We start from the raw sequence: 57,671 nt of genomic DNA, 5'->3' as shown, positions 1-57,671 counted from the left end.
GACGCGTCGTAGCGAAGACGTTAAACATTAATGGCGTGCGTTACGGCATGGTACATGATGAGTCATTATGCATCGGCTGTACCGCGTGCATGGATGCCTGTCGGGAAGTTAACAGCGTACCGGAAGGCGTCTCGCGTCTGACGATCATTCGCAGTGAACCGCTGGGGACGTTTCCCGATGTGAAGTATCGTTTCTTCCGCCATTCGTGCCAGCACTGCGATCACGCACCCTGCGTTGACGTCTGCCCGACGGGGGCATCGTACCGCGATGCCGCCAGCGGCATTGTGGATGTGAACCCGGATCTGTGCGTCGGTTGCCAGTATTGCATCGCCGCCTGTCCTTATCGCGTGCGCTTTATTCATCCGGTCAGCAAGACGGCGGATAAATGCGATTTTTGCCGCAAAACCAACCTGAAAGCGGGCAAGCAGCCCGCCTGCGTGGAGTCATGTCCGACGAAAGCGCTGACGTTTGGTAATCTGGACGACCCCAACAGCGAAATCTCGCGGTTGTTGCACCAGAAAAATACCTACCGTTACAAGCTGGCGCTGGGCACGAAACCGAAGGTCTACCGCGTTCCCTTTAAATATGGGGAGGTGAGCCAATGACACCCGCTTCTGCATTTCATTTTGAATCACTGGTGTGGGACTGGCCCATTGCCATCTATCTGTTTCTGATAGGCATATCTGCCGGGCTGGTGACACTGTCGGTATTGTTACGACGGCTGCACCCGGAAGCGGGCGGTGCTGACAGCACGTTGCTGCGCACCACGCTGGTACTGGGACCGGGAGCCATTATTCTTGGTCTGCTGATCCTGGTATTCCACCTGACGCGTCCATGGACTTTCTGGAAGCTGATGTTCCACTACAGCTTCACGTCAGTGATGTCGATGGGGGTCATGCTGTTTCAGTTGTACATGGTGGTGTTGGTGCTGTGGTTGGCAAAAATCTTTGAAAAAGAGGTGATTGCCTTACAACAGCGCTTCATTCCACGCCTGAGCATTGTGCCGAAACTGCTGGCGTTGATCGCACCGTTCCACCGGATGCTTGAAACGGTGATGCTGGTGCTGGCGGTACTGCTCGGGGCGTACACCGGGTTCTTGCTGTCAGCGTTGAAATCCTACCCGTTCCTGAATAACCCGATCCTGCCGGTACTGTTCCTGTTTTCTGGGATCTCCTCCGGTGCTGCAGTGGCGTTAATCGCCATGGCATTACGCCATCGTAGTAACCCACACAGCACTGAAGCGCACTTTGTCCACCGTATGGAAACGCCGGTGGTGTGGCTGGAAATCTTCCTGCTGGCGGCTTTCTTTGTCGGGCTGGCGCTGGGTGATGACGGCAAAATGCGCGCGCTGGCTGCTGCCTTGGGCGGTGGGTTCTGGACCTGGTGGTTCTGGCTGGGTGTGGCAGGGCTTGGACTGATCCTCCCGATGCTGTTGAAACCGTGGGCGAATCGTAGCTCAACGTTTCATGGCGTACTGGCGGTATGTGGTGCCAGCCTGACTGGTGTTTTACTGCTGCGTTTCTTTATTTTGTATGCAGGACAGCTAACCGTTGCGTAAGGTGATATCTGGACGTCTTCCTTCCTGAAGCCGGTTTTCTGGCTCTGTTGTTAAGTTTCGGGGTCAACGTGTTGACCCCGCTTGTCGCGCTGGTGGGGCTCCGCCGGCGCTGGCAGGGTGTGATGCAGCTGGCCTGCGTGGGGACGTGGACGCAATTTACGCTACAGCTGATCGCTTTTGCCATTCTGGTCTTCTGTTTTATGACCAGCGACTTCTCGGTTGTCTATGTTGCTCAGCATAGCTATAGCCTGCTGCCGTGGGGACTAAAACTGGCGGCGGTGTGGGGCGGTCATGAAGGATCTCTGCTGCTGTGGGTGTTGTTTCTTTCCGGCTGGAGTGCGCTGTTCGCTTTACGCTATCGACGTGAATCTGATGCGCTGTTCCCGCTGACGCTCAGCGTCCTGTCAATGATGTTGGCCTTACTGCTGTTGTTTGTCGTGGTGTGGTCCGATCCGTTCGTGCGTATCTTCCCACCAGCCATTGAAGGACGCGATCTTAATCCGATGTTGCAGCATCTTGGGCTCATCCTCCACCCTCCGCTGCTCTATCTGGGTTACGGTGGATTGATGGTTGCGGCTGGGGTTGCGCTGGCTTCGCTGCTGCGTGGCGGCTTTAGCGCAGAAACTGCATGGGTCTGCTGGCGCTGGGCTTTACCCGGCTGGTGTGCGTTGACGCTGGGCATCATCCTCGGCTCCTGGTGGGCGTACTGCGAGCTGGGTTGGGGCGGCTGGTGGTTCTGGGACCCGGTGGAAAACGCCTCTTTATTACCCTGGCTTTCTGCCAGCGCATTGCTGCATAGTTTGTATGTCTCACGCCAGCGCGGGCTCTTCCGTCACTGGTCGCTGCTGCTGGCCATCGTCACACTGATTTTATCGCTGCTGGGGACGTTGATTGTGCGTTCCGGCATCCTGGTGTCTGTTCATGCTTTCGCGCTGGATAATGTCCGCGCTGCGCCGCTGTTTGCACTATTTTCCGTCTTAAGCCTGGCGTCGCTCGGGCTGTACGCCTGGCGGGCACAGGATGGTCGCCAAACTGCGCGTTTCGGCGGTTGGTCGCGCGAGATGTTAATTCTGGTCGCGTTACTGCTTTTTTGTGCGGTGCTACTGATTGTGCTGATCGGCACGCTCTATCCCATGATTTACGGTCTGTTTGGCTGGGGGCGACTCTCGGTTGGGGCGCCGTATTTTAACCGCGCCACGTTGCCGTTTGGGTTATTGATGCTGGCGGTCATCGTTATCGCAACCATCAGAAGCTGGAAAGGATCGCTGCGAAGCCAGCTTCCGGCCCTGTTAGCGCACAGTGGGGTACTGGTTTTCGCGGCGGGGATCGTCTTTTCCAGCGGCAGTCGCCAGGAGATTAGCCTGAATCTGAGTCCGGGCCAGCAGGTTGAGCTGGCAGGTTATCTCTTCCGTTTTGAGCGCCTCGACCTGGAAGCAAAAGGAAATTACACCAGTGAAAAAGCGCTGATTACGCTGTGGCAGGATGAGAAACGTATCGGCAGTCTTCAACCCGAACGGCGCTTCTATGCCGCGCGTCGCCAGCAAATGATGGAGCCGGGTATCCGCTGGAATTTGCTGCATGACTGGTATGCGGTAATGGGCGAAAAAACAGGGCAGGATCGTTATGCCATGCGCTTATACGTGCAAAGCGGCGTGCGCTGGATTTGGGGGGGAGGACTGCTGATGGTATTTGGTGCGCTGCTGAGCGGCTGGCGGGGAAGGAAATGCCCTGAGTTATTGCCTGATGGCGCTGCGCTTATCAGGCCTACGAGTGAAAAGCCTGGTAGGCCGGATAAGGCGTTCACGCCGCCATCCGGCAAAACGATGTTACTTATGCTCTTGCTGATTTTTCTACCTTTCATCACGCATGCTCAGGTTGTGGACACCTGGCGCTTTGCAAACCCGCAACAGCAGGAAAAGGCGCTGTTTATTGCCAGCCAACTGCGGTGTCCGCAGTGCCAAAACCAAAACTTACTGGAATCCAATGCGCCAGTGGCGGTCAGTATGCGTCATCAGGTTTACAGCATGGTTGAAGAGGGCAAAAACGAAGCAGAGATCACTGCCTGGATGACCGCGCGTTACGGTGATTTCGTTCGTTATAACCCCCCTCTGAATGAGCAAACACTGCTGCTATGGGCGCTACCGTGCGTGTTATTGCTGCTGATGGGCGTGGTGATTTGGCGGGTGAGATCGCGCCAGCGTACTGAGGAGGACGAGCAATGAGTCACTCCGAACGCGCCGTGGCACCGTTTCGTCCGATGCCGGTAAAACGGCTGGTTACCGCGGTTGTGATGATGGTTATTGCCTGCATCGGAGGCTATCTGTTAACGCCAAAATGGCAGGCTGTCCGTCAGGAGCAAGCACGACTGGCCGACCCATTGCACGCGTTCTCTGATGAAAATATTCAGGAAAAACAGCTGCTTTCTTTGCAGTCGCAGATTCGTGCCACGCCACAGGACGGTGTGTTATGGGCGCAACTGGGGGAATATTATCTTTGGCAAAATGCGTATCACAATGCACTGCTGGCCTATGAGCAGGCGCTGCGTTTTCGGGGTGAAAACGCCGAAATCTATTCGGCGTTGGCGACGGTATTGTATTACCAGGCCGGACAGCATATGACACCGCAAACGCGCGAAATGATAGATAAATCCCTGGCGCTGGACGGCAATGAAGTCACCGCGCTGATGCTGTTGGCTTCTGATGCGTTTATGCAGGCTGATTACGCACAGGCGATTTCAATGTGGCAAAAAGTAATGGATTTAAACTCGCCTAGGGTGAATCGTGCGCAGTTGATCGACTCCATTAATATGGCGAAATTGTTGCAGAATCGGCAAAAATAAATTTGTTTTTTTTGTGATTTGTATCATTTTGCCTGTTTAAAAAACAGGCAGTCGAACAAGTGGGTAAAAAAAACTCACGGAAGAACTTCTTCATTTTTTATCAAATAAAAATTCTTTTATAACAAAAAGTTATTCATGATTACCGATATAAACTCGCGTTTTTATGCATAATTTCAGCTAAACCCCCTGTTCTGAAAGGCTTGCGCGAGATAGCGTGCAAATGATAATGATAATAAGCGTTAAAAAACTCTATAAACGAACGCAACACAAATCATACCCTTTCAGTATGTACTGTTCTCGCATTTTTATATGCGGAATAGCGCTCCATCGAGGAAGTCCGTTGTTATGAAAAATTTGAAAGTCAGCCTGGCATGGCAGATCCTCATCGCCATGGTGCTGGGCATTTTGCTGGGGAGTTACCTGCACTACCATAGTGACAGCCGCGAATGGCTGGTGTTAAACCTGCTGCAACCGGCGGGTGATATCTTTATCCACCTGATTAAAATGATCGTCGTGCCCATTGTGATTTCCACGCTGATTGTGGGTATCGCCGGGGTGGGGGATGCAAAACAGCTGGGCCGTATTGGCGCCAAAACCATTATCTATTTCGAAGTGATCACCACCGTGGCGATTATCCTCGGTATTACGCTGGCGAACGTATTCCAGCCAGGTACCGGCGTTGATATGTCGCAGCTGGCGACTGTGGATATTTCGAAATATCAAAGCACAACGGCAGAAGTGCAGAGTCATGCACATGGCCTGATGGGTACAATTTTGTCACTGGTGCCGACCAACATCGTTGCGTCGATGGCGAAAGGTGACATGCTGCCGATTATCTTCTTCTCGGTGCTGTTCGGTTTAGGTCTGTCTTCTCTGCCTGCCACGCACCGTGAACCGCTGGTTACCGTGTTCCGCTCTATCTCCGAAACCATGTTTAAAGTGACCCACATGGTCATGCGTTATGCGCCGGTCGGTGTCTTTGCGCTGATCGCCGTCACGGTCGCAAACTTTGGCTTTGCCTCCTTGTGGCCGCTGGCGAAGCTGGTGCTGTTGGTGCATTTTGCCATCCTGTTCTTTGCACTGGTGGTGCTGGGTATCGTGGCGCGTGTCTGTGGTCTGAGTATCTGGATCTTAATCCGTATCCTGAAGGATGAGCTGATTCTGGCGTATTCAACCGCCAGTTCTGAGAGCGTACTGCCGCGTATTATTGAGAAAATGGAAGCCTACGGTGCACCGGCATCAATCACCAGTTTCGTGGTGCCGACCGGCTATTCATTCAACCTGGATGGTTCGACGTTGTACCAGAGTATCGCCGCTATCTTTATTGCCCAGCTGTACGGTATTGACCTGTCGCTGTGGCAGGAAATCGTGCTGGTACTGACGCTGATGGTAACCTCGAAAGGGATTGCAGGTGTGCCGGGCGTATCGTTTGTGGTGCTGTTGGCGACGCTGGGCAGTGTGGGGATCCCGTTGGAAGGTCTGGCATTTATCGCCGGTGTTGACCGTATTCTCGATATGGCGCGTACTGCGCTGAACGTGGTGGGTAACGCGCTGGCGGTACTGGTTATCGCCAAGTGGGAACACAAATTTGACCGTAAGAAAGCGCTGGCTTATGAGCGCGACGTGCTGGGTAAATTTGATAAGGCCGCTTTGTAGGCCGGATAAGGCAACGCCGCCATCCGGCAACCTGCTCCGGGTTGCCTGATGGCGCTACGCTATCAGGCCTACAACGACTACGTTCATCCGGCAATGCAAACCATTACCCGTTGGTTAACTTATCAAACTCTTCGCAGCCGGTATCGAATCCTTCTGTACAGCTCAGATTCAGCCAGTGCAGCGCCTTCTGTTTATTCTTTTCAATAAAACCCTGCTCGCCGTTTAAGAACATCATCCCGGCCCAGTATTCGGAATACCCGGTGCGAGAAATGGCCGAGCTGCGCTTGAAATACCATGTTGCCTTCTCATCGTCGGCAGGAATACCCACGCCATTGGCGTAGATCAGTCCGAGCAGCATTTGCGCATCGACAGCGGAGTCGTTTTCCAGGTCCTCGGAGGCATTTTGCAGCAAGGTAATGGCTTTGGGGTAATCTGTGTGCCCGGCCTGCGTGTTCACCAGAATGCGCGCCAGCGTAATTTCCCCCGCCTTACTACCTGCCTGGGTCGCTTTTTCGGCCAGCGTTTTGGCTTGTGGATAATCCAGACTGACCGGGTTGGTTATCTTAATTTGCGCCAGTAAGGCCCAGGCATCCGCATCACCGCTGTCGGCTGCTTTTTGCGCCCAGTATTCGGCTTTGCTCAAATCGCCTGAACTAAACCAGGTATCGGCGAGAAAGTATTGTGCGCGTCGGTCTCCAGATTCGGCTGCCTTCAGAAACTGACTGCCAGGCTCTTCGGCATGAACAAAGCCTGTTATTAGCAACATCAAGGCGAAAAGTCGTTTCATCTTATATTTAGATTTAGAGTAGGGAATGGACAGTATAGAGAGATTATTGGCATAAAAAAACGGCCTCCGAATGGAGGCCGTCAGGGGAAGCTTAACCCATCGCGCTTTCGCGCAGGCTGGCTTTCAGCTTGGTGTACTCATCAATCACATACTGTTCGGCAGCACGCTGATCGGCAATGCGTTCAACATTAACGGCACAGTATTTGTACTCCGGCGTTTTGGTAATCGGGCTTAAGTTCTCGGTTACCAGTTCATTACATGCACCAATCCACCATTGATAGGTCATGTAAATCGCGCCTTTGTTTGGACGATCGCTTACTGCAGCGCGGGTGATAACCCGGCCTTTACGCGAGTTAACCCACACTAGCTCTTCATCCTGAATGCCCAGGCGTTCAGCGTCAGCAGTGTTGATCTGGGCATAGCCCGGCTCATCAGCCAACGCAGCCAGTGCCGCACAGTTACCGGTCATAGAACGGCAAGAGTAGTGGCCGACTTCACGCACCGTTGACAGTACCATTGGGTACTCTGGGGTGAGTTTGTCGATTGGCGCTACCCAGTCACAAGTGAAGAACTGCGCCAGGCCGTTCGGGGTGTCAAACTTCTCTTTGAAGAGGTAAGACGTACCCTGATCGGCGTCTGAGGTGTCGCGGCAAGGCCACTGGATATAACCCAGTTCGCCCATTTTCTCGTAAGTGGCACCGTAGAAATCCGGGCACAGATGACGCAACTCGTCCCAGATTTCCTGGGTGTTGTTGTAGTGCATCGGGTAACCCATACGGGTGGCGATTTCACTGATAATCTGCCAGTCCGTTTTCAGATCCCACTTCGGCTCAACGGCTTTAAAGAAGCGCTGGAAGCCACGGTCAGCCGCGGAGAATACGCCTTCATGTTCGCCCCATGACGTAGACGGTAAAATAACGTCTGCGGCAGCAGCGGTTTTGGTCATGAAGATATCCTGCACAATGACCAGTTCCAGATCTTCAAAGCCTTTGCGCACTGCGGAGAGTTCAGCATCGGTCTGTAATGGATCTTCACCCATAATGTACGCCGCGCGTACTTCGCCATGCGCTGCACGATGCGGCAGTTCGCTGATGCGATAGCCGGTATGAGCAGGCAGACTTTCCACGCCCCAGGCTTTAGCGAACTTCTCGCGGTTAGCCGGATCTTTCACATACTGATAGCCCGGATAGGTATCCGGCAGCGCACCCATGTCACATGCGCCCTGAACGTTGTTCTGGCCACGAACCGGGTTAACACCGACGCTTGGCTTACCGAGGTTACCGGTCAGCATGGCGAGGCTGGTCAGTGAACGCACGGTTTCCACGCCCTGATAGAACTGGGTAACACCCATGCCCCACAGGATGGCCGCGCTTTTCGCCGAAGCATACATACGTGCAGCCTGACGGATATCCTGAGCGCTAACGCCAGTAATATCTTCGACAGACTCCGGCGTGTAGCCTTCGACAATCTTGCTGTACTCTTCGAATCCTTCCGTACGCGAGGCGACGAACGCCTGGTCGTACAGTTTTTCTTCGATGATGACATGACCCATAGCGTTAAGCAGCGCGATGTTCGAGCCGTTTCTCAACGCGATGTGCATGTCGGCAATACGCGCAGTTTCAATTTTGCGCGGATCGCAGACGATAATTTTCGCCCCGTTGCGTTTAGCGTTGATCACGTGATTCGCCACAATAGGGTGGGAATCCGCCGGGTTGTACCCGAAGATGAACACTAAATCTGTGTTATCAATTTCATTGATAGCATTACTCATTGCGCCGTTACCGACCGATTGGTGCAGACCTGCAACCGAAGGGCCGTGTCAGACGCGAGCGCAGCAGTCAACGTTATTGGTACCAATAACGGCGCGCGCGAATTTTTGCATTACATAGTTGGTTTCGTTACCCGTACCGCGAGATGAACCGGTCGTCTGAATGGCGTCCGGGCCATACTTCGCTTTGATGGCGCTCAGGCGATCGGCGACGTAATTAAGCGCTTCATCCCAGGAAACGGATTCCAGTTTGCCGCCACGCTGGCGACGGATCATTGGGGTCTTCAGACGAGGGGTCAGGATCTGGGTATCATTAATAAAATCCCAGCCATAGTAGCCCTTCAGACACAGGGTACCCTGGTTGGTTTTCCCCTGCGCCGCTTCAGCCCGGACGATTTTGCCGTTATCGACCACCAGGTTGATTTTGCAACCTGATGCGCAATATGGGCAAACCGTGACGACTTTTTTCATCGGTCTCGCTCCAGTTAATCAAATCGCGCATACGCGCTTGTCGCTTTCGTTATGCATCTTTTATGCCATGTTTTTATCAGGGGCATTCGCCGATAATACGGGCGAATTTTGCGCAAAACCCTGACGAAAAACAGGCTGTCGTCATATTTGACGTGACGAATCTTCAATACGTGACGCCCCGGCAGTGTGACCGAGGTTATGTTTCCCACATGTCCTTGTGCCTTATCGCTGTCACTCTGTGCAGAATCAATCACACTCATTTAAGTTGGCCAGAAATGGGGAGGAACGATGAAGCCAGCCATACTGGTTGTGGATGATGACGAGGCAATCTGCACACTGCTCCAGGATGTGCTGAGTGAACACGTCTTTGCAGTGACCGCCTGTCATACCGGACAGGATGCGCTGCGCTGCGTTGATACTCAGCCGGATATCGCGCTGGTATTGCTGGACATGATGTTGCCCGATATTAATGGCCTGATGGTGCTTCAGCAGGTGCAAAAAATAAGGCCGGGATTACCGGTGGTGATGCTGACAGGGTTAGGTAGCGAATCGGATGTGGTTGTGGGGCTGGAAATGGGGGCTGACGATTATATCGGCAAACCGTTCAATGCGCGGGTACTGGTGGCGCGGGTAAAAGCCGTGCTCAGGCGTGTCGGTGTTTTAACACCTGAAAGCAGCGGTCCACAAACCACGGGGTTATCCTTTAATGGCTGGCATCTGGATACCGCAGGTTGTCAGTTACGTAATCCTCAGCAGTTGAAGGTGGACCTGACGCAGGGCGAATACAGTCTGCTGCTGGCGCTGGCACAGAACGCCCGCCGGGTGCTTAGCCGCGAACAATTGCTGGAGTTGACGCGCAGCGACAGCGTTGAGGTGTTTGACCGCACTATTGATGTGTTAATCATGCGACTACGGCGAAAGATAGAGGTTAACCCTCATCAGCCGATGTTGATTAAAACCCTGCGCGGGCTGGGTTACGTTTTTGCCGCCGACGTGCAGCATCACGATAAGGCGGCGTGATCTGCGCAGTTGCCGGATGCGGCGTAAACACCTTATCCGGCCTACAAAAGCGATAACGACCCCGTATGCCTGATAAGCGTAGCGCATCAGGCATCAGCCATTCCGGCTTTTAACTCCTCCAGCGTTTTTGCGCCGTCGATTGCATTGGCACACAGCAGGCTTGCCCGCGCGCAGGCGTGTGCCAGCCTGATACTGTCCGCTAACGACCAGCGCTCGTGGCAGCCATACAGAAAACCAGCGCAAAATGCATCTCCTGCCCCGACACTGCCGACGATCTCTTCCTGGGCCAGAAATTGTGAGGGTATCCAGGTGCCAGCCTGATCAGGATTTTCACCCCATGCGCCTTCCGGACAGTGGATCACCACCCGCTGGCGTACACCCGCGTCCAGTAGTTCACGGGCGGCAGTAGCGATGTGCGGAATATGCAATTCGCCGTTGGGCTGGCGGATCTCCAGTCCGCTGAATTCCCCGGCCTCCAGTTCATTGATCACCAGATAGTCGAGATGGCGAAGCGCTGGCATCACCAGTGGCTGGTAGCGAGGATCGCCTTTGCGTGAGACCAGATCCAGTGACGTTTCAAAGCCATATTCACGCATTTGTGCCAGTAGTCGTGCGCTTCGCGTACCGAACTCGTCGTCAGGCATGTCCAGACTATCGAGCAGCAGCAGATAGCCCAGATGGAAAATTTTCATCGAGGTATCCAGCAGCTCAAACGCAGGCAGATCGAGTAGCCGATTGGCGCCCGGTGAGTGAAAAAAGGTGCGCTGGCCGCTGGGATCGGTCATCACCTGCGACATTGACGTGGGGGCTGATGTCGTGCGCTGAACATGCTGGCGATTAACGTGATACTGTTCCAGCATCGCCATGATGTAGTCGCCATCGCTGTCCTTGCCAATTAAGCCGACTGCCTGCAACGGTAGCCCGGTGTGCATTTTTGCCAGCGTGAGCAATACGTTAAGCGGAGCCCCCCCCGTTGCGCGTTCGCTATGGGTTATCTCCGCCAGCCAGCCGCGTTCTGGCCACTGCACAATCTGATGTACATGATCGACCAGCATGTTACCTGCGGCGATTATGCCTTTACGTTCCATCAGATCTGCCCCGCGCTACCAAAAATACGCATCTGTTCAGAAACGGTATCGGTAATGGCTTCCTCAATACTCAGCAGCAGTTCGGCGAATTCGTCGTACAGCGGCTGGCGATTAGCCATACGCGACTCTACCGCAGCCAGTGCCGCCTGCGACATACCGGTGTAGAAGTTGATTTTGTGAATGCCAAGCTCGATTGCCCGACGGAAATCGTCGTCGCTAATGCCGGAGCCGCCGTGTAGTACCAGCGGAATTGCCGCCTGTTGGCGAATAGCGTCCAGACGGGGAAAATCGAGTTGTGGCACGCCTTTGTACTTGCCGTGTGCATTGCCAATAGCAACTGCCAGCGCATCAATACCGGTTCGATCGACGAAATCCCGTGCCAGCATGGGGTCGGTAAACAATGATTCATCGGCATGACCATACAGTGCTCCGCCTTCATCGCCGCCCACCGCACCGAGCTCTGCTTCCACCGACACACCCACCGCATGACACATCTTCACGACTTCGCGGGTTTGACGGATATTGTCTTCGTATTCCAGCGTGGAACCATCAAACATGACCGAACTGAAGCCTAAGCGCAGCGCCCGAACCACTGACTCAAAGTGCAGGCCGTGGTCAAGGTTTAGTACCACCGGAATATCATGGCGTGCGGCTTCAAATTTGACCGCTTCGACGAGGGAGTCTAGCGAGATATATTTAAAATGCACTTCGGCAATGTTGATAATAAAAGGCGAACGTTCCTGTTTTGCGGCGGCAAACAGCGCGCGCAGGAAGTGTGAGTCCAGTACGTTAAATGCCCCTAAGGCATAGCGGTGCTCGCGGGCATGGGCAAGCCCATCGGCGAGGGAAATTAACGGCATAATACGCTCCTTGGTTAACGGAACAGGCGGTACTCGTTACACAGCACCAGATGCGCCGGTTCGTCTTCTTCAATGTCGTTATAGCGGGCTATCGGTTGCAGAAAATGGTTATCGTGGTCGTCGTCATTGACGGAAGAAACCTCACCGACCAGCACGTCACCAAATCCTTCCTCAGCCCAGAAGCTGTGATACAGACCGGGCGTCAGACAGATGCTTTCCCCTGGTGCTAGGCGTAGCTGGCTACCTGCAGCATGGATTTGTCGGCAACCATCAATGACCACATTGACGTCGCTGTCCTCTGTTTGTTCTCTGATACCGGCGTTCCACAGTTCGACAATCAGATTGCCGCCGCCGCGATTAATGATGTCTTCACGCTTGCGCCAGTGAAAATGCATCGGCGTAACCTGGGCATCGCGAACATGCATGATTTTCTCTGCGTAGCACTTCTCGTATGGCATACCTTTTGGCGAGCCATTTCGCAGGGTGAACAGCGTTAAGCCCTGAGCGGCGAAATTGTCGCCGCCAAATGCGGTGACATCCCAACCTAATTTGAGGTCAAAGACTTCACTCCAGGCGGAAGCATCAAGTTTTCGCCATTGCGTGGGCGGGAAACTGGCGAAAGCGGGGAGATGCACGTCGTGCTGGGAAAAAAACTGGCGTGTGTGGCCAAGAATTTCGTTTATTGCGGAGCGTTTCATGGACAGAATTCTCCTGAGTATAATGCCGAATGGCGCTGTGCTTATCCGGCCTACAAATTCATATCGATCTTGTAGGCGGGATACGGCATTTTTGCCGCCATCCGGCGTTGTTGTAGCGGGTTATTTCACCGTCCAACCCTTATAGCTACCGACGTTGTTTTTATCGATCATCGTCACTGGGATCAGCACAGGTTCTTTCGGCGCGGGTTTCCCCTGTAATATGTCATAGCCGATTTCGACTGCCTTGGCTGCCATTACCTGCGGATCTTGTGCCGGAGTCGCCACAAATAGTGAGTTTTCGCGCTTCAGCGCTTCTTCGCCGTCCGGCGATCCATCTACGCCGACAATAAAGAATTCATTGCGCTGTGCCTGTTTCGCTGCCAGATCGGCACCGATCGCAGTCGGATCGTTAATGGCGAATACGCCGTCGATCTTCGGATTAGCCGCCAGCAGTGCGGTCATAATCTCCAGGCCGCCTTCGCGACTGCCTTTGGCGTTTTGGTTATGTGATAGCACCTTGATATCGGGATGGCGTTTGAATTCAGTCTGGCAGCCTTCCACGCGGTTCTGAACAGCGGAAACCGGCGGCCCGTTGATGATCACCACGTTGCCTTTACCTTTCAGGCGGTCGGTGATGTATTTACAGGCCATTTCGCCTGCCTGGGTGTTATCGGAGGTGATGGTTGCATCAGCCCCTTCCGCCGCCACGTCAACGGCGACCACTACAATCCCCGCGTCTTTCGCCCGTTTAACCGCCGGACCGATGCCTTTGGAATCCGCTGCGTTAAGAATGATCATGTCGACTTTGGCGGCAATAAAGTTGTCGATCTGCGATACCTGTTGCCCCAGATCGTAGCCGCTGGATACCAACGTTACTTTGACGTTATCACCAGCCAGTTTACGCGCTTCCAGCTCCGCACCTTTGGTAATTTGCACGAAGAACGGGTTGGCAAGGTCGCCCACCGTGACGCCGATCGATTTCAGTTCTTTTGCCTGCACAAACGGACCTGCAGCAAGCAGTGCGCCAGCACAGAGCGCGGTCACTAATGGCTTCAAACGCATACTCGTTTCCTCACGTAGGGTATTGTTGTTATACGCCTCATGGCGCTGCGCTTATCAGGCCTACGAATGAGTAGGCCAGTAAGCTTGTCTATGCACTTTGATGGTGTCGGGTACGGTATTTGTCGATCAGCACCGCTATGATGATCACCGCCCCTTTGATCACCAGTTGCCAGAAATAGGAGACGCCCATTAGCGTCATGCCGTTATTAAGCGTGGCAATAATCAGCGCCCCTACCAGCGTGCCGGTGATGGTGCCAATACCGCCGACAAAGCTGGTGCCGCCGAGGATCACCGCGGCAATCGCGTCCAGCTCATAACCCATCCCTAAGTTGCCGTTGGCGCTGTACAGCCGCGAGGCGCTCATCACCCCGCCAAGACCCGAGAGCAAACCGCTCATGCCGTAGACGAACAACAGCACCAGCCAGACTTTGATCCCGGTTAAACGTGCGGCCTGCATATTGCCGCCAACCGCGTAGATATGAACGCCCAGCGTGGTACGGCGCAGAATGAACCAGCACACCACCACTACCGCCAGTGCAATCACCACCAGCCACGGTACCGGGCCGAGATAGTTGTTGCCGATCCACTCAAAGCTGATGTTGGAGTTGATAACCGTCGTGCCATCCGCCAGCAGGTACGCCGCGCCGCGTAACGCGGTATACGTTCCAAGCGTGACGATAAACGGCGGCAGTCCGGCGAAGGCGACCAGCGCGCCATTGAACAGCCCCAGCACCAGGCCGAGCATCAGCGCCGCCGGAATCGACAGCATGGCAAACTCAGGAATAAGAGAAACGACCATGGCCGCAACGGCGGTGGTGCCGAGAATTGAACCGACGGAGAGATCGATCCCGCCGGTCAGGATGATGAAAGTCATGCCAGCCGCCAGGACGATATTGATCGACGCCTGGCGGGTAATATTCAGTAGGTTGCTCTCAGTAAAAAAGTTTGGCGCGATAAAGCCAAACACCGCCACAATCAGGATCAGAATAGGTAAGATGCCGACCGTTTGCATCAGATCGCTCATCAACATCTTTTTTGCAGAGGCGGATTTCGCCACTTGCTGGGGAGGGGTTGGATTATTCATGGGGCACCACCTGATGATGGGAGTCGTTCACGCCGGTTGCCAGCGTCATAATGTTTTCCTGGGTAATGCTTTTCCCGTCCAGTTCGCCGGCAATACTGCCTTCCCGCATGACATATACCCGATCGCTCATGCCGACCACTTCCGGCAATTCACTGGAGATCATCAGGATCGCTACGCCTTTGCGCGCCATATCGTTCATGATCCGGTAGATCTCGCTTTTGGCACCGACGTCTACGCCGCGGGTGGGTTCATCAAGGATCAAAATGCGGGGGCCGATCGCCACCCAACGCGAGATCAGCAATTTTTGTTGATTACCGCCGGACAGCCCACCCGCCCGTACCTGAGCATGCGGCACGCGGATGTTGAGTAATTGAATCGCGTCATCGGAAATGGCCTGCGCTTTTTTGCGATCGAGCAGCCCCCAGTTGGCATCACGTTCCAGCGTCGCCATGGTGATGTTCTCCGCTGCCGCCAGTTCTAAAAATAACCCCTGTTCCTTGCGGTTCTCGGTCAGAAAGCCAATGCCGTGGTCAATTGCTTCACGTGGGGAGTGGATCACTACCGGTTCGCCGTCGACTTCAATCATGCCGCCGATCGCTTTGCGTACGCCAAAAATCAGCTGCGCCAGTTCGGAACGTCCGGCTCCCACCAGACCTGCAAGGCCGACAATCTCCCCAGAGCGCACCAGCAGACTACACGGTTGCACTTTGTTGCCATCAGTCAGGTGATGAACGTTCAGGCGCGCTTTGCCTAGGGGAATATCGCGTTCCTTGTTGAACAGGTCGCTCAATGGGCGGCCCACCATCATGCGCACCAGTTCCGAAGCATTAAGCTTGTCGCGGGTCAGGCTACCGACATACTGCCCATCGCGCAGGACGCTGACGCGATCGGACAATTCATAGACTTCCGCCATGCGGTGACTGATATAGATAATCGCCATTCCTTCATCGCGTAGACGCATGATCAGTTCAAACAGGCGGTGCGTTTCACGTGAGGAGAGGGCGGCGGTGGGTTCATCCATGACCAGGATACGGCTGTTACGGTGTAGGGCGCGGGCGATTTCGACCTGCTGCTGCTCGGCGATGGTCAGCGTCATTACCCGGTCGCTGGCCTTAAACTGGGCACCGAGTCGGTCGATAACCTTCTGCGACTGCATCACCATCTCTTTGCGCTGGACCAGACCACCGCGCGACAGCTCGCTGCCAAGAAAGATATTCTCCGCCACCGTCAGGTTCGGCGCGAGCTGCATCTCCTGATAAATCAGGGTAATGCCTGCACTTAACGCATCCTTTGGTCCACGAATATGAAAAGGCTGTCCGTCAATCAGGATCTCGCCGCTGGTGGCGGTATAGGCCCCCGCGAGGATCTTCATCAGGGTGCTTTTCCCCGCACCGTTTTCGCCCATCAGGGCATGGATCTCACCCGGCCAGACCGTTAAATCGACCCCTTTCAGCGCGTAAAATTTGCCAAACGCTTTGGCAATGTTGCGCATTTCCAGAACCGGTGTCCTGCTCATCGCGGATCTCCTGCGGGGTGGCCGATATCAGCAGTCCATCACAGGAATGTAAATGCAAAATGTCAGAAGCCGTTCATATTTGTCATATTGCGATTTTTCTTCATGGAGCGTGATATGCCGCAACCGGGACGTCACTTTTTCGCCAGCGCGCGCGGGCGATTACTGTTTTTCAACCTGCTGGTGGTGGCGGTCACGTTGATGGTCAGCGGCGTAGCGGTGCTGGGTTTTCAGCATGCCAGTCAGATTCAGGAGCAGGTGCAGCAACAAACGGTTGATGACATGACCGGCAGCATGAATCTGGCGCGCGATACGGCAAATGTAGCAACGGCGGCGGTGCGGCTATCTCAGGTGGTGGGGGCGCTGGAATACAAAGGCGAAGCGGAACGTCTACAGGAGACCCAGCGGGCGCTGAAGCAGTCGCTGGAACAACTGGCCGCTGCGCCGCTGGCACAGCAGGAGCCGGGGTTGGTTGAGCGTATTATTCAACGCAGCAATGAGCTGCAAAGCAGTGTGGAAGGTATGTTGCAGCGCGGACAGCGGCGGCATCTGGAGCGTAACGCGCTACTCAGTTCGCTGTATCAGAATCAAAGCTACTTACGCCATCTGCAAAAGTTGACTGACGCACAGGATGACGCGCTGCTGGATCAAATGGATCGCTTAATTATGGCCGCCATTGAAACACCTACGCCGCGATCGGTGGTCAAACAACTGGACGGCGTGATGCCTGCGCTGCCTCTGCAAGCCAGTAACCTGCTGATTAGCCGTATTCTCAATGATTTCAATCAGGAACTGCATAAGCTGGAGCCGCTTTCTGCCGCCCTGGAACAAAGCGATCTGGCGATCAACTGGTATATGTTTCATATCAAAGCGCTGGTCGCGATCCTCAACAGTGATATCAACCAGTATGCTTCGCAGGTGGCGTTAATCTCCGAACAGCGGGTGGCGCAAAGCCACCAGGAGCTGCAATCCGGCGCGTTGTTTATTCTGGTCTTTGCGCTGCTGGCGGTGGTGATCACCGGTTTTGCTGGCTGGTATATCTACCGCAATCTTGGCTCCAACCTGACCGCCATTTCGCGAGCGATGACCCGACTGGCGCACGGTGAATCGGACGTCAGCGTCCCGGCTCTGCAACGCCGCGATGAGCTGGGAGAACTGGCGCGTGCCTTTAGTGTATTTGCCCGTAATACGGCATCGCTGGAGCACACCACCCGCTTGCTAAAAGAAAAAACCAGCCAGATGGAAATCGACCGCACCGAGCGCCAGGGGCTGGAAGAAGCGCTGCTACACAGCCAAAAGCTGAAAGCGGTAGGGCAACTGACGGGGGGGCTGGCGCATGATTTCAATAACTTGCTGGCGGTGATTATCGGCAGTCTGGATCTGGTGAATCCGGATTCGCCCGATGCGCCGCGGATTCATCGGGCGCTAAAAGCGGCTGAACGTGGGGCGCTGCTGACCCAGCGGCTGCTGGCCTTTTCACGCAAACAGTCTTTGCATCCGCACGCGGTAGAGCTGAAAACGCTACTGGAAAACCTGGGAGAGTTGATGCGTCATTCGCTACCTGCCACATTGACCCTGGAAATTGAGGCCCAATCGCCCGCCTGGCCGGCGTGGATTGATGTCAGCCAGTTGGAAAACGCCATTATCAATCTGGTGATGAACGCCCGCGATGCGATGGATGGGCAGGCCGGTATAATTAAGATCCGTTCGTGGAATCAGCGCGTTACGCGTAGCGATGGCCGCAAGCAGGACATGGTGATGCTGGAAGTGGCTGACCAGGGCAGTGGCATGTCACAGGAAATTAAGGCACAGGTCTTCGAACCGTTCTTCACGACCAAACAAACCGGTAGTGGGAGTGGGCTGGGGCTGTCGATGGTGTACGGCTTTGTGCGTCAATCTGGCGGTCGCGTAGAGATCGAAAGCGCGCCGGGGCAGGGAACCACCGTCAGATTACAGCTTCCTCGTGCCGTTGTGCCAGTGCAAGTTCCGGTCGAACCGATAGCAGAGCATCCTGCGACCCGCGGTGAGAAGCTGGTTCTGGTGCTTGAAGATGAGGCCGATGTGCGTCAGACGTTGTGCGAACAGTTACACCTTTTGGGCTACCTGACGCTCGAAGCCGCTAACGGCGAACAGGCAATGCATATGCTGGCGGCTTCAGCAGAGATTGATATTCTTGTCAGTGACTTAATGTTGCCAGGCGGATTGAGTGGTGCGGATGTGGTCAATCATGCCCTGAAGCATTATCCCCAACTGAATATTCTGCTGATTAGCGGCCAGGATTTACGCCCGGCGCATAATCCGGCACTGCCGGATGTGGCGCTATTGCGTAAACCGTTTACCCGAGGGGAACTGGCCCAGGCGCTGCGACGCGCACGTAATTGAGATTCCTCCGCTACTCGCGTCAAAGCACTTTGATTACCGTGGAGCCAGTTTCTTTATGAGGCTGGTTTTATGAAACGCTCCCCGACGCTCTTTTTATTCAGTTTGTTGATGTTGACGACGATTTCGGCGCATGCAGACATTATTGATGACGCCATTGGCAATATTCAACGCGCCGTCAGCGATGCTTATAATCCGGATAACAATCGGGATTATGACGACTCACGTGATGATGGCTGGCAGCGTCAGATGAGTGACGATCGCCGTAGGCAGTACGACAATCGTCGTCGCCAGTTCGAAGACCGCCGTCGTCAGTTAGACGACCGCCAGCGGCAGCTCGATCAGGAACGTCGACAGTTAGAAGACGAAGAACGCAGGATGGAAGAGGACTACGATCGTTAGCTGTAACGATATGAAACAGGCATCCAGAAAACCAACGACTGTGGGTGATATCCTGCAATATGAATACCTGGAACCGCTTAACCATCTGTTTGTAGGCCGGATAAGGTGTTTTCATCGCATCCGGCAAATTTCCTTACTCCAGCACAATCTCCATTCCGTCATACCCGGCCTCAAACCCTGCCGGTAGTGGATTTTCCATCATCCACAGGTCGAACTGATGGCTGATGTGCGTCAGGATCACCCGTGGGCAGCGGATAACCTCGTTTAGGGCGATGACGGTATTTACATCGTTGTGATTGCGTGGCGGCTCGGCGCGTGGGGCGTGACTGCAGTCAATGATAATCACTTGAGGCTGGTTATTGTGGAGAAACTTCAGCGTCTTGTCGGGAAGCCCGGCGGTATCGGAGAGCCACGCCACGCGGCTGTGCGCGGTTTCCAGCAGATAGCCGAACGTCAGCTTCGAGTGGTTGAGCGGTAAAGGGGTCACCTGCAATCCCTGTAAATCGAACACCACAAACGGCGCGACGGTCTGGCTAAAATCCAGAATGCCGGGGTGCTTAAACAGATCGTCGCAGCCCTGTTCATCCGGTGGGCCGTACACCGGGATTGTTTTTCCCACTCCCCAGCGCAGCGGAAACAGTCCCTGTACATGATCCATATGATAGTGAGTGAGCAGGAACTGCTGGAAACTGCCTGCCGGCCAGTCGTCCATCAGATGGGGGAGCCCTGCATCCAGAAGCGTCACCGCGTTGTTGAATTTGACCACGCCACTGCAGGGGCGTCGGCGGTATTGCGCCTGTAAACGTGCTCGTTGGCAAGCGGCACAGTTGCAGCCAAAAGCCGGTACCAACTGTGCGCCGCCGGTTCCTGTAAGCGTAATGGTCAGACTCATCGCATCCCCCTACAACGGCTTGGTAAAGCGAAAATGGCTCTGCGTATAACCTTCGCGGCGGTAAAAACGATGCGCATCAAGGCGCTGCGTGCTGGTGGAAAGCTCGGTCATTTCCGCCCCCGCTTCGCGCGCGGTGGCTTCGGCCCAGGCCAGTAACTGGCTGCCTACCTTCAACCCCCGAGCCTGTGGCATCACCACCAGTTCCTGAATCTCACCAATCCAGTTAGCGTGGTGCAGGTGAAACTGCAAATGCAGACCGATCAATCCGATAACCTGTCCGTCAAGCAGCGCCAGTTGGTAGTGCATATTGGGGTCTTGCAGATTTGCTATATACCCGGTGCTAAAGGCCTGGTGGTCGAATTTACCCTGCTTCAGTTCGCAGACCAGCGCGTAAACCGCATCGGTGTCATACAGCGTAGCGCGGCGTAATTCACAGACAGACATGTTTCTTCTCCTTGCGTCCCATCAGGGTGAGCAGTGTATCGACTGACTGTAGCAAACTTCCATCGTTATTGAGGACGTGGCAGTCGTAAGGCGCGTAGCGGGCCGCGCGTTCAAGGCGGGCAGCGATTTCCGTTTCGCTTTCCCGTCCGCGTGCCTGCAGACGTTGGCGTAAAATCGCCGGAGAAACCTGTAAGCAGATAGGCATTAAAGCCGTGCCATAGCGTGATTGCGCCTGCGGCAGATGGGCGCGTGAACCGTTGACCACCACATCAAAACCGGCATGCAGCCAGAGATCAATCTCCACGCCGACGCCGTAGTACAAACCGTTGGCATGCCAGCTTAGCGCCAGCAGGTTTTGCCCGGCGCGGGTAAAAAACTCTTGTTCACTGAGGGCGATGTGGTTTTCATTCCCGGCATTGGCCGCCCGGGTGATGTAACGATGTGCCACCAGCAATTGTGCCGGTTCCTGTTGGCGGAGTTCCGCCAGCAGACTGTCCTTTCCGGAGCCGGATGGCCCCATCAGCCAGATCAGTTTACCCATAGTCAGAATACCCTTTTGCCCTGACGCCAGACGTGGTCGATATGGATGTTGCCGCCTTTGCGGTGTGCCAGCACCAGATCTGCGCGTTTTCCTTCGGCAACCACGCCACGGTCGTCAAGATTCAACGCCCGTGCGGGATTACGGGTCACCAGACGAATAGCCTGTGGCAGCGTAAAACGGTTGGTATCGTCATCCGCGACACGAAACGCTGCGTCGAGCAGACTGGCGGGGTAGTAATCGGAAGAGAGGATATCCAGTAGCCCCAGTTCGGCCAGCTTATGGGCCGCTACGTTGCCGGAGTGCGAACCGCCTCGCACGATATTCGGCGCGCCCATCAGCACGTTCATACCATGCTGGCGCGAGGCTTCGGCGGCTTCGAACGTCGTGGGAAATTCGGCAATCACGCTGCCAAGTTGATGCGATTCCAGCACATGATCGTGGGTGGCGTCATCGTGGCTCGCCAGTGCAATCTGCCGTTCACGACACATCTGTGCGATGGCGGTGCGGTTGGGCTGTGACCAGCGCCCCGCTAGGGCGAGTTGCTCTTCTTCATAGCGGGCCATCTGCTCGTCGGTCAGCGAATACTTGCCCTGATAGTACTCGCGGTACTTTTCACGGTTGGCGAACTGACGCTGGCCCGGTGAGTGGTCCATCAGCGACACCAGCGTCACCGGCTCACGACCAACCAGCTTTTCAAACAGCGGCAGGGTGGTGTGGTGCGGCAGCTCGCAGCGCAGATGCAGACGGTGTTCGGCACGGTTGACACCGCGCTTCTGCGTCTCTTCCACCGCATTGATCATTTTTTCCAGGTTTTCCAGACGGTCTCCACCGTCTCGCACATCGCCAATCGCCACCGCGTCCAGTACGGTGGTAATACCGCTGGCAACCATTAAAGCATCGTGGCTGCTCATCGCTGAGTGGGCAGGCCAGTCTACTTTTGGGCGTGGGGTAAAGAACTTGTCGAGGTTATCGGTATGCAGTTCAATAAGCCCCGGCAGCAGCCAGCCGCCTTCACCGTCCAGCGCTTCAGGCAAGCTGCTCTGGCTTTCGGCAAAAGTGCGAATAACCCCGCCTTCAATCTCCAGCGATCCTTGCACCACTTGATCTTCCAGCACCAGCTTTACATTGTTGATAATCATGCTGTTGTTCCCATCAGGTGCAGACGATCCGCGACGCGGTCACGCACGGTTTGATCGTGAAAAATGCCGACAATTGCCGCGCCGCGGGCTTTTGCTTCTTCAATCAGCGCCACCACGGCGGCGCTGTTTTTGGCGTCCAGCGAGGCGGTAGGCTCATCGAGCAGCAGAATGGGGTAATCGACAATAAACCCACGGGCGATGTTGACGCGCTGCTGTTCGCCGCCGGAAAAGGTTGATGGCGCGAGATGCCATAAGCGCTCAGGAACATTCAGGCGGGTGAGCAGGCTTGCGGCTTTGGCGGCACATTCCTCACGAGATACGCCCAGATCCAGCAGTGGCTGCATCACCACATCCAGCGCGGAAATTCGAGGGATCACACGCAGGAACTGACTTACCCAGCCGATAGTTGAACGACGGACCTCCAGCACTTTACGGGCCGGAGCCTGCACCAGATCCACCCATTCGCCGCTATGGCGAATATGGATATGCCCTTCATCTGGCAGGTAGTTGGCGTACAGCGAACGTAGCAGCGTCGATTTACCGCTGCCCGAATGGCCGTGCAGCACGACGCATTCGCCGTTTTTAACGTCCAGAGTCGCGTTTTGCAGCACCGGCAGACGCACGCCGTTTTGCTGGTGGAGCACGAAGGTTTTACTGACATTTTCAACGCGGATCGCGTTCATTTTTAGCCTCTTTAAACATTTGTGCGTTCAATTGCCTGATGGCGCTGCGCTTATCAGGCCTACAACCAATGCCGCTCCGTAGGCCGGATAAGGCGCAGCCGCCATCCGGCACAACCAATGCCGCCCCGTAGGCCGGATAAGGCGCAGCCGCCATCCGGCACAAGCGATGCCGCTCCGTAGGCCGGATAAGGCGCAGCCGCCATCCGGCACAAGCGATGCTGCTCCGTAGGCCGGATAAGGCGCAGCCGCCATCCGGCACAACCAATGCCGCTCCGTAGGCCGGATAAGGCGTAGCCGCCATCCGACACAACAAAAAATCAGTTCTGCAATACCGACGACACCAGCAACTGGGTATACGGATGATGCGGATCGTCGAGCACGCGATCGGTTAACCCACTTTCCACCACCTGGCCCTGCTTCATCACCAGCAAACGGTCTGCCAGCAGACGTGCCACGCCCAAATCATGGGTGACAATCACCACTGCCAGATCCAGTTCCACCACCAGGCCACGCAGCAGGTCGAGCAGCTTGGCTTGTACCGAGACGTCCAGGCCGCCGGTCGGTTCGTCCATAAACACCAGTTTGGGATGGGTGACGAGATTGCGGGCGATCTGTAAACGCTGCTGCATGCCGCCGGAAAAGGTGGTCGGCAGGTCGTCGATACGTGAGGCGGGGATTTCCACCTCTTCCAGCCAGCGCTGGGCGGTGGTACGGATGTCGCCGTAGTGGCGAGCCCCGGTGGCCATCAGGCGTTCACCAATATTACCGCCAGCGGAAACCTGGCGGCGCAGGCCGTCCATCGGATGCTGGTGCACTACGCCCCATTCCGTGCGCAGCAGGCGGCGACGATCGGCTTCGTTCATGCCGTATAGCGAACGGTTCTGATATAAGATCTCACCGTTTTGTGGCGTCAGCCGTGAAGAGATAGATTTTAGCAGCGTAGTTTTACCGGAACCGGATTCCCCAACGATGCCCAGCACTTCGCCAGGCCACAGGTCAAAAGAGACATCGCTGAAGCCTTTGCCCGGCGCGTAGAGATGGGTCAGGTTGTTGACTGAAAGCAGCGGTTGCGTCATTGGCTGAGGGCCTCGCTCTGTTGGCGGCAGTAGTCGGTGTCGGAGCAGACAAACATGCGTTTGCCGCTGTCATCGAGCACCACTTCGTCGAGATAGCTATGGGTTGATCCGCAGATGGCGCAAGGTTCATCCCAGCTCTGCACGGTAAACGGGTGATCGTCGAAATCGAGGCTTTCCACCCGTGTATACGGTGGTACGGCATAGATACGTTTTTCGCGGCCTGCACCGAACAATTGCAGGGCAGGCATCATGTCCATCTTCGGGTTGTCGAATTTCGGGATGGGCGACGGGTCCATCACGTAGCGGCTGTTAACCTTCACTGGATAGGCGTAGGTGGTGGCGATATGGCCGAAGCGGGCGATATCTTCATACAGTTTTACCTGCATGATGCCGTACTCTTCCAGTGCATGCATGGTGCGGGTTTCCGTTTCGCGCGGTTCGATAAAGCGCAGCGGCTCGGGGATTGGCACCTGGAAGATGATTATCTGATCTTCCACCAGCGGCGTTTCCGGAATGCGGTGGCGAGTCTGAATTAGCGTGGCGTCTTCTGTACGTTCGGTGGTGTTAACGCCGGTTACGCGCTTGAAGAAGTTGCGGATCGACACAGCGTTGGTGGTGTCATCCGCCCCCTGGTCAATCACTTTCAGTACATCCGGCTCGCCAATCACACTGGCGGTAAGCTGAATACCGCCCGTACCCCAGCCGTACGGCATTGGCATTTCGCGTCCGCCAAACGGCACCTGATAACCGGGGATGGCCACCGCTTTCAAAATTGCGCGACGGATCATGCGTTTGGTCTGCTCATCAAGATAAGCAAAGTTGTAGCCGGAGAGGTTAGTGGTCACGGTCGGCCTCCTGTTGCAGGCGTTTAAGCAGTTCCAGTTCTGCCTGGAAATCGACGTAATGGGGGAGCTTGAGGTGCGAAACAAAACCCGCCGCCTCGACGTTATCCGCATGCGCCAGTACGAATTCTTCGTCCTGCGCCGGTCCCGTAACCGTTTCATCGTAGTCGGGTGCCTGTAGGGCGCGGTCAATCAGTGCCATCGCCATTGCTTTACGTTCGCTCATGCCGAACACCAGCCCGTAACCGCGGGTAAAATGGGGGGATTCGTTTTCTGGCGCGACAAAGCCGTTAACCATTTCACATTCAGTCATTAGAAGTTCGCCGACGTTCACCGCAAACCCCAGCTCTTCCGGCACGGTTTCCAGAGCCACATAACCGCTGCGGATCTCCGCGGCGAACGGATGGTTGCGCCCGTAGCCACGCTGGGTGGAGTAGGCCAGTGCCAGCAGGTAGCCTTCGTCACCGCGCATCAGCTGTTGCAGTCGCGAAGCGCGTGAGCAGGGATAAACGGGGGGGGTGCGGGTGATATCGTCAGGCGTCGTGCCGCTATCCTCTTCACGTTTTGCCAGTCCTTGATTTGCCAGCAGAGAAAAGACGTGCGGAGAGGCGTCCTGCGTATTTTCAGCGCTGCGCAGCGGTGGCGTTTCCCCGTTGGCCAGCAAGGTAAAATCCAGCAGGCGATGGGTGTAGTCATAGGTTGGACCCAACAGTTGCCCACCGGGAATATCCTTGTAGACGGCAGAAATTCGGCGTTCAAGGCGCATTTCTGCGCTGTTAATCGGTTCGCTAACCGTCAGCTTTGGCAGTGTGGTGCGGTAGGCGCGTAGCAAAAAGATGGCTTCGACGTTATCGCCGCTGGCCTGTTTTAGCGCCAGTGCCGCCAGCTCGCGGTCGGCAATGCCGCCTTCGGTCATCACCCGGTCGACGGCCAGGTTCATCTGTTGTTCGATTTGCGCCACGCTCAGTTCGGCAATGCTCTCATCGCCCCGGCGTCGATTTTCCTGCAGTGCATGGGCGTTGGCTATCGCCTTTTCGCCCCCTTTGACGGCGACGTACATCAGCACACCTCCACATGGGTGGTTCGCGGAATAGCCAGCAGACGTTCGCCGCAGGTGAGGATCAGATCGACCCCCAGCGGGAACGGATGTGGGCGCTCGGTAAGTTCGTGAATCAGACATTCCGGTAGCTGTGGCGCGATCATGCGTTCTTCGGCAATACCCGCTCCGGTCAGACGCAGCATGCGTCCGCCGCTTAAGCCTGCAACCTGTACAATCAATGTGGCACTGGTCTCTGGTGCCACAGAAGAACCCGCGGAGAGGGCATTCAGCTGTTCGCTGCTGATGCGTTCGTCGGCGACAGCAAAGGCGGCCTGTTGCGGCTGGTCCACTAGCGGCGCGTTGGTGTGAAAACGCAGGTTCTGCCGGGCGATATCGTTATCTATCGAGGATGCCAGCCAGACAGGCGTGTCGCCATCGACCAGCGTCAGCAGCACGCTGGTAGTTGCCAGACCCAGCGGCTGCCAGCCGTGTTTCAGTTGATGCAGGGCGACGATTACACCCGGCTCGCTCATCGCCTTCAGCAGACGACGAAAGCTCTGTTGGGCATCCTGAACAGGTAAATTAAAGGCGGTTTGTAAGGTCATGCGTTATCTCCGCGTACCAGCGTGAAGAAGTCGACCCGGCTGGCGTTGACTTCGGCACGGCGTGCGCTAATCAGCGCTTCGCGTTCCGCTTCCAGCGGGGCAATTAAGGTTTCCATTAGGTTCTGGAAATGCGTCTGTTCCTGCAGCAATGCGTCAATTACCGCGCACTGCTCGGCGTGTTGTTTATTGCGACCCAGCAGGTAGCTGTAGCCCAGCGTGCCGCTCTTCAGGCGAATAACCGCGCGGGTGAGTGTGGTGTCGCCCGCAAAGAAGCGATTACCGGTGCCGCCCATGCGGGCCTGGATCTGCATCAGTCCGCTTTCCGGGGCGCGGATAAGCTCATAGTCCGGCGTCAGTTTGAGCGCCTTGATACGCGCATTCAGGGCATCGGCATTGCTGTAAGCCAGCGCGCGCATCCAACGCTGGCGAGTGGCGGTATCGAAATGCATTCAGTGCTCCATGGTGAATTCGATCATGTCGGCGCGGGTCAGGCTGACGGAATATTCCGCGGCCTGTTCTTCGCCTTCACGGTGGTTCAGGGTGCGCACGCACAGCAGCGGCGCCATGTTGGGGATTTCCAGCACTTTGCTCTCTTTGGCCTGTGCGCGGCGGGCGCTGATACGCGTTTGCGTGCGTAGCAGCGTCAGGCCCGACTGTTCGCGCAGGTAGTCGTGCAGTGAGCCGTGGTTAAAGCCTTGTAATAGCGGCCAGAGAGTAAGGTCGGAAAAATAGTGGTCGATTTGGCACAGGGCGATGCCGTTGACCCGGCGCAGGGTGCGCAAATGAATGACGTTATCGCCCTCGTTAATACTCAGCGCATCAGCAATGTGGCTGGAAGCCGGACGCAGTACCGCCAGCAGTTTTTCGCTGGTGGGGTGGCTGCCCTGGTCCAGTAGGTTCTGGCTGAAGCGCGCCTGGGCATTCAACGGGTAGTCGAACGGGCGCATCAGCACCAGCACGCCCACGCCCTGACGACGTTGAACCCAACCACGCTCAACCAACTGGTCAATGGCGCGGCGCAGGGTGTGGCGGTTTACCTCGTAACGCGCGGCCAGTTGATGCTCGGCGGGCAGGTAATCACCGCAGCGATAATGTTGACGAAGCTCCTGCTCAAGTCTCGCGGCAATTTCCTGATAACGCGTTGGATAACTGGTCGGATGTGTAGACAAGTGCATAGCAATCAATGCCTCGCTAGTCAGATAAAGTGCTTACGCAAACGCTGGGAGAGGAAATCCAGCAGACTGACGGTGACGATGATTAACACCATCAGGGCGCAGGTTTGCTGGAACTGGAAGCCGCGAATCGCTTCCCATAAGGTCACGCCGATACCACCGGCTCCCACCATCCCGACCACCGTGGCCGAACGAACGTTGGACTCAAAGCGATACAGCGAGTAGGAGATGAGCAGCGGCATGACCTGTGGCAGAACGCCGTAAAGAATCTCTTCAATCTTGTTGGCTCCGGTGGCGCGAATACCTTCTACCGGACCGGGTTCAATGGCCTCTACCGCTTCGGAAAGCAGCTTGGAGAGCACCCCGGTGGTGTGGATAAACAGCGCCATTACCCCGGCGAACGGACCCAAACCAACGGCGACGACAAACAACATGGCGAAGACCATTTCGTTGATGGCGCGACAGGCATCCATCAGGCGACGCATCGGCTGGTAAATCCACCACGGCACGAGGTTATCGGCGCACATCAAACCGAAGGGAATCGATAGCACAACGGCGAGGGCAGTCCCCCAGACGGCGATTTGTAGGGTGACGGCCATTTCGCCGAGATAGTCCTGCCACTGGCTGAAGTCCGGCGGGAAGAAGTCGGCGGCGAAGGTTGCCATATTGCCGGAATCCTGGATCAGCGTGAGCGGGGCCATTTCGGCCCCTTTCCACGAGACCACCAGCACGGCGAGCAGAATGGCCCAGCTCAGCAGCGAGAACCAGCTACGCTTGGGTGGGGCGACGGTGATGGTTTGCATGTTTAGCTCCGTGCGTCGGTTATTGCCGGATGGTGGCGCTTGCGCCTTATCCGGCCTACGATGTCCTGTAGGCCCGGTAAGCGAAGCGCCACCGGGCATCAGGGTTACTGCACCGCTTTGGTGACGCTGGTCATGGCGCCCAGCGCGGCGGTCAGACGGTCGAGATCATCAAGCTGTGCTTTCAGCGCCGAGGTTTTGCTGGTTTTCTCTTCCTCGTTCAGCCCTTTGTTGTCCTTCACGCCCTGCATCTCTTTAAACAGCGCCAGTTGGCGAATCGGCACCAGTTGCAGATCGCTGGAGGCGCGGAACGGTGCCCAGCCCAGGCGTTCCAGGACGGTTTTCTGCTCCGGCGTTTTGCCGTAATTCATAAAGAAGTCGTACACCTTGTCCTTGGTGGCTTCAGAGAGGTTCTTACGCCAGACAATCGGATCACCTGGGATCAGCGGTGACTTCCAGATAACCTTCAGCTCTTTCAGCTTGTCCGGCGCAGAAGTTTTCAGCTTGTCGAGGTTTTCGGTGTTGTTGGTGGCGACATCGACCTGTTTGTTGGCGACGGCCAGGGCATTGGTTTCGTGTCCGGCGTTAACGGTGCGTTTGAAGTCGCTGGCGGAGATGTTGTTTTTCGCGAAGACGTAGTAACCGGGGACGAGGTAGCCTGAAGTGGAGTTAGGATCGCCGTTGCCGAAGGTCAGATCCTTACGTTTGGCGATCAGATCGTTCAGGTTGTTGATCGGGCTGTCCTTGTTAACGATCAACACGCTCCAGTACCCTGGAGAGCCATCGGCAGCGACGGTCTGGGCAAACACCTGTCCGTTGGCGCGATCCACCGCTTCCATTGCTGAGAGGTTGCCGTACCAGGCGATATCGACTTTGTTAAAGCGCATTCCCTGGATTATCCCGGCGTAGTCCGGCGCAAAGAAGGCGTTCACTTTTACGCCCAGTGATTTTTCCATATCTTTCAGGAACGGTTCCCACTGCGGCTTCAGGTTTTGCTGTGATTCAGTCGAAATAATGCCAAAGTTCAGCGCTTTTTCTTGCTCTTCGGCATGTGCCGGGCTTAACAAGGTGCTGATGCTGAACATGCTGGTGAAGGCCAGCGCGGCAACGGCTTTATAACTCATTTCCATTCCTCATTGTGGGGACGTTAAGCAGCCTGCGCGTTCTGTTCGACGCGGTTCATGCTGCGGTAGAGATGGTCAAAACGATCGTTATCAAAATGCTGGCTGCTGCCGTCAAAGAAGACGTTCCCCTGGCGCAGCGCGACAATGCGTTCGCAGTAGCGCAGGGCGTAATCCACCTGATGCAGCGTGACGACCACGGTAATACCGTCGGTCTGGTTAATGTCGCGCAGAGTATCCATCACGATGCGCGCCGATTCCGGGTCCAGCGAGGCAATCGGTTCATCGGCGAGGATCACTTTTGCCTGTTGCATCAATGCGCGGGCGATCGCGACGCGCTGTTGTTGCCCGCCGGAGAGCGTGGAAACGCGCTGATAAGCCAAGTGCGCCATACCCACGCGGGTCAGCGCCTGTAATGCGCGTTGTTTCTGCTCTGGCGTAAACCAGCTAAAACAGGTGCGCCAGAATGGCGTGCTGCCGAGCGCGCCAATCAGCACGTTCTCCAGTACGCTCAGCCGGTTCACCAGATTGAACTGCTGGAAGATGTAGCCAGTGTGGGCACGGCTTTTGCGGATGTCGCGCGCCAGTCGGCCTTCACGTTGAACGGTACGGCCTAATAGCTCGACGTGACTGCCCGGTGATTTATCACCGGTGATCAAACCGCTTAGATGACGTAAAAGGGTGGATTTGCCGGAGCCAGATGGCCCAAGCAGAGCCACCATCTCACCGGCACAGATATTCAGGTCAACTGCATTAAGCGCCTGATGTTGATTGAAGGATTTGGAGAGTTTCTCGACGCGAATAACCGTTTGCATGATGCGGCCTCCCTAAAAAAGTGGCCCCATCGTGGCGGATTAATGTGACGTTTTCGTTAAAGGAAGGTTACTTGGCGATGAAGAGTTGAGCGATATTTGATGACAGTCCGGGAGGACGAGCCTCCCGTTACATCACTCGGTAGGGGGTTGCTGTTGCTTGACGACGTTGATCATCCACGGCACGCCGTATTGGTCGGTTACTTTACCGAAACCATGTGCCCAGAAGGTCTCTTGCCAGTCCATTTCGATTTGTCCTTTTGCGGCCAGGTTATCAAACCAGCGCTTCCCTTCATCGACATTTTGCGTGTCAAGAACCAGCGTGAAGCCGGAGTAGTGGGCTTTTCCGGTGGCGACGCTATCGCTCATCATAATGTCGCTGCCTGCCACGCGCAGGTTGGCATGAGCAATGGCGGTATCGGGGAATTTCATGCCTGAAGGGCAACCTTCTTCGCTGTCCTGCGCGGATTTGGGCATTTCACCGAAGTTGATTTTGTAGAGTAGCTCAGCGCCTAACGTTTTTTGATAGTAGGCGATAGCGTCAGCGCAGTTGCCTGCAAAGGAGATATAGGGACTTAACGGCATAATTTTTACCTCAGGTAAAAGAAGCCAGTTAAGTGTAGATGTCGTGTGCAAAAACAAACCAGGCGGGAAGTATGGGTTTCCCGCCTGACAAATAAGCTGGAGCAAGCCTGATAAGCGCAACGCCATCAGGCCAGTTAAATCAGTTCTTTTTCACAAACTCAGATTTCAGCTTCATCGGGCCAAAGCCATCAATTTTGCAATCGATGTTGTGGTCGCCTTCAACCAGGCGGATATTCTTCACTTTGGTACCGATCTTCAGCATGGAAGAGCTACCTTTTACCTTCAGATCTTTTACTACAGTAACGCTGTCGCCATCGGCGAGCAGGTTGCCGTTAGCATCTTTAACGATCAGTTCGTCGCTGTCCTGAGCGGGTTCAGCGTCGTTCCATTCGTGAGCGCATTCCGGGCAGATGAACATGCCGTTATCTTCGTAAGTGTATTCGGAGTTGCATTGTGGGCAGTGTGGTAATGACATGTGGATTTCCTCAAAAGTCAGCAGGGGCAAAAGCGCCCAAAAGTTGGCAGATTGCCGAAAAAGGCCGCAATTATACATAAAATCCCTGCTTTTGTCGGGGCTACAGGCCAATTATGCGCAACTATCTGTTGTGGCGTCAGGTTGCTTTCACGTCTATGAAAACCAGAAGGAATATTTTTTAAGGGAAATTGCTACGTTTAGTTATTTAAGATAAGGTGAGGCGAAACACCCGATATTCATAGGTAGCATGGCTTACAGACTAGCTAAGTCATTGTGAGTGAATACTTTGTGACCCCCTTAATTTTGGTAGGGGAATTAAGCTGGCATTGTTTAAAACTGAACTACTCTGTTTATCTTTCTTACTTAATATAGTAAGTGAGAGGCATCAGGCCAGCAGTCATACGATAAATTTTATTTTAATAATATCAGCTGGTTGTTTTAATTTTAATTATTTCCACACGTAATTATAAAAGCCGAAGATCTATAAATAAAACGATTTGGCTAAATAAAAGTAATGCTATTTGCGTTAAGGAAAGATTTTCCATGTACACACAGACAATTTATGAATTAAGTCAGGAAGCTGAACGCTTACTGATGCTCTCTCTTGAACATCTCAGGCAATTGCAAAAATTGCCAATGACCTCGGCGAATGATGTCATGTTGAAAAAAGGAGAGCATAGCGGACAGGTTGTTCAGCCCCTGCATTTCAGCGCTCGTGGCATGGATGTCCAGCAGGCAACGCTCAACAATGAACTGCGAAAGATTACCCGTCTGGAAATGGTTCTGGCTATTGTCGGTACGATGAAGGCGGGAAAGTCGACGACGATTAACGCGATTGTCGGAACCGAGGTTTTACCTAATCGTAATCGCCCGATGACGGCGTTACCGACCCTTATCCGCCATACACCGGGACAGAAAGAGCCGGTGCTGCATTTTTCGCATGTCGCGCCAATTGACGCCTTAATGAAAGTATTACAGCAGCGCGTGCGGGAATGCGACCGCCAGCGTCTGGCTCAGACGCTGGAAATAGATAAGGATATGAATGCCCTGCTTCAACATATTGAAAATGGCGTGGCATTTGAACGGTATTATCTTGGCGCACAACCCATTTTCCATTTTCTCAAGAGCCTGAACGATCTGGTGCGTTTGTCTAAAGCGCTGGAGGTGGAGTTTCCGTTTGCCGCCTATGCTGCAATTGAGCATATTCCGGTTATTGAAGTTGAGTTCGTGCATCTGGCCGGGCTGGCAAGTTATCCGGGACAATTGACGCTGCTGGATACTCCCGGGCCGAATGAGGCCGGGCAACCACACTTACAACAGATGCTCAATGAACAGCTGGCCCGGGCATCAGCGGTACTGGCGGTGATGGATTATACCCAACTGAAGTCGATTTCGGATGAGGAAGTCCGTCAGGCCATTATGGCGGTCGGGAAATCAGTGCCGCTGTACGCGCTGGTTAACAAATTCGATCAGAAAGACCGCAACAGCGATGATGAAGAGCAGGTGCGGGCGCTAATTTCCGGCACGTTGATGAAAGGCGGTATTACGCCTGAACGTATTTATCCGGTCTCCTCAATGTGGGGATATCTGGCCAACAGGGCACGTCATGAACTCGTGAACAATGGGCGTTTGCCGGATCATCAGGAGCAGCGCTGGGTCCAGGACTTTGCCGAAGCGGCACTCGGCAGGCGCTGGCGTACCACCGATCTTGATGATAAAGAACATATTCGCCATGCCGCCGATCTGCTTTGGGAAGACTCACTGTTTGAACAACCGATTCAGAAAGTGATCCATGCAGCCTATGCTAATGCTTCACTGTACGCGCTCCGCTCGGCATCACACAAGCTATTGAACTATTCGCAAAGCGCACACGAATATCTGGAATTTCGCGCTCACGGCTTAACCGTAGCCTATGAGCAGTTGCGGATGAACATCGCGCATATTGAAGATGACATGCAACAGTTGCAGATAAGTCAGGCGCGGGTGGGTGATGAGGTCAGTCACGAGGTTGAACTGGCACTAGAGGCTGCTGCTGGCTATCTCAATCAGCAGCAGACCGAGATTCTGTGCGGTATTAATACGTTCTTTGTTAAAGAAAACGTGCTGATGATGTCACAACATGGCATGGGCGCTGCCATTGCGACGGCGGAAATGGCCGGTGATATGCTGGTATTGCATGACGAGGGGCAAGCGAAAATTGTGTTAGATAAAATTCGCTCCTCCTGTGAGGTTGTTCTGCTGGCGGCGCAGGAGAGTATCAGTCGGGACCTGGCGCTGCGTTTTGAGGAGCTCGAATCGACGTTATCCCGGGCGCTGAATGATGCTATGCGGCCTATTGAACAACGGGTGAAAGAGGATCTGAACCATGCCGGATTTCGGGCGCGGATCCGTTTTCCAGCCTTTCATGCGTCGATGTTTAATTTCAATACACGTCAGTTGTTTAACGAGGCTATTGAACAGGATATCCCGGCGGATAATGCCCCGTCTACCGGCGGTGTTGTACGTGACACGTTCTCACGTTGGTTGAATCAACCAAACTGGGGATGGAATGATTACGTCGAAACAAAAACGCGTTATCTCATTGATATGGGCGCGTTGCACAAGAACCTTGTCCATTATGTCACTCAGTTTTGCCAACAAATTCGTAAAGCTTTAGTTGCTCAGGTCGATATTTCCGTTACGGCAGGCATGGCCACGTTTTTTGCTGATTTTTCACTGTGTCTGACACAATTGCAGGCGAGCCTGCGCGAGAGTCTGACTCTGCGCCAGCAAAATGAATCGGCGGTGAACGCAATGAATGAACAATTGCAGCATCGTATTACGACGGCGGCATGGATTTATGAAGATTCCCGCTTGCTGCGTGACGATATCCACACCCTTTTTGCAACCGAGCATACATGACTAACGTGTTACTGGAAGGCCCTAGGCGGACGCTGGAGTGCGTCTACCCGAAGTTTATGGTCGATCTGGTTCAGGGAGATGAAACCAAACGTTCCGGCGGTTTTCTGCAGCAGCAGCAGCGGTTGCGTGCGCGCCTGACGCAGGAAGTGTTATCCCAGACGCAGCTGCGGGCGTGGGTGATGGCAGGGGTATCCAGCGAACACCTGGTGATGCGCCTTAAGCTGGTGGAAAAGCTGGCTGGCACTATCGATCCTGGCCACCTGGCGCTGGTACGTATTGCCGAGCGACTGGTGCTCTTACAACAAACTGAACAGCCACGCGGACAATCAACTCCCGGCGTGATGCAGCAATTAATTTCACTGGCTGACGGGTTTGCCCAACGTAGCGCATATAAAGAGAAAGCGCTGACGCAACGTGGGCTGACCGTGCAGGCAGGCGAACACAGTGAACAGATTTTTACTCGCTGGCGGGCTGGGGCGTATGACGGCTGGTCATTACCCGGACGCTGCTTTGTTGCGCTAGAGGAGCTGCGCTGGGGTGCCTTTGGTGATGCCTGTCGGCTTGCGAATGCCGATGTTGTGTCGATGCTAAAAGACAATTTACGCACGATGGCTGCCCAGACACTGGCACACAGCGTGAATGCGGCACCTACTACGCGCCATTATTACCATCAATGGCTGAGTTCACCTGCAGTTGGGGGTTCGAGCGAACATAACGATCTGCTGAGTTGGCTGGGTGACTGGTGTGATGCACAGCGCCATCCGGTGAGCTGGTCGGTGACGCAGCGTTGGCAGAATGTGGCGTTGGGGATGCCGAGACTGTGTTCGGCAAAGCGACTGGTTGATGCGATGGTTGAGGAGATTTTTGCACCGTCCCTCTCTGAATCACTGAGCAGGGACGGCGAATGATGTGTAGCCCGACTTAGTGGTGCAGAGAGTCTGCCGGGGTGGCTGCCGTATTGTTGGCAACACGTTCCTTGTTAAAACGTTTGGCGTACAGTGCCGTGATAATTGGCACCAGAATCGCAGTCACTATCACGCTGGCAGCGACCAGAGCCGTTGCCGAAGCGGCAACCGGTTCAAATGCCGGGTTAATCTGGGCGATGATGACTGGGTTCGCCACTGCAGCGCCAGCTGCAGAAGAGGCGGCGACACCTGCCGTACCGTTCCCGCCACCAATGACGCGGTCAGCAATAATCAGCGGGATACCGGTGATAACGATGACGGCCACACCCAGCAGGATACCCAGCAGGCCGGTATCAACGATGACGCTCAGGTTAATGGTGTTACCCAGTGCGAAGCCGAAGAATGGAATCAGTACCGGTGTCGCTTTGCTAAAGAAGGCTCGCAGGTCGTGATCCAGGTTGCCCAGTGTAAAGCCAATCAGGAACGGCAGGACCGCGCCGATGAAATGGTGTGGCTCAAAGGAGGCCAGGCCGGCAGAACCCAGAATGACCATGGTCATTAACGGACCGGACTCCAGAGACATCAAAACAAATGCGCCAGACTCTTCTTTCGTACCATACTGGTTCATCAGGCTGGCGTACAAACCCCCGTTGGTCATGTCCATTGCTGAGACAATTGCCAGTACGGAAAGACCTGCAAAGAACCCGGTTTGAATGCCAGTATCAGGAATAAATGAAGCGGCAATCATTGCCACTGCCCAGGCTACGGCTATTTTGGTTAATACCAATGTACCTGACTTGCGTAATACCGTACCGGTTGCTCGCAAATCAATTGATGCACCGATACAAAAAAACCACACTGCCAGAATCGGAACTGTCCCGCTGATCATACCTTTGGTAAACGAACCGAAATACGCGCCCGTATCGGGAGCTAACGTATTTAACATTGCGCCTAATAACAGAGGAATCAACATCATTCCGCCGGGGATGCGTTCAATCGTGGCTTTAATTTTCATAAACGTCCTCATGTCTTGTCGCAGGCTATAAACGCGCAAGAAAGTAAAAATTATTTATATTCAAAAGGTTACTTGTGAGTCTTAACAGAGAAAACAGCTATCTCTTTGTTTTATAAAATCTAACGCGGCATACGTTGAGCGTGCTACTGCTCCCAGGGATATTGCGTCTGGAATTAGTTTGCATTCACAGGAACATTGATTCAATCAAAATAAAACGATGTTTTAGTTATCTTCATCACATATTCTGAGCAAAGATCATTACAGGTTCCGATTATTAAAAAACCTGTGATCTTTTTGTGAAGGGATTAGGTGAATTTTTTGCTAGCAGAATAATAGTGACTTCTGTGATTGTTGATGAAACCAAGCGATTTATTCTTGTAATTAATTGCCTATAAATCGCAAGCATTTCATGTAAAAAAGCTGACTGAGAATGACCTTATTTACGCAGGTTGACGAAATGAAAAACTATGTGTGAAGTTGATCACACATTTAAACACTGTTAGGGTAAAGAGGTCATTAACCGCCCAATCAGGCGTCAACAGGTTCGGTTGTACTGCTCATTATCAGTCAGTGTAAGTAAACCTGCTACGCTTGTTACAGGGATTGCGCCTGTGCAATCCCCGCTCGGCGATGACCTTAGCGCATACGGCGTTGGGAGACTCGATCTGTAGCGCGACAGGGCTAAGTCTATGAGGACTGGTATGCTAAAAAGGAAAAAAATAAAGCCAATTACGCTTCGCGACGTCACCATTATTGATGACGGAAAACTGCGAAAAGCCATTACCGCAGCGTCACTCGGTAATGCAATGGAGTGGTTTGATTTTGGTGTTTATGGGTTTGTTGCTTACGCATTAGGTAAAGTGTTCTTCCCGGGGGCTGACCCCAGCGTGCAGATGGTTGCTGCACTCGCTACCTTCTCCGTTCCCTTTCTGATTCGACCGCTTGGCGGATTGTTCTTCGGTATGCTCGGCGATAAATACGGTCGCCAAAAGATCCTGGCTATCACGATTGTGATTATGTCGATCAGTACCTTCTGTATTGGGTTGATCCCTTCGTATGCGTCTATTGGTATCTGGGCACCGATCCTGCTGTTGCTGTGTAAGATGGCACAGGGCTTTTCGGTCGGTGGGGAGTATACCGGCGCGTCGATTTTTGTCGCAGAGTATTCCCCGGATCGTAAGCGTGGATTTATGGGCAGTTGGCTGGACTTCGGCTCTATTGCCGGGTTTGTGCTGGGTGCCGGTGTAGTCGTCTTGATCTCGACCGTCGTCGGTGAAGACAACTTCCTTGAATGGGGTTGGCGTATTCCGTTCTTCCTGGCACTACCGTTAGGGTTGATTGGTCTGTATCTGCGTCATGCTCTGGAAGAAACGCCTGCATTTCAACAGCATGTCGACAAGCTGGAGCAGGGTGATCGTCAGGGTCTGCAGGAAGGACCGAAGATTTCGTTTAAAGAAATTGCGACTAAACACTGGCGCAGCCTGCTGGCGTGCATCGGTCTGGTGATTGCGACCAACGTCACCTACTACATGCTGCTCACCTATATGCCGAGCTACCTGTCGCATAACCTGCACTACTCTGAAGATCACGGTGTGCTGATTATTATCGCCATTATGATTGGTATGCTGTTTGTGCAGCCGGTGATGGGCCTGCTGAGTGACCGTTTCGGGCGTCGTCCATTTGTGATCATGGGCAGTATTGCACTGTTTGTGCTGGCAATCCCGGCATTTATTCTGATTAACAGCAATGTCATTGGCCTGATTTTCGCCGGGTTGCTGATGCTGGCGGTGATCCTCAACTGCTTCACCGGGGTAATGGCATCAACGTTACCCGCGATGTTCCCGACACATATTCGTTACAGTGCGCTGGCCGCCGCGTTTAACATCTCGGTACTGGTTGCAGGTCTGACGCCGACGCTGGCCGCCTGGCTGGTGGAAAGTTCGCAGAATCTGATGATGCCTGCTTACTATCTGATGGTGATTGCGGTGATTGGTTTAATTACCGGTGTGACCATGAAAGAGACCGCCAATCAGCCGCTGAAAGGGGCGACACCTGCCGCTTCGGATATTCAGGAAGCGAAAGAAATTCTCGGTGAGCACTACGATAACATTGAGCAGAAAATCGAAGACATCGATCAGGAAATTGCTGAGCTACAGGTTAAGCGTTCGCGCCTGGTCCAGCAGCATCCGCGTATTGATGAGTAATGATGTCATTGCCTGATGGCATTACGTTTATCAGGCCTACGGGTAGCATTGTGCTTTGTAGGCCGGATAAGGCGTCAGCCGCCATCCGGCGCATAGCCAGAGTATTCGTGTTATTGCCTGTCGGCACTACGTTTATCAGGCCGACGGGTAGCATTGTACTTTGTAGGCCGGATAAGGCGTCAGCCGCCATCCGGCGCGCGGCCTTAAGGTTGGCTTAATCTCCGTAAGGCAAACTCTCCTCCAGATTATCGGAGGAGAGTGTCATGAAAACCCGTATTTATGAAAGTTTGACCACCGTATGCAGCGTACTGATTGTGAGCAGCTTTTTGTACGTGTGGGTGAGCTCTTACTGATCTTTCTCCAGTACCACCCAGGCGCGAGTACCACTAGCTCCTGGGCGGTTTTGTAAAAAGAACTGCCCGCGATGAAGCTGGGTAATTCGACTGACAATACTCAATCCCAGCCCAATGCCGCCGAAACGGCTGTCCATGCGTACAAACGCTTTGCTTAACTCCCCGCATTTACTTTCATCAATGCCAGGTCCCTCATCCTCGACGGCCATAATTGCATTTTGTTCCGCGTTAAGGTCAATCGTAATGTTGGTACCTTCCGGGCTGTAACGGTGGGCGTTTTCTACCAGATTTCGCAACAGCATCCGCAACAGCGTGGCGTCGCCGCGTACGATGACATCCTCTGCGCTTGCCGGTAGGAGCAACGTTTGTTGCCGCTGGTCCAGCATGGTGCTGAGTTCATCGTAGGAGGGCAGTATGACGTCCTCCAGCAGTTTGACATGCTGGTAATTCCCGGCCGAAAACGACTGACCCACACGGGCGAGTTGCAACAGCTGCGACACGCTGTCCATCATTTGGTCGAGACGGGTGATGAGCGGCGCAACGTCAACATTGTGGGTTTTTGAGAGCAATTCCAGATGCAGACGAACGCCGGATAGTGGCGTTCGTAGCTCATGGGCAACGTCAGCAGTAAACAGACGCTCGTTGTCGATAGTGGTTGTTAGCCGCGTGACCAGATGATTGAGCGCCGTCACTACCGCCTGTATCTCAATGGTGGAGCTACGGATATTAATGGGAGCCAGATTATCCGCTGTGCGAGTTTCTAACTCCTGTTGGAGATCGGCAAGAGGACGGGTAATGCGCCGCACCGCCTGATAGCAAATAATGAGCGTCAGGCTGACCATAAAAATGCCGGGGACGATCAGGCTGGCGATAGCCTCCCGGATCTCATGCATGATATGGCGATCGTTGTTACGGTTTTCGCGTAACGCCTGTTCGAACAGCTGTATTTGCTCGGTGCTTTCGTGCCACAACCAGAAGGTGCTAATCAGCTGGAAGACCAGTAGAATCAGGCCGATCGTCAGCATTAAACGCTGGCGAAGCGGGAGCGGTTGTTTTAGAAAACGCATCAAATTCACTTAGCTTTCCTCAGTAGCGGCCAGCATGTAGCCAAAACCTCGAACCGTGCGAATGCGTGATTTTCCCACTTTATCGCGCAGGTTATGGATGTGGACTTCCAGCGTATTGGTCGACGGTTCGTTATCCCAGCTGTAGATGTCGTTATACAGAATTTCCCGGTGCACCGGGCTCCCCGCTTTGAGCATCAGCCGCGACAATAGCGCATACTCTTTTGGCGTTAAGACAATTTCTTGTCCATCCATCCACACCTGGCGGCGGCCGATATTCAATGTCAGGTTGCCAATGATAATCTCACTTTCACCCTGATTGTTATGCCGGCGCAACAGCGCCCGAATGCGGGCATGCAGTTCTTCCAGCGCGAACGGTTTGACCAGATAGTCATCCGCGCCGACGTCCAGCCCGGTGATGCGGTCTTTCACGGTGTCGCGGGCGGTCAGGATCAGGACCGGAACGGTATATTTTTTCTGCCTGATGCGGGTCAGAAAATGCAGGCCATCCTCATCCGGCAAACCTAAATCCAGAACGACAAGACTGTAATGGCCCGTTTCCAGGCAATGTTCGGCGGCACGGGCTGTTGACACGCCATCGCAGGCGTAGCCTTCCGTTTGTGCGGCAAGTATCAGCCCCTGTAGTAACAGCGTATCGTCTTCAACAATCAGAATTTTCATTCGGTTAGCCTCCCTTGCATGGGTGCAGAATATCATCTGCTGACTGGTAATACTTGGTTTGTACGCCCGTTAATCCCAGCAGGGTTGAGAACAGATTATCCTGTGAGAAATCTTCTGAGCTGGCCCGTTTCTGCAAACATGTTTGAGAAATCTGGTAGCGTTGCTGATAGTCCTCTGAAAGCCACAACAGCATCGGTACATGTTTTTGTGTGTCAGGTGCAATCGAATATGGCAGACCGTGCAAGTAGACGCCGTTTTCTCCTAAGGATTCACCGTGATCGGAAAGATAAACCAGACTGGTGGTGAAATTGTCCTGATGCGCTTTCAGTATATTGATCGCTTTATCAACAATATAGTCAATGTACAGGATGGTATTGTCGTAGGTATTCACCAGTTGTTGCTGCGAACAAGTTTGAATTTCGTTGGTATCGCAGGTTGGGGTAAATTTCTTAAACTGTGGCGGATAACGGTTGTAATAGGTTGGACCATGGCTGCCGATGGTGTGCAGCACGATCACGCCGTCGCCCTTCAGGTTATTAATGTACTCTTCCAGTCCGTGGAACAGAACTTCATCGTAGCATTCACCGTTAATACACTGTCCTGGTAGGTTCAGTGCAGTCATATCCTGATGCGGTACACGGTCACAGGCACCTTTACAGCCGCCGTCGTTATCATTCCACAGAACATTAATTCCCGCCCGCTGGATGATATCGAGTACGCCTTCCTGATGGTGGGCCAGCTCTTCATCGTAGTGCGCTCGTGGCATGTCGGAGAACATGCAGGGTACGGAAACAGCTGTCGCTGTACCGCAGGATGTTGTACGCGGGAAATAAACGACATCATCTTTTTCCAGCAACGGATTGGTCTGACGTGAATAACCGGACAGAGAGAAGTTGTCGCCGCGTGACGTTTCACCGAGCACCACAATAGTGAGGTTCTTACGTTTTCCTTTCACCATTTCTGGATTGCGATGCGCATCTTCGCCAATACGTACCAGCGGCAGGTTGGCCAGCCTCTGGTGTGAATACCAGGATGACGTTGCCACGATGCTGTTGGACGGGCTGAGGGACTTAACCAGCTCTTTGTTATTACGAAACAGCGACGCGTAATCTTTATAGAAGAAGGCGGCGACCAGCACGATAAGCAGTGCCGATATCAGGATATTCGCAGCGCGATACAACACGCTGCGCAGCGCAGGCGTAATGGGTTTGATTCTTACCCAGCAGGCAACGATGGCGGCCAGAATGCCGCTCAGTCCCAGCGTCAGGAGCATTTGCGGTGTCATGAGGGCGAAGGTTTCAGCCGGTGTGGTATCCATCATGTTGGCGATCATCGAGCGGTCGATGATGATGCCGTAGGTCATGATGAAATACTGGGCGGACGCCCCGACCAAAATGAAGATGCACGCGACCAGGCGGTTAAGCCACAGGAAGGAGGCCAGCGTGAGCACGATATTCATGACGCTGAACGCGACAACCGGCATCGATAAGAACACCAGGATGTTGCGCAGTGAATCCAGCGGAAGGTCTTGCAGTACCTGTTTGTAGAACGCGATGTTCAGGAAGGTCGCAAGATAAAATGAGATCAGCAATAGCCAGCTGATTTGCCCGAGAGTCGGTCTTTTAAACAGGAGCTTTAACATTAAGGGGGTTCCATCGACTAAGTGGAGCGGATCCTCTCAAAGTAAAATTAAGCCAACATTAAGTTCTTAATGTTAGCAGGTACTGGTGGGGTGTGTGATGCGTAGGCCCGATGCGCTTATGTCATCGGGCAACGACGCTTACAGGCATTAATTATTGTTGGTCGGGGCATCCAGAGGATACGGGTTTTTATGGATCCGGTTGTAATTGAGCGCATACAGCGCGGTGATGACCATCAACATCACGAACGACCACATCACTTCTTTGGCACCAGAACCCACCACTGCCCAGATGCAGTAGACAAATGCCACGAAGGTCACCAGTAAGTACATCGGACGCGCTTTACCAAAGTGACCGTGTCCCAGCAGCAGCAAAGCGGCACAGGTGTACAGATAAGGCACCAGCGTGAAGATAACTGAGACGGAAGATACCAGACCAAATTCTTTTGCGGCGTTTGGCGACATGCTGCTGAACTGGAAGAGGGTCATCAGGATCCCGACGATAATGAGCCCGGCAACTGGTGTCCCCGCTTTGTTGACGCGAGCGAAAATCGGTGGGAACAGGCCGTCATCGGCTGCCGCTTTTGCGGTCTGGCCGGCAAGCAGCGTCCAGCCGCCCAGTGAGCCAAGGCACCCAGCTGCTGCACAGAAGGAGACAATGGCACCAGCGGTATCACCCAGTGCCATTCGTGCAGCATCACCAAACGGTGAGGCTGACACGCGCAGCGCAGCGTTAGGGATCATACCCATAATCGCCGTGGTTGAGAGAACGTAGCAGACGGCGGCAATCAGCACCCCGCCAATGGTGGCAATAGGGACGTTACGTTTCGGGTTTTTAACCACACCGGCGGCAACAGAGGCGCTTTCAACCCCAATGAACGACCATAAGGTTACGTTTAAGGTGCTTTGGATTGCGCCGAAGGTATTCATTCCGCTGACGTTCCAGGCTGCCATATAGGTTTCACCGCGGAACCAGAACCAGCCGAAGACGGCAATCCCGACGATCGGTACCAGCGCCAGTACCGTCGCAACGGCCTGCACGCGAGTGATCATTTTTGGACCGACAATATTCAGCAAGACGAAGATCCACAGTACAACGACACAAGTGAGCGTCAGGACCAGCGGATCTTTTAAAATGGGGAAGAAATAGCTCAGGTAACCCACACCAATAACGACCATGGCGATGTTACCAATCCAGCAGGCCAACCAGTACAGGACGTTAGTCTGGTAACCTAAAAAGGGACCGAAGCAGCGGCGTGCATAAGCGTAAGAACCACCGGGACTGGAGTCTAAGGACGACATTTTGGCGTACACCATCGACAGTGCCAGGGCACCGATAATAGTGACCAACCATCCGTAGATTGCAATCCCGCCAGTTGACGCCAGGTTTGCGGGTAGCAGGAATACACCGGAACCCATAATATTCCCCGACACCATAAGGGTGACGGGGATTAAGCCCACTTTGTGAGCATCAGCATCCGTCGACATATTTTTTAACTCCTGATAAGGATAAATGACGTCACATCATACCTCTTCAGAAGACTATTTTATGATGGCGGAACAGGGGTATCGCCAATGCTGATATTATTATGGCTCATCGCTAAATGATCAAAAATCAGGCAGCGGAGGGTTCCCGATGTTGACTGACATAATGCAGTGGCGTCATTCCATAGAACTCTTTGAATACGGAGATAAAGTATGAAGTACTGTTATATCCGCACAGCTGAGATACCTGTGAAATGTTTTTCCCGTCCATCATTAATTGATTGACGGCATAACGCATACGACACGTGGTTATTATTTGACTGTAACTTGTATTTTCATTTTTGAGCTTTTTCTTTAACAAACTGGGACTCAGACATAAGCAACTGGCGACCATGCTTAAATTCCAGTCTTTATGAATATCGCTCTCAATGATGTGGTAAACGCTGTCGCTGATGCGATTGCGTAACATATGCATAAGCAGGGAGATAAACTTTTTGCTGTCGAGAAAACGCGATAATACGGTGAACAGTAGTGAGCGGGTACGCTCATTTTCGCCTTCGTTTTGCGTTTCCATTACGCTGTGTTGAGCGGCAACCCGAAAGACATCCGGCGTCAGGCAGACGGCGGTCATCACTGGGTTGGCGCTACGTTGCCAGAGAGGGATCTGTGAAAGATCTTTATTTAAAAATCGTAGATAGTCTTTAATGACATCGCGACTGATATGTACGACCAGTGCGTTATTAAGTGAAGAGAAGTCGATAATATTATTATCACACGCCACCAGAGCCATGTGGTTAGCTTTTAAACTGATGGCTTCTTTACCGTTAATCCTTAACCAAACATCTTTCTCCGTTAATACAACAACACAAGCTTCTTTGCTGCAAAGCCTCATACCCAAACTCCCGGAATATGAATATCAAATACCGTAACTCAACACCTGCTGAGTAATAGCGGCTAAAAAAATTGTATGATGAATCAAGACAAGCGATAAAATAGCGTGATTTTTAGTAATTACAATATCTGTAGGGTTTCTTGGCATGTACATAATTTTTTACGCAAGTGGCAACGTACTATTTGCGTATAAAAAAAGCGCGGGGTGGTCCCGCGCAAAAGGTATGACAATGTTATTGTTTTGCAGCAATACTCAGGAATTACTCAACCATCACACGTCAACCTTATAAAAAATAGACTATCTAAAAAGCGACATTAGGCTTTCACGCACATGACGTGATACACACCGTCAATAATTTCCGTTCCTTCGGTTTCATGTTCAAAGCCAGGGAAATGATGATCCCAGGATTGCAACGAACGTAGATAACTAATCTGCGGGCTGTTGGCATCGCCAAAGTTTTCCCCGGACAGCAGCATCGGAATTCCTGGTGGGTAAGGAATGACGGAGTTAGCTGCGATACGGCCCGGCAGATTTTCAATAGCCACCATCTCAACGTTATCGCTGACTATCGCGTTATAGGCTTCACGCGGGGTCATTTCAGCAACAGGCAGGCCGGAGTAGGCCGCATTGAGTCGACTACCTGGGTTATTTTCTTTCAGCCAGGCAAACATGGTGTCGCCCAAATCGTGAATACCCATGTTTGCGTAAGTGTCAGGATGTTCCTCTACCAGTTCCGGCATCACCTGTGAGAGCGGGGTATTGGCATCGTAGTGATGTTTGAAAGAGCACAGCGTGTTAATCAGCGTGCCCCATTTACCACGGGTGATCCCCATAGAGAACAAGAACATAATCTGGAAATCGGTGGTACGGGTCGGTACGATGCCGTGGCGGCCAAGCCAGGCGGTAACCAGCGCCGCCGGAACACCGGTCTGTTCCAGTTCACCATCATCACCCATACCTGGAGCCAGAATACTGACTTTAATGGGGTCCAGCATGCTCCAGTTATCTGGCAGGTCTTTAAACCCATGCCAGGATTCACCAGGACGCATTACCCAGCAGTTCTGATCGGTCGTCAGGAGTTGAGTGGGGGCATCCGCAAAGTCATAGGTTTTTCCGGTTTGCGGATCGGTAACCACCTCTTTGTTCCACGGTTTGAAAAACCAGTCGCCCTCAGCCGTGAATTCTTTGTACAACCGTGCCATCGCCTGACGGAAATCGACGGCTTCATCGATCACTTCCTGGGTGAGCGACAGGCCACTGTTACCGTCCATCATGGAAACTGCCACGTCGTTTGATGCACAGATGGCATACAGCGGAGACGTGGTGGCATGCATCATGTACGCCTGGTTAAAGCGGGAGAAATTTACCGCTCCACGACCTTCACGGACGTGAATGTAAGATGCCTGAGAGAGCGCATTCAGCAACTTATGGGTCGAGTGGGTGGCAAAAACGGTTGGGCCGCTATGGTCGCCAGGTGCACCACGCATAGCGTAGTGATCGGCATAAATCGGGTTGAAACGCGCATAGCCGTACCAGGCTTCATCGAAATGAATGCGATCGCTGGTCTGGGCTAACAGATCCTGCGCCTCTTTTGCGTTGTAGCAGACACCGTCATAGGTGCAGTTGGTTACAACGCTGTATGACGGTTTCTGTCCTATTTTGTCTTTCGTCAGCGGGCTTTCGCTGATTTTTTTCTGCAATGTTTCAGGTTGCATCTCCTGCGGGTAGATAGGCCCGATAATGCCGTAGCGGTTGCGGCTTGGCACCATGTACACCGGTTTTGCCCCGGTAAGAATGAGCCCTTGTTCAATGGATTTATGGCAGTTACGGTCCAGCACTACCACATCGTTATCAGTCATGCATGCCTGCATGATGGTGCGGTTAGAGCCAGAAGTACCGACCACCACGGACCATGAACGATCAGCGCCGAAGACACGCGCGGCATATTTTTCGCTTTCACCAAACGCGCCAGTATGGTCAAGCAGCGAACCCAGTGACGCGCGTTCAATACCCATGTCGCTACGGAATAGGTTTTCACCGTAGTAGTCATGATAGAAACGACCGGCCGGTGTTTTAGTAAATCCCACGCCGCCCTGATGACCAGGGGCTGCCCAGGAATATTCGTGGATGTCACTGTATTTCATCAGCGCGCTGAACAGCGGCGGTAACAGTTGTTGGCGATAACGGGTCATCGCAGCAACGGCGCGCCCGGCGATAAAGTCAGCGGTATCTTCGAGAATCCAGGCGAATTCATCGACAAGCTCCAGCAGATCGCGATCCAGCGATGCAGTGGCTTTTTCCCGATCGCCCAGCAGGAAAACGGGGACGTTTTGCTGGCGTTCGTGGAGCTTGCCGATCAATTGCCTGACATTCAGGTGTTCATCTTGTTGTTCCATTTGATAGCTGAACATCAGGCAATCAATGGCTTCATTTGCCGCGAGGATGGCATAGCCATCGTCGAATGAGGTGGACTTAATGACGGTAACATTTTGGCGACTTAAGGCATCAGCCAGACGCTCGACAGCGCTACCAACCCAGGTGTCCTGATGCAGAAACTCACTTTCAACAATTAATACTTTCATCATCTTTTACCCGGTAGTGGAGAGGTTGCAATGTATGGATTGCAGACACACCGTATGAATGTGACGCAGGCAAGTATTATCCTGACGAATTGGGCTGTAAAGTGGTCGAGAAATGAGCTTATTTTTTTTTATTCCTTTATAAACAATCAATTGGTATTGAACGAAGGCAGTTTTTCGGCACTGTTTATCGACAGGGGAATTATTTTTTTGGCTGATACTGATATTGCCTGATGGGAAGTGCTGTCAGTGGGCATGTGTTTGCGCCATCCGGCGCTTAACCGGCCATCGATTGTCGATGTTGCTGGCTCAGTTTGCGGTACTGCTGTGGTGACATGCCGACAAATTTGCTGAAAGTATCGTAAAAACGACTGCTGGAGCGAAACCCGGCGGTCAGGGCGACGTCCAGAATGGTTTTGTCGGTGTCGCTCAGTAATGCGCGAACGTGGTTGATACGCATCGCGGTAATGTACTGCTTCATGGTGAGTTGCATCACGCGCTGGAAAATCCCCATCGCATAATTGGGGTTGAGCTTCACGTGATCCGCAACATCGTTGATGGTGAGCGCCTGATCGTAGTTGTCGGCAATAAAACTAAGCATTTGACTCACGTAAAACTGCGCGTGGCGTGAAACGCTGTTTTTGTGCGTGCCCGCGGTTTTATTGACCAGGATTGGCTGCCAGCCGGAGAGGCTAAACCGCTTGAGCATCAGGCTAATTTCATCGATGGCAAGCTGGCGAATTTGTTCGTTCGGGCTGCTCAGCTCCTGTTGCCAGCGCTGAACTTCAAAGGTGCTCAGTTGCTGAGAGGCTTGTGATTTGATGACCATACCATGAGTGACGTGGTTGATCAGTTCACGGTCCAGCGGCCAGGAGAGAAACAGGTGCATGGGTAAATTAAAGATAGCCATGTTCTGGCAGGCACCAGGTCGTATTAACTGGTGCGGCGTACAGGCCCAAAACAGGGTGATATGGCCCTGTTTTATCTGCACCACTTCGTTATTGATCAGGTATTCCACATCGCCGTCGAACGGTACGTTAACCTCCACCTGTCCATGCCAGTGGCTGGTGGTCATGGCGTGCGGCGCACGTAGTTCGATATCGAGACGTTGATATTCCGAGTACAGCGACAGTGGGCTACGGGTTTGTTTTTCATCGCTGTTGCACATGTGCGGATCGGGGGGAAGCGCTGAGATTGGCGGCGTGGTCATGGTAGCTCCAGTTCCTGATTGTTCAGAATCATGCCATTTTTCAGCGGATAAGACTGCGAATCGGCGCGCAAATCAGGTCACCATTACCGGGTAGTGTGCTTTTTTGAACCCGGATACTCTGCTTTTTGGTAAAAATTGTCCCAGAAACTCAGTTTTCATCCGGGCGAAAAGGCGAACTGAGTTTTTGGGAGTACTCAGTGCAGAAGCCGGACGTTTTTCTCGCATCCTCATGCCACCATGACGTTCATCACCCCACGCTCTGGAGAGTCATGATGTCTGCACCCAAAATTACTTTTATCGGCGCGGGATCGACGATTTTCGTGAAGAATATTCTCGGAGATGTCTTTCACCGCGATGCGCTGAAATCCGCGCATATTGCTTTAATGGATATCGATGCCGTCCGCCTGGAAGAGTCGCATATTGTGGTGCGTAAGCTGATGGACTCGGCTGGCGCTTGCGGCCAGATCACTTGTTATACCGATCAAAAAGCGGCATTGCAGGATGCCGATTTTGTAATTGTCGCCTTCCAGATCGGCGGTTACGAGCCGTGTACCGTGACCGATTTTTCCGTGTGTAAGCGCCACGGTCTGGAACAAACGATAGCCGACACGTTGGGGCCTGGTGGCATTATGCGCGCACTGCGTACGATTCCGCATTTATGGCAGATTTGTGAGGATATGACTGACGTCTGCCCGCATGCCACCCTGCTTAATTATGTTAATCCCATGGCGATGAACACCTGGGCAATGTATGCACGCTATCCGCATATTAAACAGGTTGGGTTATGTCATTCGGTGCAGGGAACGGCGGAGGAGCTGGCCCGTGATTTGGATATCGACCCTACTTTTTTGCGCTATCGCAGCGCCGGGATCAACCATATGGCGTTTTATCTGCAACTGGAGCGTAAAACGGCTGATGGGACCTATGTCGATCTCTATCCGGAACTGCTGGCAGCTTATGAAGCAGGACTGGTCCCGAAACCGAATATCCACGGCAATACTCGCTGCCAGAACATTGTGCGTTATGAAATGTTCAAAAAATTGGGGTATTTCGTCACCGAGTCGTCGGAACACTTTGCTGAATACACGCCGTGGTTTATCAAACCGGGTCGTGAAGATCTGATTGAGCGCTATAAGATTCCGCTGGATGAATATCCGAAGCGCTGTGTAGAGCAGCTAGCGAACTGGCATAAAGAGCTGGGAGCGTACAAAACGACGGCGCGCATTGATATCAAACCGTCACGGGAATATGCCAGCATAATCATGAACGCTATCTGGACCGGAGAACCCAGCGTGGTGTATGGCAATGTTCGTAACGACAACTTGATCGATAACCTGCCGCAGGGCTGTTGTGTCGAGGTGGCTTGTTTGGTTGATGCCAATGGTATTCAGCCGACAAAAGTGGGTGCTCTCCCGTCTCATCTGGCGGCGATGATGCAAACGAATATCAATGTTCAAACCCTGCTGACGGAAGCTATTCTGACGGAGAATCGCGATCGTGTTTATCACGCGGCGATGATGGATCCGCATACCGCTGCGGTATTAGGGATTGAGGAGATTTATGCGTTGGTGGATGATCTGATTGACGCACACGGCGAGTGGTTGCCGGCCTGGTTGCATCGATAAGGTCCATTTAGCGTCTGCCGGATGCACGTTATCGACATCCGGCAGTATGTATATTTAGTTAGCGCTTACTAACCTGTAGCGACGTAGCTGTACACAGTGAACTCGCGCCAGCACAAGCACCGTCGTTAGCGCGCCGAGCAGGGCGCAGAACATATCCGACTGGGTATCCCATGGATCGCCCTGCGTACCCAGGAAGTCATCCGCGCCTTGTCCCATCGCCAGTGCCGCCCACCATTCAATGAGCTCATAAGTGGCGCTGATTGCCAGTGCTACGCAGCAGACTAAAAACGCTAACATCTTGCGGCCGCGGACAATATTGCCGCGGACTAAAATCTCTCTTGCCGTCAGGGCTGGCACCAGTCCCTGGAAAAAATGGCCCAGTTTGTCATAGGGGTTGCGACTGAGATCCAACCACGTCTGCACTTCAAAACCAATGGGGACTTTGGCGTAGGTATACATGCCGCCAACCATCAAAATGATGGCATGAAAGAAGATGAGCGTGTAGAGCATGGGGGTCAGCGGATAACGCCTCATGGTGGCGAGCAGTACTGGCACAACAATAATGACCGGCGTAACTTCCATCAGCCAGGTTAATTTCTCGGTGGCGCAGAAGCCGGTGTAGATAAGGATCAGCGCCAGCACTATAGCGCCAGTGTTCAGTATTACAGGATTCAGTGTGCGGAGCATGGCGAATTCACAAGTAATGGAAAATATTACTATTCACTGTGAACGGCGAAAATTCAACGCCAGTTAATGGGGGGATAAAGTTGGCCCGGGGGGATCACTGGGCTGGCACCAAAAATTTGGTGTCAGTCCAGTGCCGGGCCGAATAGGTTACTTCGCGCAGTTAGCGCATTGTTTGCTCACGATTTGCTGGAAGAAATCGTTGCCTTTGTCATCGACCAGGATGAAGGCAGGGAAATCTTCAACTTCGATTTTCCAGATAGCTTCCATTCCCAGCTCCGGGTATTCCACGCATTCCAGATGCTTAATGCTCTGCTGCGCCAGTACAGCTGCCGGACCCCCGATGCTACCTAAGTAGAAGCCGCCGTGTTTATGGCAGGCGTCGGTCACTTGCTGGCTGCGGTTACCTTTTGCCAACATGATCATGCTGCCGCCATGGGACTGCAGCAGGTCAACATAGGAGTCCATACGACCCGCAGTGGTTGGACCCAAAGAACCGGACGGGTAACCAGCCGGCGTTTTCGCCGGACCTGCGTAGTAGATCGGGTGATCTTTCACGTACTGCGGCAGACCTTCGCCGGACTCGATACGTTCTTTCAGCTTCGCGTGGGCGATGTCGCGACCCACAATGATTGTACCGCTCAGCGACAGACGGGTGGATACCGGGTACTGAGAAAGCTGGGCAAGGATCTCTTTCATCGGACGGTTAAGGTCAACTTTAACCACTTCGCCTTCGCCGGCCTGGCGCAGAGATTCCGGGATGTACTGGCCTGGGTTATGTTCCAGTTTTTCAATCCAGATACCTTCGCGGTTAATCTTGGCCTTAATATTACGGTCTGCGGAGCAGGAAACGCCCATGCCTACCGGGCAGGATGCGCCGTGGCGAGGCAGTCGAATCACGCGGATGTCGTGAGCAAAATATTTCCCGCCAAACTGGGCGCCGAGGCCGAGTTTCTGGGCCTCGATCAGCAGCTCTTGTTCCAGCTGCAGATCGCGGAATGCCTGACCGTGAGCGTTACCTTCAGTCGGCAGCGCATCATAGTAGTGTGTGCTGGCCAGTTTCACCGTTTTGAGGGTGCTTTCTGCTGACGTACCACCAATCACAAATGCGATATGGTACGGCGGGCAAGCTGCAGTCCCCAGCGTACGCATTTTCTCAACCAGGAAGTTTTTCAGTTTGCCGGGCGTCAGCAGTGCTTTCGTTTCCTGATACAGATAGGTTTTGTTAGCAGAACCGCCGCCTTTTGCCACGCATAAGAATTTATATTCGTCGCCGTCCACGCTGTACAGGTCGATTTGCGCAGGCAGGTTAGTGCCGGTATTCACTTCTTTGTACATATCCAGCGCCGCGTTTTGCGAGTAGCGCAGGTTATCTTCAATATAGGTATTAAATACGCCTCTGGAGAGCGCCGCTTCGTCACCGCCACCGGTCCAGACGCGTTGGCCTTTTTTACCCATGATAATGGCCGTGCCGGTATCCTGACAGGTTGGCAATACGCCTTTGGCGGCGATTTCGGAGTTTCTCAGGAATTGCAGCGCAACGTATTTATCGTTTTCGCTGGCTTCAGGATCATGGAGTATGGAGGCGACTTGCTGTTGGTGTTCGGGGCGAAGCATGAAGGAGGCATCGTGGAAGGCTTGCTGGGCCAGTAGCGTAAGTGCTTCAGGTGCTACTTTCAGGATTGACTCGCCTTCAAACTCGCCGACGCTGACATGATCGGATGTCAGCAGGTAGTACTCAGTTTTGTCTTCCCCCAGTGGGAAAGCCGCCTGGTAAGTGAATTCAACTTTTGACATTTGCTTCCAGCCTTTTCATTTTTATCAGGAATTTAAAAATTCTCTGCGTCTTAAAGGTGGCGTGCCGCACCATAGCGGACGGCACGCGAAGTGTGATTACAGGAAACCGTACATTGCGGCGAAGACCCAACCAAAGACACAGGATACGCTTACGCCGATCAAACCAGGCAGAATGAAGCTGTGGTTGATAACGAAACGACCAATGTGGGTGGTACCTGAACGGTCAAACTGAATAGCAGCCAGATCGCTCGGGTAGGTCGGCAGAATGTAGTAACCGTAACATGCCGGAGCAGAAGCAACGATGTACGCTGGATCAACCCCGATAGCCAGTGCGACCGGAACGATAGCCGCCAGCGCTGCAGCCTGAGAGTTTACAAACTTGGAGACTAACAGCAGGACGATCGCATAGGCCCACGGATGTTCTTTCACCATCTCGCCCAGTACGCCCTGAATTTCAGACATATGCGCACCGAACATGGTTTCGGCCATCCAGGCAATACCGTACACCGCAACAATCGCGATCATACCTGAACGGAAGACTTCATTTTTTGAGATAGATGCGGGATTCGTTTTGGTTAAGATAATAATCAATGCGCCAGTCAGCAGCATGAACATCTGGATAACCAGTACCATTGACAGCGGTTTGCCACCAAAAGAAGGGCGCAGTTCAGATACGGCACCGAGCACGGCAACAACGGCGATGGCTGCGAGGAAGATCCACATGGCAAGCCAGTTACTTTTCGGCAGTTTTTTGTCTAACAGCGTTGCCGTGTCGCCATACACATAGTGATGGTTTTCAGGTACGGAAATAAACTTCTGGAACTCTTCGTCTTTATCCAGATCTTTACCACGGAACCAGCTGAAAATACCGATAGCCAGGATACCCAGCAGGGTAGATGGAATGGTGATGCCGAGCAGGTCGAGGAATTCGAGGTGCTTGCCTTCAAATGTCACGTTACCCAGCATCGCAACCAACGAGACAACGGCTACGGAAACCGGGCTGGCGATAATCCCCATCTGTGCACCGATAGAACTCGCCGCCATCGGACGTTCCGGGCGAATATTGTTCTTAATGGCGACGTCATAAATGATCGGCAGAATGGTATACACCACGTGACCGGTACCGCACAGGATAGTCAGGGTACAGGTAACAAATGGTGCAACGATAGAAACGTATTTTGGGTTACGACGCAGCAGCTTTTCAGCTATTTGCAGCATAACGTCAAGACCGCCGGAGGCTTGCAGGGTTGCAGATGCGGCCACCACGGCAATAATAACCAGCATTACATCGACAGGGGGTTTACCCGGCTGGAGATGGAACACGAAAACCAGAATAACCAGGCCGATACCGCCTAACAAACCTAGCGCGATACCGCCCTTTCTGGCGCCATAAAACAAACATATTAATATTATGAGAAGTTGTATACTAAATAACATTTTATTTACCCTCGCGAAAAACCCAGTCAATTTTTTGAAAAATGGATCTGTGGCACATTCTTTTTTGCCGGAATAAGCATCAAAAAATGGTCAGTATTCGATATGTCCGTATTTGCGATTAATGTTTAAATATCTGGCTAGAATGTTTTTATAAATTTTTGGAAGTATTTAGCTTTTTTCTATGGCATTGATCGGAGGAAAGAATCCTCAGGCGATGGGAAGTCGGGCTGGTTATGAAGCGCTGCGGCTGACGCTGTAGTTTGGCTGGCTTACACCGGTTTTCTGGGTGCTGACCGTCGGTTCTACGTTGTCCGCTATTACGTGAAACACCGGTATACAAGGTGAGTGTATTTTTTATGTGATCGCGGTCACGCCATGTCATGTGGTAATGAATCTGGCGTACGGATACGTTTATTTGCTCACAAAAATGTACGGTGTCCATAGTACGTAGCATGGTCTCCATTGCTACCAGTCTAGATTTTTATGTCTGATTAAATTCAGACTAATCCTTTAGGAGTAAAAATACACACTCTGTGAGTTAGTTAATACTTAATTAACTTTTGTTAGCGATTTTGAAATTAAAAACAGTGTGATGTTTATCAATAACAAAATAATAAATTTAACATGTCTGATACAAATATATTTGATCTAACGCAAATTCACTATTTATCTGTTTTAGCGGGATGAAAAGGGATTTTTCATTATTTTAATAATTGTTACTTTTATATAACGAATAATCCCTGGGAGAGTTTTATTGGCAGTATTGCTTAAGTAATGAGTAATGCTCTGCCTGAACGCGGTAGCGGTAAACCGGTCGGCCAGTAACACCATAGTGGATGCTGGTAAATAAGATATGGCAATTGACGAGCCAGATAAGGTATTTACGGCATGAGACCCGGGAGATATTAACCTCGTTAGCCAACTCATCTGTGGAGAACTCCTGGTCCTGGTGCTCATCAATCCACTGGCACAGCGTGCGTAACGTTTGTGGTGTCAACCCCTTGGGTAAGCGCCGCGTTTCCTGCTCGCTGGAAGAGCTACCATGAATCAGTTGGTCAAGCTCTGACTGTTCATAGTACTGGTGCTTCTCCATATCCGTTTTCTTTTGGAGCCAGTTGGTTAAGGCTTCTTCAAAGCGTGAGGCCTGAAACGGTTTGATCAGATAGTCAACGACACCGTAGTGGAGTGAGTCTTTGATGGTTGTTGCATCGGCGGCGGAGGAGATGACGATGACATCACATTTACAGCCTTCGCTGTGCAGAATGGGTAACAGGTCCAGACCGTTTTCTTTCTGCATATAAATATCCAGTAGAATCAGGTCAATATGATGTTCGCCATGAAAGATGATCTCTTTGGCTTTTTCGAGAGTTGAGGCCGTTCCGCAGCAATGAAAACCAGACAGCTGCGCGACATAACGGCGGTTTAACTCCGCTACCATTGCATCGTCATCGACAATTAAGACATTGATCATCTGCTGGCCCTCTCACCATTCCACGGTAACTGTACAAAAAATTGGGTGAAGACCCCAGGTTCGGATTCGACGGAAATATTGCCGCCAACGTTTTCAACCTGCTGTTTCACAAGTGCTAAACCGACGCCTCGCTCGGTTCCTTTTGACGAGACGCCCTTCTCAAAGATGTGGTCGATGTGTTCGGGGGCGATCCCTGGACCATCGTCATTCACTTCGCAATGCAACCAGCCGTGTCGATAATGTAAGGATACGCTGATCTCTCCCCCCGGTTCTTGACCTAGCGCCTCCAGGGCGTTCTCAATCAAATTACCCAGTACGGTGATCAACACCGCCACCTGATCTTCATTACTGTTTTCCGGCAACTGGCTTTCATTACTAATGATCAGGCTATGACCTAAATCAGATGTGCGATTAATCTTACTGAGTAAAAAGCCAGCGATCACCGGTGATTTTATTTTGCCTAACAGTGAGCCAATCTCTTCCTGATAATTGTTGGCCGTCTTAATGATGTAATTTTCCAACTGCTTATAACTTTTCAGGTGCAATAATCCCAGAATCACGTGTAACTTGTTCATGAATTCGTGGGATCGTTCACGAAGTGCATCGGCATAGTTGACCATACCATCCAGACGTTGCATGAGTTTACGGACTTCTGTCTTGTCTCTGAACGTTGAAATTGCCCCGATGATTTTGCCATTGCTCAGTACGGGAACGGTGTTGATTAAAAGCAGTCGGTCCTTCACCGTGATCTCCTCATCACGGCGTGGCGTTCCATCACGTAGCACCTGCGAAAGATCAACGACTTGAGACCACGCATGGCTGAGTGTGGAGAGCTGGGCATCATCTTGCGACTTACGGTAATCCAGCAGCTCCTGAGCGGCCTGGTTTATCAGTGTGACTTCACCACTATCATCAACGGCAATGACCCCCTCCTTTATAGAGTGCAGCATCGCCTGGCGCTGTTCGAACAGGTTGGATATTTCATAAGGCTCCAGACCAAACAGAATGCGTTTGAGAACCTTCACCAATACCCAGGTACCGAGTAACCCAACCAGAACGCCAAATAAGATGGACCAAAAGATACTGCCGCGGCTGTTATTGATCTGTTCGGTGACCCTGCTTAACTCGAGACCAATCGACACAACACCAATCTGCTGGTGATGTTCGTCATAAATGGGGGTGAAAACGCGTAGCGCTTTAGCCAGAAAGCCGCGATTAATTGCAACGTTCTCTTTGCCCTGTAACGCCAACAGGATGTCGTCACCTTTAAACGGTTGGCCGATACGTTGTGCTTCAGGGTGTGAATAACGAATGCTTTTCATATCCGTGACAACGATGAATAAAAAATCGTTGCGCTTATTTACCGCCTGAGCAATTGCCTGGATACCACTGTCCTCAGGCTTTTTCTTGAGCCCCTCGCGGATTTCAGGAGAGTTTGCCAACGTTCGCGCTACCGCAAGTGCTTTGTCTGCTAATGCATCACGTGTCGTGTTGCTGATTTGCGAGAAGTAAATCAAATGAACGACGAGCAGCACAGAGAAGAGGACAGCACTGACCATGAGGATCACGGTTGTGCCGAGTTTCATCGGGCGTTTGCGTATAGCAGTTCGTTGCAGAGGGTGTCTCATCGCAGTCCTGGAATCACTATTTGTACGGGTATTATCGCCTGATGAGGTACGTAATTCAAAGGTAGTAGGGGATCCGGGCGCTCCCGCCGCCATCCCTTCTTATATATGTAGTAGAAAACGGGCATCCGTTATTTTCTTTCTATATGGAAAAGAGAATTCAAGGTTGGTTTCTTCTTTTTCCGGGATGTGATGCAGGAAATATTGACGGCTTTGTGGATAACTCTGTGTGTAAATGGGTATAAGGCGGGCTTTTGCTGGGGATTGCAGCAGTCAGTCATTTTTCTGTCATTTAAGGGTTGCGGGCTGAGGGAAACTCCCTATAATGCGCCTCCATCGACACGGCGGATGTGAATCACTTCACACAAACAGCCGGTCCGGTTGAAGAGAAAAATCCTGAAATTCAGGGTTGACTCTGAAAGAGGAAAGCGTAATATACGCCACCTCGCGACAGAGCGCTAAAGCGCGTCGCAACTGCTCTTTAACAATTTATCAGACAATCTGTGTGGGCACTCGAAGATACGGATTCTTAACGTCGCAAGACGAAAAATGAATACCAAGTCTCTTGAGTGAACATACGTAATTCATTACGAAGTTTAATTCACGAGCATCAAACTTAAATTGAAGAGTTTGATCATGGCTCAGATTGAACGCTGGCGGCAGGCCTAACACATGCAAGTCGAACGGTAGCAC

Annotated in this window: 50 protein-coding genes, 1 rRNA gene and 1 pseudogene (1 of these 52 running past the window's edge); 15 read left to right on the top strand and 37 right to left on the bottom strand. The window is 53.0% G+C overall.

What is annotated here, in order from left to right; translation table 11 throughout:
• The 5 genes from nrfC to gltP all read left to right on the top strand — a co-directional run.
• A protein-coding gene (gene nrfC / locus NNO03_RS08420) for a cytochrome c nitrite reductase Fe-S protein (protein ID WP_202037163.1) crosses the window boundary here: on the top strand, nt 1-605 show its 3' portion. 67 nt of this gene lie to the left of the window's left edge; only the last 605 of its 672 coding nucleotides appear in the window; its start codon lies beyond the left edge, outside the window; it ends in the stop codon at nt 603-605.
• The gene (nrfD, locus tag NNO03_RS08415; protein ID WP_202037162.1) at nt 602-1,558 is read left to right on the top strand and encodes a cytochrome c nitrite reductase subunit NrfD; all 957 of its coding nucleotides are present in this window, start codon (nt 602-604) and stop codon (nt 1,556-1,558) included. Before nrfC ends, nrfD begins: the two co-directional genes overlap by 4 nt.
• An 8-nt stretch (nt 1,559-1,566) precedes the next feature.
• Nucleotides 1,567-3,780, top strand: a complete 2,214-nt coding sequence (gene nrfF / locus NNO03_RS08410; protein WP_271449309.1) for a heme lyase NrfEFG subunit NrfF — start codon at nt 1,567-1,569, stop codon at nt 3,778-3,780.
• Nucleotides 3,777-4,397, top strand: a complete 621-nt coding sequence (nrfG, locus tag NNO03_RS08405; RefSeq protein WP_271449286.1) for a heme lyase NrfEFG subunit NrfG — start codon at nt 3,777-3,779, stop codon at nt 4,395-4,397. Before nrfF ends, nrfG begins: the two co-directional genes overlap by 4 nt.
• A 345-nt stretch (nt 4,398-4,742) precedes the next feature.
• Nucleotides 4,743-6,053 (top strand): glutamate/aspartate:proton symporter GltP, encoded by a 1,311-nt coding sequence (gene gltP / locus NNO03_RS08400; RefSeq protein ID WP_271449285.1) that lies wholly within the window; start codon nt 4,743-4,745, stop codon nt 6,051-6,053.
• A gap of 103 nt (nt 6,054-6,156) precedes the next feature.
• On the opposite strand, the gene yjcO is transcribed toward gltP, so the two are convergent.
• Together yjcO and fdhF are read right to left on the bottom strand one after the other, a co-directional pair.
• The gene (yjcO, locus tag NNO03_RS08395) at nt 6,157-6,840 is read right to left on the bottom strand and encodes a Sel1 family TPR-like repeat protein YjcO (RefSeq protein ID WP_271449284.1); all 684 of its coding nucleotides are present in this window, start codon (nt 6,838-6,840) and stop codon (nt 6,157-6,159) included.
• Between the two features lie 91 nt (nt 6,841-6,931).
• Complete coding sequence (gene fdhF / locus NNO03_RS08390) at nt 6,932-9,079, bottom strand: formate dehydrogenase subunit alpha (RefSeq protein ID WP_271440961.1); 2,148 nt, start codon at nt 9,077-9,079, stop codon at nt 6,932-6,934.
• A gap of 288 nt (nt 9,080-9,367) precedes the next feature.
• On the opposite strand from fdhF, the gene NNO03_RS08385 reads away from it, so the two are divergent.
• Nucleotides 9,368-10,099, top strand: coding sequence for a response regulator (locus tag NNO03_RS08385; protein ID WP_271440960.1), 732 nt, complete (start codon nt 9,368-9,370; stop codon nt 10,097-10,099).
• A gap of 86 nt (nt 10,100-10,185) precedes the next feature.
• Here NNO03_RS08385 and NNO03_RS08380 read toward each other — a convergent pair whose 3' ends face one another.
• The 6 genes from NNO03_RS08380 to NNO03_RS08355 all read right to left on the bottom strand — a co-directional run bounded on the left by NNO03_RS08380 (nt 10,186) and on the right by NNO03_RS08355 (nt 16,407).
• A complete protein-coding gene (locus tag NNO03_RS08380) occupies nt 10,186-11,190 on the bottom strand; it encodes a carbohydrate kinase family protein (RefSeq protein ID WP_271449308.1) in 1,005 nt (334 codons plus the stop codon).
• Nucleotides 11,187-12,047, bottom strand: coding sequence for a ketose 1,6-bisphosphate aldolase (locus NNO03_RS08375; protein ID WP_271440959.1), 861 nt, complete (start codon nt 12,045-12,047; stop codon nt 11,187-11,189). The genes NNO03_RS08380 and NNO03_RS08375 overlap by 4 nt, the downstream gene beginning before the upstream one ends.
• A 14-nt stretch (nt 12,048-12,061) precedes the next feature.
• Entirely contained in the window at nt 12,062-12,745 is a 684-nt protein-coding gene (locus tag NNO03_RS08370; protein ID WP_271449283.1) for a D-lyxose/D-mannose family sugar isomerase, read from the bottom strand.
• A gap of 120 nt (nt 12,746-12,865) precedes the next feature.
• Nucleotides 12,866-13,807 (bottom strand): ABC transporter substrate-binding protein, encoded by a 942-nt coding sequence (locus tag NNO03_RS08365; RefSeq protein ID WP_271449282.1) that lies wholly within the window; start codon nt 13,805-13,807, stop codon nt 12,866-12,868.
• Between the two features lie 88 nt (nt 13,808-13,895).
• A complete protein-coding gene (locus NNO03_RS08360; protein WP_271449281.1) occupies nt 13,896-14,891 on the bottom strand; it encodes a ribose ABC transporter permease in 996 nt (331 codons plus the stop codon).
• Entirely contained in the window at nt 14,884-16,407 is a 1,524-nt protein-coding gene (locus NNO03_RS08355) for a sugar ABC transporter ATP-binding protein (protein WP_271449280.1), read from the bottom strand. Before NNO03_RS08355 ends, NNO03_RS08360 begins: the two co-directional genes overlap by 8 nt.
• A 114-nt stretch (nt 16,408-16,521) precedes the next feature.
• Here NNO03_RS08355 and NNO03_RS08350 point away from each other — a divergent pair, with 114 nt between their 5' ends.
• The 3 genes and pseudogenes from NNO03_RS08350 to NNO03_RS08340 form a co-directional block, all read left to right on the top strand.
• Nucleotides 16,522-18,786, top strand: coding sequence for a hybrid sensor histidine kinase/response regulator (locus tag NNO03_RS08350; RefSeq protein ID WP_271440955.1), 2,265 nt, complete (start codon nt 16,522-16,524; stop codon nt 18,784-18,786).
• Nucleotides 18,787-18,855: 69 nt separating this feature from the next.
• Entirely contained in the window at nt 18,856-19,185 is a 330-nt protein-coding gene (gene yjdP / locus NNO03_RS08345) for a DDRRRQL repeat protein YjdP (protein ID WP_137382896.1), read from the top strand.
• Between the two features lie 10 nt (nt 19,186-19,195).
• Nucleotides 19,196-19,264, top strand: a pseudogene (locus NNO03_RS08340) (addiction module antidote protein, HigA family); the annotation flags it as partial.
• Nucleotides 19,265-19,318: 54 nt separating this feature from the next.
• Here NNO03_RS08340 and phnP read toward each other — a convergent pair.
• From phnP to NNO03_RS08260, 16 genes are all read right to left on the bottom strand, one after another.
• Nucleotides 19,319-20,077, bottom strand: a complete 759-nt coding sequence (phnP, locus tag NNO03_RS08335; protein ID WP_271449279.1) for a phosphonate metabolism protein PhnP — start codon at nt 20,075-20,077, stop codon at nt 19,319-19,321.
• A gap of 9 nt (nt 20,078-20,086) precedes the next feature.
• Nucleotides 20,087-20,521, bottom strand: coding sequence for an aminoalkylphosphonate N-acetyltransferase (gene phnO / locus NNO03_RS08330; RefSeq protein WP_137382893.1), 435 nt, complete (start codon nt 20,519-20,521; stop codon nt 20,087-20,089).
• Nucleotides 20,508-21,062 (bottom strand): ribose 1,5-bisphosphokinase, encoded by a 555-nt coding sequence (gene phnN / locus NNO03_RS08325; RefSeq protein ID WP_271449278.1) that lies wholly within the window; start codon nt 21,060-21,062, stop codon nt 20,508-20,510. Before phnN ends, phnO begins: the two co-directional genes overlap by 14 nt.
• A 2-nt stretch (nt 21,063-21,064) precedes the next feature.
• Complete coding sequence (gene phnM, locus NNO03_RS08320; RefSeq protein ID WP_271449277.1) at nt 21,065-22,201, bottom strand: alpha-D-ribose 1-methylphosphonate 5-triphosphate diphosphatase; 1,137 nt, start codon at nt 22,199-22,201, stop codon at nt 21,065-21,067.
• Nucleotides 22,198-22,884, bottom strand: a complete 687-nt coding sequence (gene phnL, locus NNO03_RS08315) for a phosphonate C-P lyase system protein PhnL (protein WP_271440950.1) — start codon at nt 22,882-22,884, stop codon at nt 22,198-22,200. Before phnL ends, phnM begins: the two co-directional genes overlap by 4 nt.
• Before the next feature lie 317 nt (nt 22,885-23,201).
• A complete protein-coding gene (gene phnK, locus NNO03_RS08310) occupies nt 23,202-23,960 on the bottom strand; it encodes a phosphonate C-P lyase system protein PhnK (protein ID WP_271449276.1) in 759 nt (252 codons plus the stop codon).
• Nucleotides 23,957-24,748, bottom strand: a complete 792-nt coding sequence (phnJ, locus tag NNO03_RS08305; RefSeq protein WP_271440983.1) for an alpha-D-ribose 1-methylphosphonate 5-phosphate C-P-lyase PhnJ — start codon at nt 24,746-24,748, stop codon at nt 23,957-23,959. The genes phnK and phnJ overlap by 4 nt, the downstream gene beginning before the upstream one ends.
• A gap of 46 nt (nt 24,749-24,794) precedes the next feature.
• Complete coding sequence (locus tag NNO03_RS08300) at nt 24,795-25,862, bottom strand: carbon-phosphorus lyase complex subunit PhnI (protein ID WP_271449275.1); 1,068 nt, start codon at nt 25,860-25,862, stop codon at nt 24,795-24,797.
• Nucleotides 25,862-26,446: a phosphonate C-P lyase system protein PhnH gene (gene phnH / locus NNO03_RS08295; protein ID WP_271449274.1), complete on the bottom strand. Its 585-nt coding sequence runs from the start codon at nt 26,444-26,446 to the stop codon at nt 25,862-25,864. The genes NNO03_RS08300 and phnH overlap by 1 nt, the downstream gene beginning before the upstream one ends.
• Nucleotides 26,443-26,895, bottom strand: coding sequence for a phosphonate C-P lyase system protein PhnG (phnG, locus tag NNO03_RS08290; protein WP_048213880.1), 453 nt, complete (start codon nt 26,893-26,895; stop codon nt 26,443-26,445). Before phnG ends, phnH begins: the two co-directional genes overlap by 4 nt.
• The gene (phnF, locus tag NNO03_RS08285; RefSeq protein WP_271449273.1) at nt 26,896-27,621 is read right to left on the bottom strand and encodes a phosphonate metabolism transcriptional regulator PhnF; all 726 of its coding nucleotides are present in this window, start codon (nt 27,619-27,621) and stop codon (nt 26,896-26,898) included.
• A 20-nt stretch (nt 27,622-27,641) separates the two neighbouring features.
• Nucleotides 27,642-28,421 carry a phosphonate ABC transporter, permease protein PhnE gene (gene phnE / locus NNO03_RS08280; RefSeq protein WP_016155398.1) on the bottom strand — a complete coding sequence of 260 codons (780 nt, stop codon included), beginning with the start codon at nt 28,419-28,421 and terminating at the stop codon, nt 27,642-27,644.
• A 104-nt stretch (nt 28,422-28,525) separates the two neighbouring features.
• On the bottom strand, nt 28,526-29,542 hold the full coding sequence (gene phnD, locus NNO03_RS08275; RefSeq protein WP_137382885.1) for a phosphonate ABC transporter substrate-binding protein: 1,017 nt from the start codon (nt 29,540-29,542) through the stop codon (nt 28,526-28,528).
• A 23-nt stretch (nt 29,543-29,565) separates the two neighbouring features.
• Complete coding sequence (gene phnC / locus NNO03_RS08270; RefSeq protein WP_137382884.1) at nt 29,566-30,354, bottom strand: phosphonate ABC transporter ATP-binding protein; 789 nt, start codon at nt 30,352-30,354, stop codon at nt 29,566-29,568.
• A gap of 132 nt (nt 30,355-30,486) precedes the next feature.
• Entirely contained in the window at nt 30,487-30,936 is a 450-nt protein-coding gene (gene yjdN / locus NNO03_RS08265) for a VOC family metalloprotein YjdN (protein ID WP_271449272.1), read from the bottom strand.
• Between the two features lie 139 nt (nt 30,937-31,075).
• Nucleotides 31,076-31,411, bottom strand: coding sequence for a zinc ribbon domain-containing protein YjdM (locus NNO03_RS08260; RefSeq protein ID WP_003031835.1), 336 nt, complete (start codon nt 31,409-31,411; stop codon nt 31,076-31,078).
• 543 nt (nt 31,412-31,954) lie between these two features.
• Here NNO03_RS08260 and crfC point away from each other — a divergent pair.
• Together crfC and NNO03_RS08250 are read left to right on the top strand one after the other, a co-directional pair.
• Nucleotides 31,955-34,312, top strand: a complete 2,358-nt coding sequence (gene crfC / locus NNO03_RS08255; RefSeq protein WP_271442527.1) for a clamp-binding protein CrfC — start codon at nt 31,955-31,957, stop codon at nt 34,310-34,312.
• On the top strand, nt 34,309-35,220 hold the full coding sequence (locus NNO03_RS08250) for a diguanylate cyclase regulator RdcB family protein (protein WP_271449271.1): 912 nt from the start codon (nt 34,309-34,311) through the stop codon (nt 35,218-35,220). The genes crfC and NNO03_RS08250 overlap by 4 nt, the downstream gene beginning before the upstream one ends.
• A gap of 13 nt (nt 35,221-35,233) precedes the next feature.
• Here NNO03_RS08250 and kdgT read toward each other — a convergent pair whose 3' ends face one another.
• A complete protein-coding gene (gene kdgT, locus NNO03_RS08245; protein WP_271449270.1) occupies nt 35,234-36,232 on the bottom strand; it encodes a 2-keto-3-deoxygluconate transporter in 999 nt (332 codons plus the stop codon).
• 701 nt (nt 36,233-36,933) lie between these two features.
• Between kdgT and proP the strand changes: the two genes are divergently transcribed.
• Complete coding sequence (proP, locus tag NNO03_RS08240; RefSeq protein ID WP_271442524.1) at nt 36,934-38,436, top strand: glycine betaine/L-proline transporter ProP; 1,503 nt, start codon at nt 36,934-36,936, stop codon at nt 38,434-38,436.
• Nucleotides 38,437-38,699: 263 nt separating this feature from the next.
• Complete coding sequence (gene pmrR / locus NNO03_RS08235; RefSeq protein WP_003826741.1) at nt 38,700-38,789, top strand: LpxT activity modulator PmrR; 90 nt, start codon at nt 38,700-38,702, stop codon at nt 38,787-38,789.
• On the opposite strand, the gene pmrB is transcribed toward pmrR, so the two are convergent.
• The 7 genes from pmrB to melR all read right to left on the bottom strand — a co-directional run bounded on the left by pmrB (nt 38,783) and on the right by melR (nt 48,339).
• Nucleotides 38,783-39,865 (bottom strand): two-component system sensor histidine kinase PmrB, encoded by a 1,083-nt coding sequence (gene pmrB, locus NNO03_RS08230; protein WP_271442522.1) that lies wholly within the window; start codon nt 39,863-39,865, stop codon nt 38,783-38,785. The two genes, pmrR and pmrB, sit on opposite strands and share 7 nt — an antisense overlap.
• Complete coding sequence (pmrA, locus tag NNO03_RS08225) at nt 39,866-40,534, bottom strand: two-component system response regulator PmrA (protein WP_048213870.1); 669 nt, start codon at nt 40,532-40,534, stop codon at nt 39,866-39,868.
• A gap of 4 nt (nt 40,535-40,538) precedes the next feature.
• The gene (gene eptA, locus NNO03_RS08220) at nt 40,539-42,176 is read right to left on the bottom strand and encodes a phosphoethanolamine transferase EptA (RefSeq protein WP_271449269.1); all 1,638 of its coding nucleotides are present in this window, start codon (nt 42,174-42,176) and stop codon (nt 40,539-40,541) included.
• A gap of 147 nt (nt 42,177-42,323) precedes the next feature.
• Entirely contained in the window at nt 42,324-43,661 is a 1,338-nt protein-coding gene (gene adiC, locus NNO03_RS08215) for an arginine/agmatine antiporter (RefSeq protein ID WP_137382877.1), read from the bottom strand.
• A 127-nt stretch (nt 43,662-43,788) separates the two neighbouring features.
• Nucleotides 43,789-44,550: an AraC family transcriptional regulator gene (locus tag NNO03_RS08210; RefSeq protein ID WP_137382902.1), complete on the bottom strand. Its 762-nt coding sequence runs from the start codon at nt 44,548-44,550 to the stop codon at nt 43,789-43,791.
• 314 nt (nt 44,551-44,864) lie between these two features.
• Entirely contained in the window at nt 44,865-47,132 is a 2,268-nt protein-coding gene (gene adiA, locus NNO03_RS08205) for an arginine decarboxylase (protein ID WP_271449307.1), read from the bottom strand.
• Nucleotides 47,133-47,406: 274 nt separating this feature from the next.
• Nucleotides 47,407-48,339 (bottom strand): transcriptional regulator MelR, encoded by a 933-nt coding sequence (melR, locus tag NNO03_RS08200; protein WP_271449268.1) that lies wholly within the window; start codon nt 48,337-48,339, stop codon nt 47,407-47,409.
• A gap of 269 nt (nt 48,340-48,608) precedes the next feature.
• On the opposite strand from melR, the gene NNO03_RS08195 reads away from it, so the two are divergent.
• Complete coding sequence (locus tag NNO03_RS08195) at nt 48,609-49,964, top strand: alpha-glucosidase/alpha-galactosidase (protein WP_271449267.1); 1,356 nt, start codon at nt 48,609-48,611, stop codon at nt 49,962-49,964.
• Nucleotides 49,965-50,018: 54 nt separating this feature from the next.
• On the opposite strand, the gene NNO03_RS08190 is transcribed toward NNO03_RS08195, so the two are convergent.
• The 5 genes from NNO03_RS08190 to NNO03_RS08170 all read right to left on the bottom strand — a co-directional run bounded on the left by NNO03_RS08190 (nt 50,019) and on the right by NNO03_RS08170 (nt 56,981).
• The gene (locus tag NNO03_RS08190) at nt 50,019-50,651 is read right to left on the bottom strand and encodes a DUF2238 domain-containing protein (RefSeq protein WP_271449266.1); all 633 of its coding nucleotides are present in this window, start codon (nt 50,649-50,651) and stop codon (nt 50,019-50,021) included.
• A gap of 147 nt (nt 50,652-50,798) precedes the next feature.
• Nucleotides 50,799-52,445, bottom strand: a complete 1,647-nt coding sequence (fumA, locus tag NNO03_RS08185) for a class I fumarate hydratase FumA (RefSeq protein WP_137382873.1) — start codon at nt 52,443-52,445, stop codon at nt 50,799-50,801.
• A 96-nt stretch (nt 52,446-52,541) separates the two neighbouring features.
• Complete coding sequence (dcuB, locus tag NNO03_RS08180; RefSeq protein ID WP_048213861.1) at nt 52,542-53,882, bottom strand: anaerobic C4-dicarboxylate transporter DcuB; 1,341 nt, start codon at nt 53,880-53,882, stop codon at nt 52,542-52,544.
• Nucleotides 53,883-54,633: 751 nt separating this feature from the next.
• Nucleotides 54,634-55,353, bottom strand: coding sequence for a two-component system response regulator DcuR (dcuR, locus tag NNO03_RS08175; protein ID WP_005132485.1), 720 nt, complete (start codon nt 55,351-55,353; stop codon nt 54,634-54,636).
• Nucleotides 55,350-56,981, bottom strand: a complete 1,632-nt coding sequence (locus NNO03_RS08170) for a sensor histidine kinase (protein WP_271442868.1) — start codon at nt 56,979-56,981, stop codon at nt 55,350-55,352. Before NNO03_RS08170 ends, dcuR begins: the two co-directional genes overlap by 4 nt.
• Nucleotides 56,982-57,596: 615 nt before the next feature.
• On the opposite strand from NNO03_RS08170, the gene NNO03_RS08165 reads away from it, so the two are divergent.
• A 16S ribosomal RNA gene (locus NNO03_RS08165) occupies nt 57,597-57,671 on the top strand; the annotation flags it as partial.

Source organism: Citrobacter sp. Igbk 16 (assembly GCF_028069755.1).
GTDB lineage: Bacteria > Pseudomonadota > Gammaproteobacteria > Enterobacterales > Enterobacteriaceae > Citrobacter.
This window is presented reverse-complemented; position numbering and strand designations above follow the sequence as displayed.

What these genes read in the sequence shown, in the direction of transcription:
- dcuB (WP_048213861.1), bottom strand. Translation starts at nt 53,882, where the DNA reads ATGTTATTTAGTATACAACTTCTCATAATATTAATATGTTTGTTTTAT.
- nrfD (WP_202037162.1), top strand. Translation starts at nt 602, where the DNA reads ATGACACCCGCTTCTGCATTTCATTTTGAATCACTGGTGTGGGACTGG.
- dcuR (WP_005132485.1), bottom strand. Translation starts at nt 55,353, where the DNA reads ATGATCAATGTCTTAATTGTCGATGACGATGCAATGGTAGCGGAGTTA.
- NNO03_RS08190 (WP_271449266.1), bottom strand. Translation starts at nt 50,651, where the DNA reads ATGCTCCGCACACTGAATCCTGTAATACTGAACACTGGCGCTATAGTG.
- NNO03_RS08385 (WP_271440960.1), top strand. Translation starts at nt 9,368, where the DNA reads ATGAAGCCAGCCATACTGGTTGTGGATGATGACGAGGCAATCTGCACA.
- NNO03_RS08375 (WP_271440959.1), bottom strand. Translation starts at nt 12,047, where the DNA reads ATGCCGTTAATTTCCCTCGCCGATGGGCTTGCCCATGCCCGCGAGCAC.
- phnK (WP_271449276.1), bottom strand. Translation starts at nt 23,960, where the DNA reads ATGACGCAACCGCTGCTTTCAGTCAACAACCTGACCCATCTCTACGCG.
- NNO03_RS08170 (WP_271442868.1), bottom strand. Translation starts at nt 56,981, where the DNA reads ATGAGACACCCTCTGCAACGAACTGCTATACGCAAACGCCCGATGAAA.
- phnN (WP_271449278.1), bottom strand. Translation starts at nt 21,062, where the DNA reads ATGGGTAAACTGATCTGGCTGATGGGGCCATCCGGCTCCGGAAAGGAC.
- kdgT (WP_271449270.1), bottom strand. Translation starts at nt 36,232, where the DNA reads ATGAAAATTAAAGCCACGATTGAACGCATCCCCGGCGGAATGATGTTG.
- yjcO (WP_271449284.1), bottom strand. Translation starts at nt 6,840, where the DNA reads ATGAAACGACTTTTCGCCTTGATGTTGCTAATAACAGGCTTTGTTCAT.
- melR (WP_271449268.1), bottom strand. Translation starts at nt 48,339, where the DNA reads ATGACCACGCCGCCAATCTCAGCGCTTCCCCCCGATCCGCACATGTGC.
- NNO03_RS08260 (WP_003031835.1), bottom strand. Translation starts at nt 31,411, where the DNA reads ATGTCATTACCACACTGCCCACAATGCAACTCCGAATACACTTACGAA.
- NNO03_RS08300 (WP_271449275.1), bottom strand. Translation starts at nt 25,862, where the DNA reads ATGTACGTCGCCGTCAAAGGGGGCGAAAAGGCGATAGCCAACGCCCAT.
- NNO03_RS08360 (WP_271449281.1), bottom strand. Translation starts at nt 14,891, where the DNA reads ATGAATAATCCAACCCCTCCCCAGCAAGTGGCGAAATCCGCCTCTGCA.
- phnL (WP_271440950.1), bottom strand. Translation starts at nt 22,884, where the DNA reads ATGAACGCGATCCGCGTTGAAAATGTCAGTAAAACCTTCGTGCTCCAC.
- nrfG (WP_271449286.1), top strand. Translation starts at nt 3,777, where the DNA reads ATGAGTCACTCCGAACGCGCCGTGGCACCGTTTCGTCCGATGCCGGTA.
- phnP (WP_271449279.1), bottom strand. Translation starts at nt 20,077, where the DNA reads ATGAGTCTGACCATTACGCTTACAGGAACCGGCGGCGCACAGTTGGTA.
- yjdP (WP_137382896.1), top strand. Translation starts at nt 18,856, where the DNA reads ATGAAACGCTCCCCGACGCTCTTTTTATTCAGTTTGTTGATGTTGACG.
- phnF (WP_271449273.1), bottom strand. Translation starts at nt 27,621, where the DNA reads ATGCACTTGTCTACACATCCGACCAGTTATCCAACGCGTTATCAGGAA.
- fumA (WP_137382873.1), bottom strand. Translation starts at nt 52,445, where the DNA reads ATGTCAAAAGTTGAATTCACTTACCAGGCGGCTTTCCCACTGGGGGAA.
- phnJ (WP_271440983.1), bottom strand. Translation starts at nt 24,748, where the DNA reads ATGATCCGTCGCGCAATTTTGAAAGCGGTGGCCATCCCCGGTTATCAG.
- phnM (WP_271449277.1), bottom strand. Translation starts at nt 22,201, where the DNA reads ATGATTATCAACAATGTAAAGCTGGTGCTGGAAGATCAAGTGGTGCAA.
- eptA (WP_271449269.1), bottom strand. Translation starts at nt 42,176, where the DNA reads ATGTTAAAGCTCCTGTTTAAAAGACCGACTCTCGGGCAAATCAGCTGG.
- NNO03_RS08250 (WP_271449271.1), top strand. Translation starts at nt 34,309, where the DNA reads ATGACTAACGTGTTACTGGAAGGCCCTAGGCGGACGCTGGAGTGCGTC.
- phnH (WP_271449274.1), bottom strand. Translation starts at nt 26,446, where the DNA reads ATGACCTTACAAACCGCCTTTAATTTACCTGTTCAGGATGCCCAACAG.
- phnO (WP_137382893.1), bottom strand. Translation starts at nt 20,521, where the DNA reads ATGTCTGTCTGTGAATTACGCCGCGCTACGCTGTATGACACCGATGCG.
- pmrA (WP_048213870.1), bottom strand. Translation starts at nt 40,534, where the DNA reads ATGAAAATTCTGATTGTTGAAGACGATACGCTGTTACTACAGGGGCTG.
- NNO03_RS08365 (WP_271449282.1), bottom strand. Translation starts at nt 13,807, where the DNA reads ATGCGTTTGAAGCCATTAGTGACCGCGCTCTGTGCTGGCGCACTGCTT.
- adiA (WP_271449307.1), bottom strand. Translation starts at nt 47,132, where the DNA reads ATGAAAGTATTAATTGTTGAAAGTGAGTTTCTGCATCAGGACACCTGG.
- NNO03_RS08195 (WP_271449267.1), top strand. Translation starts at nt 48,609, where the DNA reads ATGATGTCTGCACCCAAAATTACTTTTATCGGCGCGGGATCGACGATT.
- NNO03_RS08210 (WP_137382902.1), bottom strand. Translation starts at nt 44,550, where the DNA reads ATGAGGCTTTGCAGCAAAGAAGCTTGTGTTGTTGTATTAACGGAGAAA.
- adiC (WP_137382877.1), bottom strand. Translation starts at nt 43,661, where the DNA reads ATGTCGACGGATGCTGATGCTCACAAAGTGGGCTTAATCCCCGTCACC.
- pmrR (WP_003826741.1), top strand. Translation starts at nt 38,700, where the DNA reads ATGAAAACCCGTATTTATGAAAGTTTGACCACCGTATGCAGCGTACTG.
- phnG (WP_048213880.1), bottom strand. Translation starts at nt 26,895, where the DNA reads ATGCATTTCGATACCGCCACTCGCCAGCGTTGGATGCGCGCGCTGGCT.
- yjdN (WP_271449272.1), bottom strand. Translation starts at nt 30,936, where the DNA reads ATGCCGTTAAGTCCCTATATCTCCTTTGCAGGCAACTGCGCTGACGCT.
- gltP (WP_271449285.1), top strand. Translation starts at nt 4,743, where the DNA reads ATGAAAAATTTGAAAGTCAGCCTGGCATGGCAGATCCTCATCGCCATG.
- phnE (WP_016155398.1), bottom strand. Translation starts at nt 28,421, where the DNA reads ATGCAAACCATCACCGTCGCCCCACCCAAGCGTAGCTGGTTCTCGCTG.
- phnC (WP_137382884.1), bottom strand. Translation starts at nt 30,354, where the DNA reads ATGCAAACGGTTATTCGCGTCGAGAAACTCTCCAAATCCTTCAATCAA.
- crfC (WP_271442527.1), top strand. Translation starts at nt 31,955, where the DNA reads ATGTACACACAGACAATTTATGAATTAAGTCAGGAAGCTGAACGCTTA.
- phnD (WP_137382885.1), bottom strand. Translation starts at nt 29,542, where the DNA reads ATGAGTTATAAAGCCGTTGCCGCGCTGGCCTTCACCAGCATGTTCAGC.
- proP (WP_271442524.1), top strand. Translation starts at nt 36,934, where the DNA reads ATGCTAAAAAGGAAAAAAATAAAGCCAATTACGCTTCGCGACGTCACC.
- NNO03_RS08355 (WP_271449280.1), bottom strand. Translation starts at nt 16,407, where the DNA reads ATGAGCAGGACACCGGTTCTGGAAATGCGCAACATTGCCAAAGCGTTT.
- NNO03_RS08350 (WP_271440955.1), top strand. Translation starts at nt 16,522, where the DNA reads ATGCCGCAACCGGGACGTCACTTTTTCGCCAGCGCGCGCGGGCGATTA.
- NNO03_RS08370 (WP_271449283.1), bottom strand. Translation starts at nt 12,745, where the DNA reads ATGAAACGCTCCGCAATAAACGAAATTCTTGGCCACACACGCCAGTTT.